Here is a 55,193-nt window from a genome sequence, read left to right on the forward strand (position 1 = left end):
CGCCAGCCACGCCCGGTCGAGGAGATGGGTCAGCGCGCACTCCTCCAGGAGCCGCACGGGCCAGCCCGGTCCCGAGCCCGGTATCGCCCCCAACTTCCGCACACGCCCCGCGAGTCCCGGCGCCTGGGCGTCGACCATGCGGGCCGCCGTCTCCTCCCACAGCCCGTACCCCGCCTGCCCGGCCGCGGCCAGGCCGCCGCGCAGCAGATCGGCGAGCCGCTGCTCCAACTCCTGTGCCCCCGAGGTGATCCGGGCCGCCCGGCGCTCGGCCCTGCGGCGCGCCGCCTCCGGGTCCGCCGGCCCCGCCTCCCCGGCCTGCCGGCCGGTGCTCTCCGACCAGGGTCCGGCCGCGCCGAACTCGCTCCCCGCTCTGCGCGACGCCTCGTCAGGAGCCAGTGCCAGCACCTGTTCCGCCGTCCGGCGCACCCCCATGCCATTCATGCCCTCGACGGTAGAGGGCGCCACTGACAACGGCCCCGACCTGGTCCTACGTCCTCGCAGGACTCGATTGTCAGTGGCATGGTGCACCGTGGATCGCACAGCAGGTCGAACGAGCTGGAGGGGGATCCATGCCCGTGCCCGAAACCATCGCGAAGCCCGGTTCCGGTGTCGAGACGGACACCGGAGCGGGACGACCGCAGGCCGCCGCCGAGGCCCTGCGGCCGCACGCCGAGCACGCCTTCGCCCATGAACTCACGGCCCTCGCCGCCGTCGACGACCGGCCCCGGCCCGCCCGCTGGCGCCTCTCGCCCTGGGCCGTCGCCACCTACCTCCTCGGCGGCACGCTCCCCGACGGCACCGTCGTCACGCCCAAGTACGTCGGACCGCGCCGCATCGTCGAAGTCGCCGTCACCACCCTCGCCACCGACCGGGCGCTGCTCCTGCTCGGCGTCCCCGGCACCGCGAAGACCTGGGTATCCGAGCACCTCGCCGCCGCCGTCAGCGGCGACTCCACCCTCCTCGTCCAGGGCACCGCCGGCACGCCCGAGGAAGCCATCCGGTACGGCTGGAACTATGCGCAGCTCCTCGCGCACGGGCCCAGCCGGGACGCCCTCGTGCCCAGCCCCGTCATGCGCGCGATGACCCGGGGCATGACGGCCCGCGTCGAGGAACTCACCCGCATCCCCGCCGACGTGCAGGACACGCTCATCACGATCCTGTCCGAGAAGACCCTGCCCGTCCCCGAACTCGGGGAGGAGGTGCAGGCCGTCCCCGGCTTCAACCTGATCGCCACCGCCAACGACCGCGACCGTGGCGTCAACGAACTCTCCAGCGCCCTGCGCCGTCGCTTCAACACGGTCGTCCTTCCGCTGCCCGCGACCCCCGAGGACGAGGTCGACATCGTCGCCCGCCGGGTCGAACAGCTCGGACGCTCCCTGGAACTGCCCGCCCTGCCCGACGGCGTCGACGAGATCCGCCGGGTCGTCACCGTCTTCCGCGAGCTGCGGGACGGGGTCACCACCGACGGCCGGACCAGGGTCAAGTCCCCCTCGGGGACGCTCTCCACGGCCGAGGCGATCTCCGTCGTCACCGGCGGCCTCGCCCTCGCGGCCCACTTCGGCGACGGCGTCCTGCGGCCCGCCGACATCGCCGCCGGCATCCTCGGCGCGGTCGTCCGCGACCCGGCGGCCGACCGGGTCGTCTGGCAGGAGTACCTGGAAACGGTCGTGCGGGAGAGAGACGGCTGGAAGGACTTCTACCGCGCCTGCCGCGAGGTGAGCGCATGACGCCCACGGTCACCGCCTCGGGGGCGGGCGGGGGCGTGCCGCCGGTGCAGCACGCGGGTCGTGCGGCGGACGCGGGTCGGGTGTCGGCTCCCGTGTCGGGACTGTCCAGGGACCCGCGTCCGGACGTGGGCCCCTGGGCCGGGCCGGACCTGGGCAGCGGCGGCCGGCCGCGGGGTGGGCCCCTGTTGCTCGGGGTGCGGCATCACGGGCCCGGGTCCGCACGGGGGGTGCTGGCCGCGCTGGAGGCGGAGCAGCCCGCCGCGGTGCTCGTCGAGGGTCCCGCCGAGGCCGACGCCCTCGTGGCGCTCGCCGCCGACCCCGGCATGCGGCCGCCCGTGGCGCTGCTCGCCCACGCCGTCGACGACCCCGGACGGGCCGCGTTCTGGCCGATGGCCGAGTTCTCGCCCGAGTGGGTCGCCATCCGCTGGGCCCTCGACCACGGCGCCGCCGTCCGCTTCGTCGACCTGCCCGCCGCCCACACCCTCGCCGCCGCCGACCCCACCTGGAGCGACGGGGAGGACGAGGTGAGCGGGAGCGGGCTGCGGATCGACCCGGTCGCCGAACTCGCCAGGACCGCCGGTTACGAGGACGCCGAGCGCTGGTGGGAGGACGTCGTCGAGCTGCGCGGGGACGGCGACCCCACCGCCCCCTTCGAGGCCCTCGCCGAGGCCATGGGCGCCCTCCGCGAGACGTACGGGCACGGCGGCCACCCCCGCGACCTCGTCCGCGAGGCGTACATGCGGCTCAGGCTGCGCGAGGCCCGCAAGGAGTTCGGGGACTCCGTCGCCGTCGTCTGCGGCGCCTGGCACGTGCCCGCCCTCACCCGCAGAACCACCGTCGCCGCCGACAAGGCCCTCCTCAAGGGCCTTCCCCGGGCGAAGACCGAGCTGACCTGGGTCCCCTGGACCCACCGCAGGCTCGCCCGCCGCTCCGGGTACGGCGCGGGGATCGACGCGCCCGGCTGGTACGGGCACCTGTTCGCCGCCCCCGACCGGCCCGTCGAACGCTGGATGACCAAGGTCGCCGGCCTCCTCAGGGCCGAGGACCACCCCGTCTCCTCCGCCCACGTCATCGAGGCCGTCCGGCTCGCCGAGACCCTCGCCGCCCTGCGCGGCCGCCCGCTCCCCGGCCTCGACGAGACGACCGACGCAGTCCGCGCCGTCCTCTGCGAGGGCTCCGACCTGCCGCTCGACCTCGTGCGCGACCGCCTCGTCGTCGGCGACGTCCTCGGCGAGGTCCCCGCCGCCGCCCCCGCCGTACCCCTCCAGCGCGATCTGGCCCGCCGTCAGCGCACCCTGCGCCTCAAGCCCGAGGCCCAGGAGCGGGAGCTCGCCCTGGACCTCCGCAAGGACACCGACGCCGAGCGCAGCCGCCTGCTGCACCGGCTGCGGCTCCTCGGCGTCCCCTGGGGCGAACCGGCCGCCGGCCGGGCCGGCACCGGGACCTTCCGGGAGACCTGGCGGCTGCGCTGGGAGCCCGAGCTGCACGTCCGGGTCGCCGAGGCCGGGGTCTGGGGCACCACCGTCGCGGCCGCCGCCACCGCGAAGGCCGAGTCCCGCGCCCTCGCCGCGACCGTGCTCACCGACATCACCGCCCTCGCCGAGCAGTGCCTCCTGGCCGGGCTCGCCGACGCCCTGCCCGTCGTCATGCGGGCCCTCGCCGACCGGGCCGCGCTCGACACCGACGTCGCCCACCTCGCGGAGGCCCTGCCGGCCCTGGCCCGCTCGCTGCGGTACGGCGACGTCCGCGGCACCGGCACGGCGGCGCTCGGCGAGGTCGCCGCGGGGCTCGCCGAGCGGATCTGCGTCGGCCTGCCGCCCGCCTGCACGGGCCTCGACGCGGACGCCGCGACCCAGATGCGGGACCGCATCGACGCCGTCCACACGGCGATCGCCCTCCTCCAGGACCAACCCGCCACGCCGGACGCGCCCGACATCCCCACCCCGCAGGCCGGGTCAGAGGCGAACACCACCCCCCACCCCGACCTGCCCGACGTCCCCACCTCGGAGGCCGGGTCAGAGGCGAACACCACCCCCCACCCCGACCCGCCCGACGTCCCCACCCCGCAGGTCGGGTCAGAGGCGAACACCACCCCCCACCCCGACCTCCCCCACCGCTGGGCCGGTGTGCTTCGGCGGATTGCCGGGTGGGAACGGATACCCGGCGTGCTTCGCGGGCGGGCCGCTCGGATCCTGCTCGACGAGGGGCGGATCGCCGACGACGAGGCCGCCGTGCTCATGAGCCGGGCCCTCTCGCCCGGTACCCCGCCGGCCGACGCCGCCGCCTGGGTCGAAGGGTTCGTCGGCGGGGGCTCCGGCGGGGGGCTGCTGCTCGTTCACGACGAGCGGCTCCTCGGGCTGGTCGACGACTGGTTGACCGGTGTGCCGGACGAGGCCTTCGCCGACGTCCTGCCGCTGCTGCGCCGCACCTTCTCCGCGTACGAGACGGGCGTCCGCCGCACCCTCGGCGAGCTCGTCGCCCGCGGCCCCCGCTCCGACGGGCCCGGCCCCGCCGCGCCCGGCACGCCCGGCTTCGGCGCCGAGCCCGACCGCGCGCGGGCCGACGGCGTACTCCCCCTGCTTCACCTCATCCTCGGAACGGAGGCCCTCACATGACCACCGACGAGCGCCTGCGCCGCTGGCGGCTCGTGCTGGGCGGCGGGGAAGCCGACGGCACCGGCCGCGAGCTGACCGGCACCGACGCCCTCATGGACGGCGCCCTCGGCAGGCTCTACGACCGGAAGCCCCAGGACCGGACCGGCGACCGCTCGGGCGGGCTCGGTACCTCCGCGCCCTCCGTCGCCCGCTGGCTCGGCGACATCCGCACGTACTTCCCGAGCTCCGTCGTCCAGGTCATGCAGCGCGACGCCATCGACCGGCTCGGGCTCGCCACCCTCCTCCTGGAGCCGGAGATGCTGGAGGCCGTCGAGCCCGACGTGCACCTCGTCGGCACGCTGCTCTCCCTCGGCAGGGCCATGCCCGAGACGACGAGGGAGACCGCCCGGGCCGTCGTCCGCAAGGTCGTCGACGACCTGGAGAAGCGCCTCGCCGCCCGCACCCGCGCCACCCTCACCGGCGCACTCGACCGCTCCGCCCGGATCAGCCGCCCCCGCCATCGCGACATCGACTGGGACCGCACGATCCGCGCCAACCTCAAGCACTACCTGCCCGAGCACCGCACGGTCGTCCCCGAGCGGCTCGTCGGCCACGGGCGCGCCTCCCGCGCGGTCAGGAAGGAGGTGGTGCTCTGCATCGACCAGTCGGGCTCCATGGCCGCCTCCGTCGTCCACGCCGCCGTCTTCGGCGCCGTGCTCGCCTCCCTGCGCTCGCTCGCCACCCGCCTCGTCGTCTTCGACACCTCCGTCGTCGACCTCACCGAGCAGCTCGACGACCCCGTCGACGTCCTCTTCTCCACCCACCTCGGCGGCGGCACCGACATCAACCGCGCCCTCGCCTACTGCCAGTCGAGGATCACCCGCCCCGCCGACACCGTCGTCGTCCTCGTCAGCGACCTGTACGAGGGAGGGATCCGCGACGAGATGCTGAAGCGGGTCGCCGCGATGAAGGCCTCCGGGGTGCAGTTCGTCGCCCTGCTCGCGCTCTCCGACGAGGGCGCGCCCGCCTACGACCGGGAGCACGCCGCCGCCCTCGCCGCGCTCGGCGCCCCGGCCTTCGCCTGCACTCCCGACCTGTTCCCGGAGATCATGGCCGCCGCCCTGGAGAAGCGCCCCCTGCCGATACCCGAGGCCTGACGGGCGGGTGCGGAATCCGTCGTCCCGGGACCACCCACACGGGTGCCCGCGAGCCGACTGAGGCCCATATCACACCGGTAACGGAACGGCCCTCACTCCGGCGACCGGCGCGTCGTGAGCACCGCGAAGGCCAGTCCCCGCCTGCCGCGAGGGGTTCCCGGGCCGGCCCCGCCACCCCTACGGACAGCCTCCCGGCCCGTACGGTCTGTGACCCGTATCACCGCTCTGTTGTGATCTGCGATTTAGGGACCCACGGCCCTCGGGGATAACCTGCGAGACGGACATGCCGCGTCCACGGACTCCGTGCACGCCTCCCTTGTGACAGCGCAGTCACGTTGCCCTCCGCGGCACGCCCACGCAGACAACGAACCGCGATCATCAGAAAAGGGACGGACGCGCGTGGACCTGTTCGAGTACCAGGCGAGGGACCTCTTCGCCAAGCACGGTGTACCGGTGCTGGCCGGTGAAGTCATCGACACGCCTGAGGCGGCGCGCGAGGCCACCGAGCGTCTTGGCGGCAAGTCGGTCGTCAAGGCGCAGGTGAAGGTCGGTGGCCGCGGCAAGGCCGGCGGCGTCAAGCTGGCCGCCACCCCGGACGAGGCCGTCGCCCGCGCGACGGACATCCTCGGGATGGACATCAAGGGCCACACGGTCCACAAGGTGATGATCGCGGAGACCGCTCCGGAGATCGTCGAGGAGTACTACGTCTCGTACCTCCTCGACCGCACCAACCGCACCTTCCTCGCCATGGCGTCCGTCGCCGGTGGCATGGACATCGAGGAGGTCGCCGCGACGACCCCCGAGAAGCTCGCGAAGGTGCCGGTCGACTCCAACAAGGGCGTCGACATCGAGAAGGCCCGCGAGATCGTGGCCCTGGCGAAGTTCCCGGCCGACGTGGCCGAGAAGGTCGCCGAGGTCCTCGTGACCCTGTGGAAGACCTTCGTCGCCGAGGACGCGCTCCTCGTCGAGGTCAACCCGCTGGCCAAGGTCGCCTCCGGCGACATCCTGGCGCTGGACGGCAAGGTCTCGCTCGACGAGAACGCCGACTTCCGTCAGCCCGAGCACGAGGCGCTCGAGGACAAGGCCGCAGCCAACCCGCTCGAGGCTGCCGCCAAGGCCAAGGGCCTCAACTACGTCAAGCTCGACGGCGAGGTCGGCATCATCGGCAACGGCGCCGGCCTGGTCATGTCGACCCTGGACGTCGTCGCGTACGCCGGTGAGAACCACGGCGGCGTGAAGCCGGCCAACTTCCTCGACATCGGTGGCGGCGCCTCCGCCGAGGTCATGGCGAACGGCCTGGAGATCATCCTGGGCGACCCGGACGTCAAGTCCGTGTTCGTCAACGTCTTCGGTGGCATCACCGCCTGTGACGAGGTCGCCAACGGCATCGTCCAGGCCCTGGAGCTCCTCGCCTCCAAGGGCGAAGAGGTCACCAAGCCGCTGGTCGTGCGCCTCGACGGCAACAACGCGGAGCTGGGTCGCAAGATCCTGTCGGACGCCAACCACCCGCTCGTGCAGCGCGTGGACACCATGGACGGCGCGGCCGACAAGGCCGCCGAGCTCGCGGCTGCGAAGTAAGGGACAGGGGAAACCACAGCCATGGCTATCTTCCTCAACAAGGACAGCAAGGTCATCGTCCAGGGCATGACCGGTGCCACGGGCATGAAGCACACCAAGCTCATGCTGGGTGACGGCACCAACATCGTCGGTGGCGTGAACCCGCGCAAGGCCGGCACGTCCGTCGACTTCGACGGCACCGAGATCCCGGTCTTCGGCACCGTCGCCGAGGCGATGGAGAAGACGGGCGCCAACGTCTCCGTCCTCTTCGTGCCGCCGGCCTTCGCGAAGGCCGCCGTCGTCGAGGCGATCGACGCCGAGATCCCGCTCGCCGTCGTCATCACCGAGGGCATCGCCGTCCACGACTCCGCCGCGTTCTACGCGTACGCCGTGGACAAGGGCAACAAGACCCGCCTCATCGGCCCGAACTGCCCCGGTCTCATCACCCCGGGCCAGTCCAACGCCGGCATCATCCCGGGCGACATCACGAAGCCGGGCCGCATCGGCCTGGTCTCGAAGTCCGGCACGCTGACGTACCAGATGATGTACGAGCTCCGTGACATCGGCTTCTCCTCCGCCGTCGGCATCGGTGGCGACCCGGTCATCGGCACCACGCACATCGACGCCCTCGCGGCGTTCGAGGCGGACCCCGACACCGACCTGATCGTCATGATCGGCGAGATCGGCGGCGACGCCGAGGAGCGTGCGGCCGACTTCATCAAGGCCAACGTCACCAAGCCGGTCGTCGGCTACGTCGCGGGCTTCACCGCGCCCGAGGGCAAGACCATGGGCCACGCCGGCGCCATCGTCTCCGGCTCCTCCGGCACCGCCCAGGCGAAGAAGGAGGCCCTCGAGGCCGCCGGCGTCAAGGTCGGCAAGACGCCGACCGAGACGGCCAAGCTGGCGCGCGCCATCCTCGCGGGCTGAACGGGCTGAATCGCACAGCAGCCTGACGGCAGTACGAGCCAGCACGAGCCGGTACGAGTCGGTACGGCCAGTACGAGGCAGTGCAAGGCAGTACGAGCCAGTACGTGAGTGGGCCCCGCCCCTCCCGGGAGACCGGGCGGGGGCGGGGCCCACTCACGTGTCCGTACGCGTCATTCGACCGCCGGGACCAGCCGCTCCGGGCCCGGGTGGGGCTCCGAGCGCAGCTTCTCGCGCAGCTCCAGGTCCTCCGGGCTGAGCTTCTGCGGGCCGCCGCGCACGGGCACCCCGTTGACGGTCTCGCCGGGGGCGTTCACCGGGATGTAGCGGGTCGGCGCGGTCGCCGCCGTGAAGCCGGTGACCCCGATGAGAACCGCCGTCACCCCGAGCACCGCCCGTGTCCAGCTCCGGATCAGGCGCTCGCTGCCCGTGCGGACCGCGCGGGCGGCCGGCAGGGTCGCCGTCGGCGCCTCCGCGACGAGCCCGCTCAGCCGCCGCTGCAGGGCCTCCGGCTCGGCGAGCTCGGGGATCCGCTCCCCGATGACCGTGCGGGCGTGCAGCAGCCGGTTCGCGGCCGCCGGGGTGCTCGCCTCCGTCTCGGCCGCCGTCTCCGGCAGGTCGAGGCCGAGCCCGTCGTAGAGCAGGACGGTCCGGCGGTACGGCGGCGGCAGTTCGAGGAGCGCGCCGAGCAGCGCCCGCCGGCCGGCCTCGGTCGGCGGCGCGTCGGGGTGCTTGTGCGCGCGGCGCAGCCGGTGCCAGGGGGAGAGGGCGTACTCGTACGCCGCCGCCCGCACCCAGCCCACCGGGTCCGCGTCCACGGCGACCTCGGGCCAGTGCTGCCAGGCGTGGTGGAAGGCGCGCTCGACCGACTCGCGGGAGAGCCGCCGGCGGCCGGTGAGCAGGTACGTCTGGTGGACCAGGCCCGGCGCGGCGTACGCGTACAGCGCGTCGAAGGCCTCCTCCGGGGTGAGGCCCGGGACGGCGGGGGCCGCGTCCGCAAGGGCCTCCACCGGTTTCAGCCGCTCCGCCGGCTTCGAGGTGCCTTTGCGGGCGGGGCCGGGAGCGATGGCCGGGGCGGGGGAGGGGGCCCGCGGCGGCTTGGCGGCGCGCTTGACGGCGGCCTTGGGCCGGACGTTGGCGGAGGCCGACGGCGCGGCGGCGGACGAGGCGCCCTGCCCGGCCGTGGGCCTCGGTGCCGACGAGCCCGGCTCCACGCGAGCCTGGGCCTGGGCCTGGGGCGACGCGCCCGGCTCCACGCGAGCCTGGGCCGAGGCAGCGGCCGCCGTCGGCTGGGCGGCCAGGGGCTCCGGCCGGGGCGGTGCCGGCTCGGCGGGCTCGGGGGCGGCCGGTTCCGGTGTCTCCGGACCGGGCGTGCCGAGGAGTCGCGCGTACGCCTCGCGTTTGCGGCCCCGGGGCGCCGAGCGCCCGGTCTCCCAGGACCTCACCGTGGCCTTCGTGACGCCCAAGGCCTCGGCGACCTGCTCCTCGCTCAGGGCGAGGGCCTCACGCAACCTACGCCGCTCCTTCGGGGTCGGCAGGGTGTCGGAGGATGCGGAATCCGCGGTGCTCCGGCTCATCGGCGTCGACCTCCCGCAGAGCTGCTCTGGGCGGAAAAGTACATAAACGTATCTTGAGCGACACAACGGAGGTTTGCCTGTTACGCGGCGAAAGCGCGTGTCGTTGGCAGCATGATCCCCGTGACCCATGTGACCGAGCACCCCCTGGTCCAGGGCGGCCGTTCCGCCGCGCTCGCCACCGCCTGCGTCCGGGGCGGGGTCGCCGCCGGGCTCGGACTCGGCGCCCTCGCGGTCCTGGTGATCGTCGCCTGGATCAGCTCCCCGTACCCCGACAGCGGCCCCGCCGGCGCCCTGCACGTCGCCGCCGGGCTCTGGCTGCTCGCACACGGCGTGGACCTGGTCCGCACGGACACCCTGTCCGGCCTGCCCGCGCCCCTCGGCATCGTCCCGCTGCTGCTGGTCGCGCTGCCCGTGTGGCTCGTCCACCGGACCGCCCGCGACACCCTCGACCCGGGCGACGACGGCACCCGCCCGCGCCCCTCGCCTGGCGGCGCCCTCGCCGCCGTCGCCGGGGGATACCTCCTGGTCGCGGCCGCCGTCGTGGTCTACAGCGAGAGCGGCCCGCTCCCCGCCGACCTGCTCACGGCCGGACTCTGGCTGCCCGCCGTCGTCACCGGCGCGGCGGGCGCGGGCGTCTGGACGGCGCTCGGCCGCCCCCTGCCGGGACAGCCGCAGGCGGTCGCCGCCCTGCGCGCCGCGGGGCTCGGGACCCTGACGCTGCTCGGCGGCGGGGCGGTGGCCGCGGCGGTCTCGCTGGCGTGGCACGCGGGCCGGGCGCAGGCTTCGTTCGAAGGCCTCGCGGGGGAGTGGTCCGGCCGGGTGACGGTGCTGCTGCTCGTCCTCGCGCTGCTGCCGAACATGGCCGTCTGGGGCGCGGCGTACGGCCTCGGGCCGGGCTTCTCCCTCGGTACGGGCGCGCTCGCGACCCCGCTGGGTCTCGTCGGCGATCCGACCGTGCCGCCCTTCCCGCTCCTGGCCGCGCTGCCCGCCGAGGGGCGCGGCACCTGGGTCCACTGGGCGGCCGCGGCGGTCCCGCTGGCCGCCGCCGTGGTGCAGGGCGGGCGCGTGGGCCGGGCGGCGCGGAGCTGGGCGGCCCGGGACGCGGCCGTGACGGCGCTCGGCGCGGCCTGGGGGTGCGGGGCGGCCGTCGCCGTCCTGGCGGGCGCGGCGGGCGGCCCGCTGGGCACCGGCCGGCTCTCGGCGTTCGGCCCGGTGTGGTGGCAGACGGGCGCGGCCGCGGTGCTGTGGGGGATGTGCGTGGGGCTTCCGGTGGCCTTGGGGGTACGGGCCTGGGGCCGCCGGGTGCCGCGCTCCCGGCGGCCGGCGCCCGCGCCGGGCCCGCTGGCGGCCGCGGTGGTCTCTGCGGGTCCGGCGGAGCCCCGGCCGGAGGCGGACGAGCCCAAGGCCCAGGACCCGGAGGCCGGCGGCACCGGCCAGGACGCAGGGAGCGAGCCGTACACGGACGCGTACACCGCCCCGTACACCGATCCGGTCGGCGACCCCTTCGGTGACCCGGGCTTCGAGCCGTACGACTACCTCCCGGCCGCCTGGGAGCCCTCCCCGCCGCCCGCCACGGACGAGAAGCCGGCCACCGACCGTTAGGCCCGGCGGCTACTCCCGCACCCCGAAGCCCGCGCGCAGCGGCTTCGGCAGGAGGTCGTTGCAGGCCAGCTGGCCCGCGTGGGTCAGGGCGTCGTCGCGGCACTCGTAGAAGTCCCGGTAGACGAGCTGCATGGTGAAGCCCACCGCGACGATCATCAGGGCCACGCTCGCCGCGACGAGACCGCTGATCGCCGCCGTCCGCATCGAGCGGAGCGGAGCGATCGCGGCGGACGCCCCCACCGGCTGCCCCTCGGAGGGGGCCTGCGGGGCCGGAGGCTGCGTCGGCGGCTGTGATGTCGACGACAGTTCCGCGGCCGGCTTCGGCTTGCTGCGCAGCGAGCTGATCGACCAGTAGAGACCGAGCGCGCCCAGCAGCAGCGCCAGCTCCGGGATCTCGAAGATCGCGAAGAAGAAGGCCCACATGCCCGAGAGGATCGCGTACCGGGCCCGACGCTGCGCCGGGTCCGTCGGGTCCCAGCGCATCCCCGGGCCCTTCCCGGGCCCGCCCTGTCCGGGGCCGCCCTCCGGCCCGCCCTGGCCGCCCGCCCGGCGCTCCGGGCCCCGCCCGAAGCCGTCCTGGGAGGGCCCGGGCTGGCGCGGGCTCCAGCGGCCGTCGGACGGCCCCGACGATTCCGGAGCGCCGGACGTGTCGTCGTCCGAGCCCTCCGGTCGCCGCGGCTGCCACGGCTGATCCGGCCGGCCCTCGGGCGGCGGCGCGAACGGGTTGTTGTCGTCCGTGGACTGGCGTTCCGGCATCTGCTGAACGTCTTCCCTCTGTCGTCGTGACCGCGGCCGCACCCACGGCCCCTGCTGGCGTCGGACCCTGACGCTACCGCCCTGCTCCGCCCCCGTCCCGTGGGGGCCGTCCCGTGTGCCGGTATCGTTGCTGACGGTCGGGCCATTCGTAGGGTTCCCCGTATCGAGGGGCACGATTCGTTCGTACGACCGCACAAACACCACGGAAAGAGTGACCCAGTGGCTGCCGCCCGCCTCGTCGTCCTGGTCTCCGGCTCCGGCACGAACCTCCAGGCCCTGCTCGACGCGATCGACGCCGACCCCGAGGGCTACGGCGCGGAGATCGTCGCCGTCGGCGCCGACCGCGAGAACATCGTGGGTCTCGAGCGTGCGGAGCGGGCCGGTATCCCCACCTTCGTGTGCAAGGTGAAGGACCACGCGACCCGCGAGCTGTGGGACCGCGCGCTGACCGAGGCCACCGCGGCGTACGAACCGGACCTCGTCGTCTCGGCCGGTTTCATGAAGATCGTCGGCAAGGAGTTCCTCGCCCGCTTCGGCGGCCGGGTCGTCAACACCCACCCGGCGCTCCTCCCCAGTTTTCCCGGTGCCCACGGGGTGCGCGACGCCCTCGCCTACGGCGCGAAGGTCACCGGGTGCACCGTCCACTTCGTCGACGACGGTGTCGACACCGGCCCGATCATCGCCCAGGGCGTGGTCGAGGTGCGGGACGAGGACGATGAAGCCGCTCTGCACGAGCGCATCAAGGAAGTCGAGCGCTCGCTGCTCGTCGACGTCGTGGGGCGTCTCGCCCGGCACGGCTACCGCATTGAGGGACGAAAGGTTCATGTCGGTGAACACGGACACCGTTAAGCCCATCCGCCGCGCGCTGGTCAGCGTCTACGACAAGACGGGGCTCGAGGAGCTGGCCCGCGGTCTGCACGAGGCCGGTGTCGAGCTCGTCTCCACCGGTTCCACCGCCGGGAAGATCGCCGCCGCCGGCGTGCCGGTCACCAAGGTCGAGGAGCTCACCGGCTTCCCCGAGTGCCTCGACGGCCGCGTGAAGACCCTCCACCCGCGCGTGCACGCCGGCATCCTCGCCGACCTGCGCCTGGAGTCGCACCGCGAGCAGCTCGCCGAGCTGGGCGTGGAGCCCTTCGACCTGGTCGTCGTGAACCTCTACCCGTTCCGCGAGACGGTCGCCTCCGGCGCCACCCCGGACGAGTGCGTCGAGCAGATCGACATCGGCGGCCCGTCGATGGTCCGCGCCGCCGCCAAGAACCACCCGTCGGTCGCGATCGTCACCAGCCCGGAGCGGTACGCCGACGTGCTCGCCGCCGTCAAGGCCGGCGGCTTCGACCTGACCGCCCGCAAGCGGCTCGCCGCCGAGGCCTTCCAGCACACCGCCGCGTACGACGTGGCCGTGGCCTCCTGGTTCGCCGACGACTACGCCGCCGCGGACGACTCCGGCTTCCCGGACTTCCTCGGTGCCACGTACGCCCGCAAGAACGTCCTCCGGTACGGCGAGAACCCGCACCAGGGCGCCGCGCTCTACGTCGACGGCACGGGCGGCCTCGCCGAGGCCGAGCAGCTGCACGGCAAGGAGATGTCGTACAACAACTACACGGACACCGACGCCGCGCGCCGGGCCGCGTACGACCACACCGAGCCCTGCGTCGCGATCATCAAGCACGCCAACCCGTGCGGCATCGCGATCGGCGCCGACGTCGCCGAGGCCCACCGCAAGGCCCACGCCTGCGACCCGCTGTCCGCGTTCGGCGGCGTCATCGCCGTCAACCGCCCGGTCTCCGTCGCCATGGCCGAGCAGGTCGCGGAGATCTTCACCGAGGTCATCGTCGCCCCCGGCTACGAGGACGGCGCGGTCGAGATCCTCGCCAAGAAGAAGAACATCCGCGTCCTGAAGGCCGAGGGCGCCCCGAGCAACCCGGTCGAGGTCAAGCCCGTCGACGGCGGCGCCCTCCTCCAGGTCACCGACCGCCTCCAGGCCGAGGGCGACGACCCGGCGAACTGGACCCTCGCGACCGGCGAGGCGCTCTCCGCCGAGGAGCTCGCCGAGCTCGCGTTCGCCTGGAAGGCCTGCCGCGCGGTCAAGTCCAACGCGATCCTCCTCGCCAAGGACGGCGCCTCGGTCGGCGTCGGCATGGGCCAGGTCAACCGCGTCGACTCCGCGAAGCTGGCCGTCGAGCGGGCGGGCGAGGAGCGGGCGCGCGGCTCGTACGCCGCGTCCGACGCCTTCTTCCCCTTCCCCGACGGCCTGGAGATCCTCACGGCCGCCGGCGTGAAGGCGGTCGTCCAGCCGGGCGGCTCGGTCCGCGACGAGCTGGTCGTCGAGGCGGCGAAGAACGCGGGCGTGACGATGTACTTCACGGGTACGCGCCACTTCTTCCACTGATCCGGGGAGTACGACGGAGGGCCCGCCGGCACGCACCGTGCCGGCGGGCCCTCCGTCGTTCGGATCAGCTCATCCAGCGGGTGCAGCTGGAGACCCACTCGTGCCCGCGGATGTTGTTGTTCATGTTGGCCCCGTTGCTGAAGGTGTTCCGGGACAGGTCGTCGACGAAGTACTCGTACGGCGAGAGGCAGTTGAAGCCGCCGCCGCGGTTCGCCAGGTAGTAGAACTTGACGATGTCCTCGCCGCCCGTGTAGCCGGCGTTCATGACGGAGGACGCCTTGTCCCCGTCGTTCTCGAAGCCGCCGCCCGCGGCGTTCCAGTCCAGGTCGTCACCCGGGGTGCTGCCGAGGTAGGTGTAGCAGTACGTGCCGTCGTAGGCGTACACGTTGCCGTTCCGGCCCGGCCAGATGTCGTTGCAGTGGTTGCTCGCCGTGCCCGAGGTCGATGCCTGGGCCGCCGTGGCGGGGGCCAGGAGGCCTGCGACGGCGAGGCCGAGGGCGGCTACGGACATACCGATCCTGCGCATGGTTCGCTCCTTCGATGGGTGTGACGGTGGGTCGTTCAGACCCGGGCGCCGGTGATCCCGGCAGCCCGCTCATAGGCCCCGCGCTGCATCCGGCGATGGGCGTCGAGCTCCTCGCCGTACTGGTCCCGCAGGGCGTTCAGGTAGTGCGTCTGGCGCTCGCGGGCCACGGCGGCCAGCGAGGTCTCGCGGGCGCAGCGGGCCTCGGCGACCGCGGTGCGGGTCTCGCTCGCGAAGTCCCCCGCACGGGCCGTGGCGTCCCGTGCCGCCGCCGGGTCGGGGTAGGCGAAGCCGGCCCGCTTCATGCAGGCCGCCCAGCCGGCGAGGGCGGTCGTGAACCGCTCGTCCCGCAGGATCTCGGGGACGTACAGGGGCTGCAGATTGGTGACGGCCTTCTCCGCCTGGAACCAGGCGTCCGGGTCCCCGTACAGCGTGCGCTCGGCCTCCTCGGAGCAGCCGCCGAGCCGTTTGCGGATCGTCGCATTGCCGCCGGGGAGCTTCGCGGTGAGGATCCTGGCCCGGTGGCCGCCGTCCAGCGCCTCGTCGTAGGCCTTGCGGCGCTCGGCCGAGAGGCCCGCGCGGTACGCGCCGTTCGGGTTGGTCCGCCGGTACCGGGCGGCCGCGTCCGCGATCCGGCTCCCGTAACCGTGCTTCCGCGCCCACTCCACGTCGTCGCTGACGTAGCCCGGCTCGCGGCTCTCCTCCAGGCTGAGCCTCGGGCTCGTCCAGTACGAGAAGCCGGCGCGGTTCATGCACCGCTCGACCAGCACCTCGTCGGCGTCCGAGATCCTCAGCTGCTCCGCCTGCGTCAGCTCGCGCTCCGGCGGGGCGGCGGGGTCCGGCCGGGAGCAGCCGGTCGTCAGCGCCGCGACGACGGCGACGACCGCGCCGGCACGGACGAGCAGGTGCTTCATCGTCGGCCCCCCTGGTGACTGCGCCGCCCGTCCGCGGCGCAGTCACACCATGCGGCCGCCGACGGCCGCGGGGTACCTCGCAACTCCTAGGGAGGCGCTGCGCCCCAGGTCAGGGGCCTCAGCAGGTCTTGGCCCAGGTGTGCGAGGCGATCGGCCGGTCGAGGTCCAGGTCGCGGCGCGCGCCCTGGCGGATGCAGCCGAGGCCGTCCTTCAGGTTCTTCTCCGCGAAGTAGGCGACGTGGACGAAGCCCTTCGGGTCGGCGGAGCCGTTGTTGAAGACCGAGCGGGGCGTCCGCTTCCGTGCCCAGTCGCAGACCGTGTCGCCGTCGAACCACTCGGGATCGTCGTTGAGCCAGTCGCACATCTCACCCCGTCCGCCCGTCTCCGAGAAGAAGCAGACGTTGCCCGGCGCGCAGCGCTCGTACCCGGCGGCGGTGTTCTTCCCTTCCTCGGTGCCGGCCGGTTCGTCGCGCAGGGAGTTCAGGCCGAAGCCCGCGGCCGTCAGCACGGCCAGGGACGCGGCGAGGAGCGGTAAGAGCCGTCTGCGGCGGGGGCGCGGCACTCGGCCCGCGGCGGCCTCCCGGACCCGGCGGAGCAGGGACGTCGCGTCGTGGGCGGCCCGTTCCTCGTGGGTGCGGCTGAGGCAGTCCGTGACGATCCCCCGCCAGTGCTCCGGGAGTTCGGGGGAGAGGCGGAGTTCCTCCTCGCCCCGGGCGTAGCGCAGGGCGGCGTCCCGGCGTGCGGTCGGCGTGCCGCCGGGAAGCGGGGAGGAACCGGTCAGGACGAGGTGGGCGAGCACACCGAAGGCCCACACGTCGGCGCTGGGCCGGATGCGGGTGCCCCGGTCGCCGAACTCCGACCAGAGCAGTTCGGGCGGGGTGTAGTCCGCGGTGGCGAAGCCGGAGGCGTAGGCGTGGGTGCCCTCCAGCTCGCTCGCCGTGCTGAAGTCGCCGAGCCGGACGCCGCCGTCCTTCATCAGCAGGACGTTGCCCGGCTTGAGGTCGCCGTGCACCCAGCCCGCGCTGTGCAGCTGGTGCAGCCCCTCGCAGATCTGGACCAGCAGCGCGGGCCCGGACGGGGGCGGCGCGCCGGCCGCGGCGAGCAGCGACTGGAGCGGGCGCTCGGCCTCCTCCAGTACGAGGACGGTGGCGCCGTCCAGCTCCGGGTGCGCCGGGTCGTCGACGGTGAGGGTCTCGTACAGCCGGATCAGGCGCGGCGAGCGGAGCCGGCTGAGGAGCTCCACCTCGCGCTCGGCGAGGTCGCGGAGGTGGCTCAGCTGGCGCGGGGTGCGGGTGCCCGTCGGGAGGAACTTGAGGGCGGCCCGGGCGGGGGAGGCGGAGGCGTCGCGGTGGCGCGCCGCGTACACGCTGCCGAACGCTCCCGCGCCGAGCGGGCGCTCCACGATCCAGTCGCCGATCTCGTACCCGGCCGGCACGGTCAGGGGGAAGGCGGTCACCGCGCGACCTCCGCAAGCGTCGTCAGGTCGTCCTCGCGGACCAGGTCGAAGCGGAGGGCGAGGGAGACCAGGGACTCCTTCTTGCCGTTGAGGCGCGGGCCCGCGTCGGCCCGGTCGGGCCCCGGCTTGAGCCGTAGCTTGACGGCCAGGTAGTCGATGTTCCACTGCACGGCGGCACGGTTCACCGCAGGCCACAGCGGCCGCAGCCGCTCCACGATCCGCTCGACCGTCGGCAGCGGAGCGTGCGGGGCGCCGCGCAGCCGGGACTCGCAGAGCGCGGCGAGGACGAGGAAGTAGCGCTTGGTGCGGTCGAGCGGGAAGGCGAGCGCGGTCGGCTCGCCGTCCCCCGAGGCCTGTCCGCACTCCACGTAGTCGTGGCGGGGTGCCCAGACACAGAAGTCGAGCAGGTCGCCGCCCGCGGGCAGGACGACCCGCGAGAACTCGAACGGCACCGGGGCGTCGACCCGCCCCGGTGCGATCTTGATGTGCTCCCCGGCGCCCTCCGGGTTCTCGACGACGTAGGTCGAGGCGGTGCTGAAGTTGCTGAGCGTCCAGTAGCTCGCCGTCGCGCCGATCTCTCCGGCGGTGCGGGACACCCCGGGGTGGGGGATGTCCAGGTGACGACGGTGTCCGCCGGCCGGGCGAGGGGTGGTGCGGCCGGAGTCGTTCGGGGTGGTGCGGCCGAAATGGAGCCTTTCACCGGGCGCCAGTCTGAGCTGGCTTCCGGGGTCCGCGGCGTGTGCGGGCACCACGATGATGCTGTACATGACGCTTCCTTTCCCCGAGGTCTGCGGGGGCCAGGCTAGGAAGCTCCGATAAACGAATGCAGAACGTCACCGTCCGGGTACGGAGTCGGCACCGGCCCGTGGGAACGCCCGCCTGCAGCAGATCCGCCGAACGGGTGGACTCTGGTCTAATGGGTTGCTCTTTTGTCGGCCGCCGGTAGTGGGGGACGTGGTGTTGGACGTACTGAACAGGCCCGCTGCGGAGTCCACCGACGCGGAGCCGTCCGACGGCCTCTCCCCGGCCCCGTACCGTCCGTACCTGATCCTCGCGGGCGTCCTCTGCGGCCTGTACTTCCTGTACTCCTGGGTGCAGTACGCGCACTTCCGCACGCCCTCCTGGGACCTCGGGATCTTCGGGCAGTCGGTCCGGGCGTACGCCGAGTTCCGGGCGCCCGTCGTCGACATCAAGGGCCCCGGCTTTCCCATACTCGGCGACCACTTCAGCCCCGTCACCGCGCTGCTCGCGCCGCTCTACTGGATCTGGCCCTCGCCGGTCTCCCTGCTCTTCGGGCAGGCCGCGCTCTTCGCCGCCTCCGCCGTCGTCGTCGGCCGCACCACCCAGCAGATCCTCGGCAGCCGGGCCGCCGGCATCGGTCTGACGATCGCGTACGGGCTGTCCTGGGGTCTCCAGGAGGCCGTCAAGTCCGACTTCCACGAGATCGCCTTCGCCGTCCCGCTGCTCGCCCTGACCTGCCGGGCCCTGCTCCTCGGCCGCTGGACCGCGGCCGCCGCGTGGTCCGTCCCGCTCGTCCTGGTCAAGGAGGACATGGGCCTCACCGTCGCGATGGTCGGCGCGGTCCTCTTCCTGAAGGGACGAAAGCGGCTGGGCGCCGCCCTCGCCGGCTTCGGCGTGGCGGCCTTCGCGCTGACGGTCCTCGTCCTGATCCCGGCGGCGAGCAAGCTCGGACAGTACGACTACTGGTCGAAGATCGAGAAGACCGGCACGGGCGCCGACACCTCCTTCGGGCAGGTCGTCGCCGACGCGCTCGGCTCCGGCGAGCGGTGGGAGATGGTCATCTACCTGCTCGCGATCACCGGCTTCCTCGCCCTGCGCTCCCCGCTGGTGCTGCTCGTGCTGCCGACCCTCGGCTGGCGCTTCCTCTCCCAGGACGCCAACCACTGGGGCATGCACTGGCACTACAGCGCGATCCTGATGCCGGTCGTCTTCCTGGCCCTCGTGGACGGCGTCCGCGCGGTCCGCACCTCGCCGCGCGCCTGGCTCGTCTCGTACGGGAAGGTCGTGGTCCCGGTGGCGACGGCGGTCGCGCTCGTCCTCGCCGCGAACCTGCCGCTGCGGGAGCTCACGAAGGCGGAGACGTACCGGACGGACACCCGGACCCTGGAGGCGCGCGCGGCGGTCGACGCGGTGCCGGAGGGGGTGAGCGTCGAGGCGGACGTCTCGCTCCTCGCCCACCTCACGGCGGACCGCCGGGTGTACTGGGTGGGCACCTCGAAGGGGGTCACGCCGGACTATCTCGCCTTCGACCTGCGGGGCTGGGGCCAGCAGGTGTCGGATCCGGCGCAGCTGGCTTCGCAATTGCATCCGGAGGCGCGGTACGAGATCACCTACCGCTCGGACGGCTTCGCGGTCCTGAAGCGGCGGTGACATGCGGAAGTGGCGGTGACGTGCGGAAGCGGCGGTGACATGAGTGAGGGGCGGGATCCGGAGAACGGATCCCGCCCCTCACCGCTTCACGCTCAGTACTGCTGCTTGTTCCGGTTGAACCAGGCCGAGCCGTCCGACTTCGCCGTGAAGACGATGATCATGACGCCGAGGGCCATGCTGACCACACCGAGCGGCAGCGAGAAGAGGCTGAACAGGACCGCGAACGAGGCCCAGATGATCGCGCCGATCCGGACGCCGTTGCCGCCGGACTTGAACTTGGCGGCGAGCACCATGCCGAGGATCGCGAAGATCAGCGAGATGACGCCGGCGCCGATCATGATGCCCTGGCCGAGGTTCGCGAAGGTCTCCTCGTCACCGGAGAGGGGGCCCTGCTTCTCCAGCTCGTTGGTGAGGGTGAAGGAGAGGCCGATCGCGGCGATGCCGCCGATCAGGTTGAGGGCGCCCATGATCCACAGCATCACGCGCGCGGACTTCACACCGCCGGGCATCTCCATGACGGCGCCCGGGTAGCCGCCGCCGTACGGGGAGACCGGCGGGGCCGCCGGGTAGCCGTAGCCCTGCTGGGGCACGCCCTGCGGGGCCTGCTGCGGGTAGCCGTACCCGGGCTGTCCCTGCGGCTGGCCATAACCGGGCTGCTGTCCCTGCGGCTGGCCGTAGGGGTTGTTCGGTTCGCCGAAGCTCATCGCGGGATTCCTCCGTGAATTTCTCTGTGCGGGGACGACGCGGCCCGCGCGGAGGACCTTCACGGCATTTGAGCGGATTTCCCCCCGGCACTTTCCGCGGTACTACGCGGATCATCGTCGTCGCAACGTCGACTTTTTGTCCAGTCGCCCGGTCGTCGGGTTGTGCAGATGCAACCCGTCGTTCCGCATCGCCCGCCTTCGCGCGGCAGCGAATTGGAACAAGGCGGGGGTCATCCGGGAGGATGTCTCCATGAGCGCCCAGATTCTCGATGGCAAGGCCACCGCAGCCGCGATCAAGTCCGATCTGACCGTCCGTGTGGCGGCCCTCAAGGAGAAGGGCATCACGCCCGGCCTGGGCACGGTCCTGGTCGGCGACGACCCGGCCAGCCAGAAGTACGTCGCCGGAAAGCACCGCGACTGCGCGGAGGTCGGCCTCGCGTCCATCCAGCGCACCCTGCCGGGCACCGCCACCCAGGAGGAGATCGAGGCGGTCGTACGGGAGCTCAACGAGGACCCGGCCTGCACCGGCTACATCGTCCAGCTGCCGCTCCCCAAGGGCATCGACGAGAACCGCATCCTGGAGCTGATGGACCCGGCCAAGGACGCGGACGGCCTGCACCCGACCAACCTCGGCCGGCTCGTCCTCAACGAGCCCGCCCCGCTGCCCTGCACGCCGAACGGCGTCATCACCCTGCTCCGCCGGCACGGCGTCGAGATCAACGGCGCCGAGGTCGTCGTCGTCGGCCGCGGCGTCACCATCGGGCGCCCGATGCCGCTGCTGCTCACCCGCCGCTCCGAGAACGCCACCGTGACCCAGTGCCACACCGGCACCCGGGACCTCGCCGCCCACCTGCGCAACGCCGACATCATCGTCGCGGCCGCCGGTGTGCCGCACCTGATCAAGCCCGAGGACGTCAAGCCGGGCGCGGCCGTCCTCGACGTCGGCGTCTCGCGCAACGGCGAGGGCAAGATCGTCGGTGACGTCCACCCGGGCGTCGCCGAGGTGGCCGGCTGGATCTCCCCGAACCCCGGCGGTGTGGGCCCGATGACCCGCGCCCAGCTCCTCGTCAACGTCGTCGAGGCCGCCGAGCGCGCGGCCGAGGCGCTCTGACGTGAGCTCCGGGACCCCGGGGGCGCCCGGGAACCCGGACGGCGCGGCGGGCGCGGCGGACGCCGGAGCGACGGGCAGTTCGCGCCGGCGGCTCACCACCGACACCGCGCGCCCCGAGGGCGGCGGCCGGGCGGCCCCCGGCGACGCCCCGGCGCCCGCGCGCCAGTGGCCGCTGCTCACCGTCCTCGTACTCGCCGGGCTCGGGCTGCTCGTCGTGGGCACGGACCCGTTCGAGCAGGCCTTCCGGGTGGGGGCGATCCTGGTCGGGGCCGCGCTTCTCACGGGTGCGGCGATGCGCCGGGTGCTGCCGTCCGTCGGCATGCTGGCCGTCCGCTCCCGCTTCACGGACATGATCACGTACGGGGTGATGGGCGGCCTGATCGTGCTGCTCGCGCTGATGGTCCAGCCGGATCCCTGGCTGCGGATCCCGTTCCTGGAGGACGTACTCCACCTCACGGTGACGTGACCGTCCGGTTCGTGAGCAACGGCGCCCGCCCTCTCCCCCGTGGGAGGGCGGGCGCCGTCACGATCAAGGGTCATGTACGTGCCAACGTCGGTTCAAGCTCCGTCGGTGCGCTGTGGCACGGAAGTGACCATTCCGCCACGTCGGCCGCCGGGGACTCCGCCGCACGGCCCCGGAGGCCTCTCCGGACGGGTGGCAGTGAGCCGGACCACAAGGGGGTGGGGATTGGCGGGGGCCCGGGTCGGATAGCCTGACCGCTGGATATCTCTTCATGTCGAGACACCGATCGATCAAGAGAGCTATCCCGCACCAGGGGCAGGGACCCCCACCGCCAGCTGTCTTACGGAGATCGCCATGACCCGCACTCCCGTGAATGTCACCGTGACCGGCGCGGCCGGCCAGATCGGCTACGCGCTGCTCTTCCGCATCGCCTCCGGCCACCTGCTCGGCGCGGACGTGCCGGTCAAGCTGCGCCTCCTCGAGATCCCGCAGGGCGTGAAGGCCGCCGAGGGCACCGCCATGGAGCTCGACGACTGCGCCTTCCCGCTGCTCAAGGGCATCGACATCTTCGACGACCCGAACAAGGGCTTCGAGGGCGCCAACATCGGCCTGCTCGTCGGCGCCCGCCCGCGCGGCCCGGGCATGGAGCGCGGCGACCTGCTCGCCGCCAACGGCGGCATCTTCAAGCCGCAGGGCGAGGCCATCGCCGCGCACGCCGCGGACGACATCAAGGTCCTGGTCGTCGGCAACCCGGCCAACACCAACGCCCTGATCGCCCAGTCCGCCGCCAAGGGCGTCCCGGCCGAGCGCTTCACCGCGATGACCCGCCTGGACCACAACCGCGCCCTGACGCAGCTGGCCCAGAAGACCGGCTCCTCGGTCACGGACATCAAGCGCCTCACCATCTGGGGCAACCACTCCGCGACCCAGTACCCGGACATCTTCCACGCGGAGATCGCCGGCAAGAACGCCGCCGAGGCCGTCAACGACGAGCAGTGGCTGGCCGACACCTTCATCCCGACCGTCGCCAAGCGCGGCGCCGCGATCATCGACGCCCGTGGCGCGTCCTCCGCGGCCTCCGCCGCCAACGCCGCCATCGACCACGTCTACACCTGGGTCAACGGCACCGCCGAGGGCGACTGGACCTCCATGGGCGTCCCGTCCGACGGCTCCTACGGCGTCCCCGAGGGCCTCATCTCGTCCTTCCCGGTCACCTGCAAGGACGGCAAGTACGAGATCGTCCAGGGCCTGGAGATCAACGACTTCTCCCGCGCCCGCATCGACGCCTCCGTCAAGGAGCTCTCCGAGGAGCGCGACGCGGTGCGCGAGCTCGGCCTGATCTGAAGCTGAATCACGCTTCACATTCCCGGCGCCCCCGGGCCGTACGACCGACCGTACGGCGCGGGGGCGCCGTTTTTCGCCGGCACGGAACCCCCGACTCCCCCATGCCGGCCGACCGGTTTCAGAGGCGGTCGTCCTCCCGGAGGGTCGTTGCGAGGGAACGGACGTCCTGGAGCGCTCGCGTCAGCAGCCCGTCCCCGAACGTCACCCGCGTCGCGCCCAGGCGGAACAGTTCCGTGAAGGAAGGCCCGTCCGGGACCGCCAGCGCGTTGACGGGCAGGTCACCGAGCGCCGCCCGCAGCCCCGGCAGATCGGACGGCGCCGCCGCGATCGGGTACACACAGTCCGCGCCGGCGGACGCGTAGAGCCGGGACCGGGCGATCGCCTCCGCCAGCGGGTCCGAGGAACCCCGGATGTACGCGTCCACCCGCGCGTTGACGAAGAGCGAGGGCCCCGCCGCCGCCCGCACCTGCGCCAGCCACTCCGCATGCGCCTCCGCGTCCTTCAGCGCCCGGCCCGGACCGCTGTCCTCCAGGTTGACGCCGACCGCGCCGGACTCCCGTACCCGTTCGACCAGTTCCGCCGCCGGAAGGCCGTACCCGCCCTCCAGGTCCGCCGTGACGGGGACGGAGACCGAGCGGACGATCCGCGCCACCGCCGCGAACATCTCGGCCGCCGGCGTCGCCCCGTCCTCGTACCCCAGGGACGCCGCGATCCCCGCGCTCGGCGTGGCGAGCGCCGGATACCCGGCCTCCTCGAAGGCGCGGGCGCTCGCCGCGTCCCACGGCCCGGGCAGCACCAGCGGTCCGTCCGCGGGCAGGCGCCGGTGGAGGGCCCGCAGAGCCTCGGCGGTCATGCGGGGCGCGGGGTGTAGTGGCCGGGCGTCATCCGGGTGGTGACGCCGATCCGGTTCCAGGCGTTGATCGTGACGATCGCGGCGATGACCCGGGCGAGCTCCGTCTCGTCGAAGTGCGCGGCGGCCCGTGCGTACACCTCGTCGGGCACGAAGCCGTCGGTGAGGACGGTGACGGCCTCGGTCAGCGCGAGCGCCGCGAGTTCCCGCTCGGTGTAGAAGTGCCGGGACTCCTGCCAGGCGGAGAGCTGCACGATCCGCTCGACGCTCTCGCCCTCGGCCAGCGCGTCCTTGCCGTGCATGTCGACGCAGAACGCGCAGCGGTTGATCTGCGAGGCCCGGAGCTTGATCAGGTGGTACAGGGCCGGGTCGATGTCCTTCGCGGCGGCCGTCTCCAGCCGGACCATCGCCCGGTAGAACTCGGGGAGGTGTTCGGGGAGGGACATCCGGGGCGCGTGCTCATGGGCGTACACGGTCTGCTCTGTCTCTGCCGTCGTCATGCCGACCACCGTACGGAGCCGATGGCTCAGCTGTATGGTCCATTCCCATGGCGAACGACTGGGCCACTTTCGGGGCCGACCTCCATCTGGAACTCCGCGGCACCCGGCTCCGCGCGGGTCTCATGGACGCCCTGCGGGAGGCGGTCCGCAGCGGTCGTCTGGAGGCCGGGACCCGGCTGCCGTCCTCCCGCTCGCTCGCCGCCGACCTCGGCATGGCCCGCAACACCGTCGCCGACGCGTACGCCGAGCTGGTCGCCGAGGGCTGGCTCACCGCCCGGCAGGGCTCCGGGACCCGCGTCGCCCGCCGTACCGCACCCCGCCCGGCGGCGCCGTCCGCTCCGGTCCTGCCGCCGCCCGGCACGGGCCGGGGCCGGCCCGCCGCGCCCGCGCACAACCTGAGGTCCGGCACCCCCGACCTCGCCTCCTTCCCGCGCACCGAATGGCTCAAGGCCTACCGCCGGGCCCTCACCGACGCCCCCAACGAGGCCTTCGGGTACGGCGATCCGCGCGGCAGGCCCGAACTGCGCGCCGCGCTCGCCGAGTACCTCGCCCGCGCCCGGGGCGTGCACGCCCGGCCCGAGCGGATCGTGATCTGCGCGGGGTTCGTGCACGGCCTGACGCTGATCGGCCAGGTGCTGCGGGCCCGGGGGGTGCGGGACGTGGCGGTCGAGTCGTACGGGCTCGGGCTCCACGACGACCTCCTCCGCGGGGCCGGACTCGGCACCCCCGCCCTGGCCTTCGACGAACGCGGCACGAGGACCGAGGAGTTGGCCGCCCTCGACGGCTGCGGAGCGGTCCTGATGACCGCCGCCCACCAGTACCCGCTGGGCGGCGCCCTGCCCCCGGACCGGCGGGCGGCGGTCGTCGACTGGGCGCGGGCCTCCGGCGGCCTCGTCCTGGAGGACGACTACGACGGCGAGTTCCGCTACGACCGGCAGCCCGTCGGCGCCCTCCAGGGCCTCGACCCCGAGCGCGTCGTCTACTTCGGCACCGCGAGCAAGTCCCTCGCGCCCGGGCTCCGCCTCGCCTGGATGGTCCTGCCGGCGGGCCTGGCGGAGGAGGTCGCGGCGGCGAAGGGGGCCGTGGACTGGTCGTCGAGCGCGCCGGACCAGCTGGCGTTCGCCGCGTTCCTGCGCTCGGGGGCGTACGACCGGCACGTGCGGGCGATGCGGCTGCGCTACCGGCGGCGCCGCGACCAGCTGGTGGCGGCCGTCGCCGCGCACTCCCCGGAGACCCGGGTCAGCGGCATCGCGGCCGGCCTCCATGCCGTCCTCGCCCTGCCGCCCGGCACCGAGCAGGCCACCCTGCGGGCCGCCGCCTGGCGCGGCCTCGCCGTCCAGGGCGTCAACCAGTTCCGCCGCCCCACGGTCCCGGCCACCCTCGACGGCCTGGTCGTCGGCTACGCCACACCCCCCGACAGCGGCTGGCAGAGCGCCCTGCAGGCCCTGTGCGGGGTGCTGCCCTGAGGGTCAGGAGGGGGTGCTCGGCTCCGCGGCCGGTACCGGCTCCGGGGCCGGTGCCTCGCCGAACCGGGCCAGGGTCAGGGAGCCCGCCACCGCCACCGCGAAACCGGCGATCGCCAGCCAGCCGAGCCCGTCCCGGGTGCTGTCCCCGAGCCAGATCACCCCGACGATCGCCGGGCCGATCGTTTCTCCGAGCACCGCGCCCGCCGTCGCCGTGGTCACCGAGCCGCGCTGGAACGCCGAGGTCAGCAGCAGGAACGCCGCCCCGCCGCCGACGAGGAGCGCGTACCAGACGGGATCCGTGAAGTCGATGCCCTCGATGAGCCGGACCGCCACCTCCACCACCCCGAAGCCGACCCCCGCCCCGAGCCCCAGGACGAGCGCCCGGGACCGCACCGGCAGCCGCCCCGCCACCACGCCGAGCAGCAGGACGCCGAAGGAGATGCCGAGGAGCACCCAGTCCAGCACCTCCGAGCCCTCCCGGTGGCCCTCCTTGCCCGAGGCGAACGCCAGCATCGCGAGCCCCAGGCAGACCACGGCCACGGCCACCCACTCCACCCGGCTCAGCCGCACCCGCAGCACCCGGGAGGCGATGACCGCCGTGACCGCCAGACTCGCGGCGAGCGCCGCGCCCACCACGTAGATGGGGAGCGTCCGCAGCGCCACGATCTGCAGCACGAAGCCCAGACCGTCCGCCCCGAGGCCGGCGAGATAACGCCACTGCTGCAGGGCCCGCCACATCAGTGCGACGTCGACACCCCCGCCCGTCCCCGGCTCGGCGGCCCGCGCCGCCATCGCCTGGAGGACCGAGGCGGCGCCGAAGCACACGGACGAGGCCAGCGCACAAATCATCCCGAGAAGCACAAAGCGACTCTAGGGGCTGAGGCCGGAAATCACCGGCCTACACTGTGCGGTCGCGAGGCGCGCGTGACGCGCTCGCGAGGGCGAAGGGGAGGCGACGGACATGCGCAGGCTGAGGTCGAGCACCGTGGTGCTCGGCGGGATGGGTGTGCTCGCGGCGACGATCACCGCGTGCGGTTCGGAGCCGGACAAGCGGTGCGTGGACCCGCTGACCCGGGAGGAGCTGCCGAGCTACGAGTGCCAGAGCGGCGGCGGCAGCGACGACGACAACGGCTCCACCCACCGCGGCTCGTACTACTACGGCGGTTCCGTGCGCGACCGCAAGGTGAGCGGCGGCAGCTTCGACAAGACCGCCGTCGACACCGGCGGCTTCGGCTGCTCCGGCACCGGCGGCGGCTGAGGCGGGCCCGGCACCATGGAACGCCACACCATCGAGCCCCGGCCCGGCTGGCAGGAGACGGTCGAGGAGCAGGGGCTCGTCTATCCGCTGACCCGCCACCCGGACGGTTCGCTGCGCCCGTACTGGGACGAGAGCGCGTACTACTCCTTCTCGCTGCCCGAGGTCGAGGCGCTGGAGGAGGTCGTCGAGGAGCTGCACGCCCTGTGCCTGGAGGCGGCCGCGCACATCGTCGAGCACGACCGTTTCGCCGAGCTCGGGATCACCGACCCGAAGCTGGCGGGCCTGGTCGCCGAGTCCTGGCGGCGCCGCGCCGAACTCCCCTCCCTGTACGGCCGCTTCGACCTGCGCTACGACGGCACGGGCCCGGCCAAGATGCTGGAGTACAACGCCGACACCCCGACCTCGCTCGTCGAGGCCGCGAGCCCGCAGTGGTTCTGGATGGAGGAGCGGTTCCCCGGCGCCGACCAGTGGAACTCCCTCCACGAGCGGCTCGTCGAGGCCTGGAGGCGCCAGGCCCCGCTGCTGCCCCCGGGCCCCCTCCACTTCGCGCACTCGGACGGCGACGAGCTCGGCGAGGACCTGATGACGGTCGCGTATCTGCGCGAGACCGCCCAGCAGGCCGGGCTCGACACCGAGGCGCTCTCCGTCGAGCGGATCGGCTGGGACCGGCTCTCGCGCCGCTTCGTCGACGACCGGCTGCGCTTCATCCGCAGCTGCTTCAAGCTCTACCCGTGGGAGTGGCTGACCACCGACCGCTTCGGCCGGCACGTCCTCGACACCCTCGACAACGGCGGCGGCACCGGCACCACCTGCTGGATCGAACCCGCCTGGAAGATGCTGCTCTCCAACAAGGCGCTCCTCGCGATCCTGTGGGAGCTGAACCCGGGCCACCCCAACCTGCTGCCCGCCTATCTCGACGGCCCGCGCGAGCTGGCCTCGACGGCCGGCTGGGTCGCCAAGCCGCTGCTCGGCCGCGAGGGCGCGGGCGTCACCCTGCACGAGGCCGGTACGGAGCCCTTCGTACGGGACGGGGAGGCCTGCTGCTACCAGGAGCTGGCCCCGCTGCCCGACTTCGACGGCAACCGGGTGGTGCTCGGCGCGTGGGTCGTCGAGGACGAGGCGGCGGGGCTCGGCATCCGGGAGTCGGCGGGGCTCGTCACCGACGAGTACGCCCGCTTCCTCCCGCACGTGATCCTCTAGGACCCGTCAGATCTTCACCACGGTGACGGCCGGGCCGCAGAGCAGCGTCAGATCCTCCGGATCCGGGGTCAGGACGGTGACCGGGCCCGCCGCGCGGCGCGCGACCGCCGCCAGGACGGCATCGATCGCGTACTTGTGGCCGTGCAGGCCCTGCTCCCGCAGGAGCACGGCGGCCTCGTCGCTCACGGACCGGGTGACGTCGTGCACGTCGATGCGGGACAGGACCCATTGGATGCGCGCCGGGTGGACCCGCTCGTAGTCCGCCCCCAGACGGGTCGTTGTCGATCTCGAAGTCGGCCACGATCTCCCGTTGCCGCTCCATGGCGAGTCGATGCTCCAGCGCCTCCGCGACGTACGCGGAGAAACCGCCGGCCCCGACACGGCTGCGCACGCTCTCGGCGAGCTCCTCGGGCAGGCTGATCGAGTACTTCTTGCTACCGCTCATGCACCCGATCGTTCTGTCGATGCCCCCCTCGCAGGCGGTTTCCAACCGCACCACCAGGGGAGCCCGGCGTTCCCGACGCTCAGTCCGACAGAACCCCCCTCAACTGCTCCAGACCCCAGTCCAGGTCCTCCTTCGAGATGACCAGCGGCGGAGCGATCCGGATCGTCGAACCGTGCGTGTCCTTCACCAGCACCCCGCGCTCCATCAGCCGCTCCGAGATCTGCCGGCCCGTCCCCTTCGACGGCACGATGTCGACGCCCGCCCACAGCCCGCGCCCGCGCACCGCCTCCACCGCGCCGCCGCCCACGAGCAGCCCCAGCTCCGCGTGGAGGTGCTCGCCCAGCTCCGCCGCCCGCTCCTGGAACTCGCCCGTCCGCAGCATCGCGATCACCTCCAGGGCCACCGCGCAGGCCAGCGGGTTCCCGCCGAACGTCGACCCGTGCTCACCCGGCCGGAAGACCCCGAGCACGTCACGGTCGGCCACCACCGCCGACACCGGCACCACCCCGCCGCCCAGCGCCTTCCCCAGGATGTACACGTCCGGCACCACCCCCTCGTGCTCGCACGCGAACGTCCGCCCCGTCCGGCCCAGACCCGACTGGATCTCGTCCGCCATGAACAGCACGTTCCGCCGGCGCGTCAGCTCCCGCACCCCCGCCAGATAGCCGGCCGGCGGGACCAGGACCCCCGCCTCGCCCTGGATCGGTTCGAGCAGCACCGCCACCGTGTTCTCGGTGACCGCCGCCTCCATCGCCGTCAGGTCCCCGTACGGCACGATCTCGAACCCCGGCGTGTACGGCCCGAAGTGGTCCCGCGCCTCGTGGTCCGTCGAGAAGCTCACGATCGTCGTCGTCCGGCCGTGGAAGTTGTTCGCCGCCACCACGATCTTCGCGTGCCCGTCCGGCACGCCCTTCACCTCGTACCCCCACTTCCGGGCGGTCTTCACGGCCGTCTCGACCGCCTCCGCCCCCGTGTTCATCGGCAGCACGGCCTCCTTCCCGCACAGCTCCGCCAGCTGCGTGCAGAAGTCGGCGAACCGGTCGTGGTGGAAGGCGCGCGAGGTCAGCGTCACCCGCTCCAGCTGCGCCTTCGCCGCGTCGATCAGACGCCGGTTGCCGTGCCCGAAGTTGAGCGCCGAGTACCCGGCGAGCATGTCGAGATAGCGACGGCCCTCGACATCGGTCATCCAGGCACCGTCCGCCGAGGCGACGACGACCGGAAGGGGGTGGTAGTTGTGAGCGCTGTGCGCGTCCGCGGAAGCGATCGCGTCTTCTGTCCTCGACACGGGATCTCCGTTCGTCCTGCGGCTCGGGGGGTGGCTCGTCCCCAGGGGGCTGTGGCCCCTTTCTTATCGTCGCTCGGATGCCGGACGGGGAAACCTCGGCGACGGCACGCCAGCTACCCTGGAAACACGCACGGCGACTGGCGTACGGGGAAGCGACCCCGGGGGAGCCGTGCGCGCTCCACCACACGAGGTGCCGCTCGCCTGGGCATCACGGGCCCCTGGTCCCGTGCGCACCTCCGCCCCGGGACCGTTCCGCCGAACGCCCGGAGGACACCACCATGACCATCCCGCAGCACCACCCCGCACTCGCCTCGGCCGACCCCGAGCTCGCCGCCCTCGTCGGCGCCGAGGAACGGCTCCAGGCCGAGACCCTGCGCCTCATCCCCAGCGAGAACTACGTCTCCGCCGCCGTCCTCGAGGCCTCCGGCACCGTCCTCCAGAACAAGTACAGCGAGGGCTACCCCGGCCGCCGCTACTACGAGGGCCAGCAGAACATCGACCAGGTCGAGACGCTCGCCATCGAGCGCGCCAAGGCCCTCTTCGGTGTCGACCACGCCAACGTCCAGCCCTACTCGGGCTCCCCGGCCAACCTCGCCGTCTACCTCGCCTTCGCGCAGCCCGGTGACACGGTCATGGGCATGGCCCTGCCCATGGGCGGCCACCTCACCCACGGCTGGGGCGTCTCCGCCACCGGCAAGTGGTTCCGGGGCGTCCAGTACGGCGTACGCCACGACACCGGGCGCATCGACTTCGACGAGGTCCGCGAGCTCGCCCTCAAGGAGCGCCCGAAGATCATCTTCTGTGGCGGCACCGCGCTGCCCCGCACCATCGACTTCGCCGCCTTCGGCGAGATCGCCCGTGAGTCCGGCGCCGTCCTCGTCGCCGACGTCGCCCACATCGCCGGCCTCGTCGCGGGCGGCGCGCACCCGTCCCCGGTCGGGCACGTGGACGTCATCTCCACGACCACCCACAAGACCCTCCGCGGGCCGCGCGGCGCGATGCTCATGTCCACCGAGGAGCACGCCAAGGCCCTCGACAAGGCCGTCTTCCCCGGCCTCCAGGGCGGCCCGCACAACCAGACCACCGCCGCCATCGCCGTCGCCCTCCGCGAGGCCTCCCAGCCGTCGTTCCGCGACTACGCCCACGCCGTCGTCGCCAACGCCAGGGCCCTCGCCGAGGCGCTCCTCGCGCGCGGCTTCGATCTGGTCTCCGGCGGCACCGACAACCACCTGATCCTGATCGACCTCACCCCGAAGCAGGTCCCGGGCAAGATCGCCGCGAAGGCCCTCGACCGGGCCGGAATCGTCGTCAACTACAACACCGTCCCCTACGACCCGCGGAAGCCCTTCGACCCCTCCGGCATCCGCATCGGCACCCCGTCCCTCACCTCCCGCGGCCTCACCCCGGGCCACATGGACCAGGTCGCCGAGTGGATCGACCGCGCCGTCACCGCGGCGGGCACCGGCGACGAGGACACCCTCGCCGCCGTCCGCGCGGAGGTCGCCGACCTGATGGCCGCCTACCCGGCCCCGGGCCTCCCGGTCTGACCGGCGGCTGTCCGGCCCCGGGCCTCCCGGTCTGACCGGCGGCTGTCCGGCCCGGGGTTTTCCGGTCTGGCCGGCGGCTGTCCGGCCCGGGGTTTTCCGGTCTGGCCGGCGGCTGTCCGGCCCGGGGTTTTCCGGTCTGACCGGCGGCTGTCCGGCCCGGGGTCTTCCGGTCTGACCGACGGCCGTCCGGCCCCGGGCCTCCCGGTCTGACCGGCGGCTGTCCGGCCCGGGGTTTTCCGGTCTGACCGACGGCCGTCCGGCCCCGGGCCTCCCGCTCTGGCCGGCCGCTACCCGGCCCCGGCCCTCCCCGTCTGACCGGCCGCTACCCGCCCACGGCCTCGCGGATCAAGGCCGCGAGGTCCTCGGCATGGGTGTCGTCCGCGCCCGCGTTCAGCCGGTTGCGGGTGAAGGCGAACGCGAGTCCGCGCGCGGGATCGGCGAAGGCGGTGCTGCCGCCGCTGCCGTTGTGGCCGAACGCGGTGGGCTCGCCGCCCGTCTCGGGCCGTTCGAGGAAGTAGCCGAGGCCCTTGGGGATGGGGGCGCCGAGGATCCGGTCCGGTTCGCGGGTCTGCGGCGCGTACAGCAGCGGCAGCCGCTCGGCGGGGACCAGCCGGACCCCGTCGACCTCGCCGAGCAGCGCCGCGTACATACGGGCCACGGCGCGTGCGCTCAGGGTCGCGGCGGCCGGGGCGTCGGCCCTCAGGTAGTCGGAGCGGTTGGCGAGCCGCGCGCAGGGCCACACGCCGGGGTTCGGCACGGCCCGGCGGAACGGGGCGTCCGCCGGGATCGCGGCCAGCATCTCCTCCCAGCTGCCCGCCACCAGCGGCACCACCCGGCCCGCGTGCTCGTCGGGAGTCCCGAAGAAGAGCGAGTCCGCGATGCCGAGGGGCTCGGTGACGTGCCGGCGCAGCGCCTCGGCGACGGGGAGTCCGGTGGCACGGCGCACGGTCTCGCCCACCACCCAGCCGAAGGTCCAGCCGTGGTAGCCGCTGGCCGTGCCCGGCTCCCACAGCGGCTCCTGCGCGGCGATCAGCGCACACATGCCGTCCCAGTCGCACAGCTCCTCCGGCGTGATGCCCGGCGGCAGCTGCGGCACGGCCGTGCGGTGGGTCAGCGCGTCGCGGACGGTGGCACGGTCCTTGCCGTGGACTCCGAACTCGGGCCAGTAGGCGGCGATCGGGGTGTCGTAGTCGAGCAGCCCGCCCGCGACGAGGACGTGGACCAGCGTCGCCGTGACGCCCTTGCCGGTGGAGAAGCTGTGGAACAGCGAGCCGGAGTCGACCGCCCGGCCCCCGGCCCCCTCGCCCGCGTGCGCGTCGACGATCAGCTCCCCGTGCCGGTACGCGGCGACCTGCACGGCCGATTCCCGGCCCGAGTCGACCAGCCGCCGGACCATGTCCTCGACCCGTGCCTGTATGTCTGCCATCGGATCCCCCTCCGAGTGCGATGTGCGGTGAGCGCCGAGTGTGTTTCTCGTCTCACGGGGCACGATGCCACGTCCGGTTCCGGGGGTCACACCTGAGACAATGTTGAGCATGGCCTCTGACAGTCCCCGTGTGCTCTCCGGAATCCAGCCCACCGCAGGCTCGTTCCACCTCGGCAACTACCTCGGCGCCGTCCGCCAGTGGGTCGCCCTGCAGGAGACCCACGACGCCTTCTACATGGTCGTCGACCTGCACGCGATCACGGTCCCGCAGGACCCCGCCGAGCTGCGCGCCAACACCCGGCTCGCCGCCGCCCAGCTGCTCGCCGCCGGTCTCGACCCCGAGCGCTGCACCCTCTTCATCCAGAGCCACGTCCCCGAGCACGCACAGCTCGGCTGGGTCATGAACTGCCTCACCGGCTTCGGCGAGGCCTCCCGCATGACCCAGTTCAAGGACAAGTCCGCCAAGCAGGGCGCCGACCGCGCCACCGTCGGCCTCTTCACGTATCCGATCCTCCAGGTCGCGGACATCCTGCTCTACCAGGCCGACGAGGTCCCGGTCGGCGAGGACCAGCGCCAGCACATCGAGCTGACCCGCGACCTCGCGGAGCGCTTCAACGGCCGCTTCGGCGAGACGTTCACGATTCCGAAGCCGTACATCCTCAAGGAGACGGGGAAGATCTACGACCTCCAGGACCCGGCGATCAAGATGAGCAAGTCGGCGTCGACGCCGAAGGGACTCATCAACCTCCTGGACGACCCGAAGGTCACCGCGAAGAAGGTCAAGAGCGCCGTCACCGACACCGACACGGTGATCCGCTTCGACCCGGAGAACAAGGCCGGCGTCTCCAACCTGCTGAGCATCATGTCCACGCTCACCTCCACCTCCGTCGAGGACCTGGAGAAGAGCTACGAGGGCAAGATGTACGGCGCGCTGAAGACGGATCTGGCCGAGGTCATGGTGGACTTCGTCACGCCGTTCCGGGCCCGCACGCAGGAATACCTGGACGACCCGGAGACGCTGGACTCGGTCCTGGCCAAGGGAGCGGAGAAGGCCCGCGCGGTCGCCGCGGAGACGCTGGCGCAGACGTACGAGCGGATCGGCTTCCTGCCCGCCAAGCACTGAGTCCAAGGACCCTGGCCGAAAGGGTGGTGCAGGCCGCACACTGGCGGCTGCACCACCACACAACGACTCGACGACGGACGACGGAGGAGAACGACGTGGGGACCGTAACGCTCGGCGTTTCGATCGCGGTCCCGGAGCCCTACGGCAGCCTGCTCCAGGAGCGGCGCGCCGGCTTCGGGGACCCTGCCGCGTACGGCATCCCCACGCACGTGACCCTGGTCCCGCCGACCGAGGTGCCCGAGGAGCGGCTGCCGGAGATCGAGGCGCACCTCGCGGGTGTCGCCGCCGACCACCAGCCGTTCCCCGTGCGCCTCGAAGGCACCGGGACCTTCCGTCCGCTCTCACCGGTCGTCTTCGTGAAGCTGGTGGAGGGCGTGCCCTTCTGCAACGCCCTGCAGCACCGGATCCGCGACGAGGCGGGCCCTCTCGCGCGCGAGCTGCAGTTCCCGTACCACCCGCACGTCACCGTGGCGCACGGCATCTCCGAGGAGGGGATGGACCGGGCGTTCGAGGAGCTCGCCGGGTACGAGGCGGCCTGGACGTGCCGCTCCTTCGCCCTGTACGAGCAGGGCCCGGACGGGGTCTGGCGGAAGCTGTACGACTACGAGTTCGGCAGCGGCCGCCCGATCTCGGCGGTCCCGGCGCAGGGCGGCAGCCCGGTCGACACCCCGGCGCCGACGGCCTAGAAAGCCGGGTCACACCGGCAGCCGGCGGAACAGCGGCCTCGGCACGTGCCGTACCGCCGCCGGCAGGTCAGGTTGGCAGGGGGGCGGAGCAACGGCCTCGGCGCGTGCCGTAACGCCGACGGCAGGTCAGACCGGCAGCCGGCGGAACAGCGGCCTCGGCACGTGCCGTACCGCCGCCATCACCATCCGCAGCGCCCCCGGCACCCACACCGTCTCCGAGCGGCGCCGCAGCCCCAGCTCGATCGCGCCCGCGACGGCCTCCGGGGTCGTCGCGAGCGGCGCCTCCGCGAGCCCGGCGGTCATCTTCGAGCGCACGAACCCGGGCCGTACGACCATGACGTGCACGCCCGTGCCGTGCAGCGCGTCCCCGAGGCCCTGGGCGAAGGCGTCGAGCCCCGCCTTCGACGAGCCGTAGATGAAGTTGGCGCGCCGGGCCCGCTCGCCCGCCACCGAGGACAGCACCACCAGGGAGCCGTGGCCCTGCGCCTGGAGCGCGCCCGCGCACACCAGTCCGGCCGAGACGGCGCCCGTGTAGTTGGTCTGCGCGACCCGGACGGCGGCGACCGGGTCGGACTCGTCGCGCGCCTGGTCGCCGAGGACCCCGAAGGCGAGCAGCACCATGTCGATGTCGCCCTCCGTGAAGATCTTCCCGAGCCGCTCCTCGTGCGACTCGGTGTCGAGCGCGTCGAACGGCACGGTGTGCACGTCCGCCCCCAGCGCGCGCAGCGAGTCCGCGGCGGCCGTGAGCGCGGGGGAGGGGCGGCCGGCCAGCCAGACCGTACGGGTACGGCGCGCGATCAGCCGGCGGGCGGTGGCGAGCCCGATCTCGGAGGTGCCGCCGAGGACGAGCAGGGACTGCGGGGCACCGAAGGCGTCCTTCACATGAACTCCTGGAGGTACTAGAGGCCGAGGCGGCGGGCGAGGTCCGAGGTGAGGACGGACCGGGGGTCGAGGGCGGCACGCAGCGCCCGGAACTCGTCGAGCCGCGGGTACATCGCGGCCAGGACCTCCGGCCGGACCCGGGAGTCCTTGGCGAGATAGACCCGGCCGCCCGCGCCCACGACCTCCTCGTCGAGCGCGTCGAGGAAGCGGCCGAGCCCGGGGAGGCCGGTGGGGAGGTCGAGGGCGAGGGTCCAGCCGGGAAGGGGGAACGACAACCAGCCGGGGTCGCCCGTGCCGAACCGCTTCAGGACGGCGAGGAAGGACGGACAGCCCCGGTCCGCGATCCGCCGCACGATCCGCCGGAGGGTGTCCTCCTGCCCGTACGGGACGACGAACTGGTACTGGACGAAGCCGCCGGGCCCGTAGATCCGGTTCCAGTGCGGGACGCCGTCGAGGGGGTGGAAGAAGGCCGGCAGCGACTGGAGACGGCCGGTCGCGGCGCGGGGGGCCCTGCGGTACCAGAGCTCGTTGAAGAGCCCGACGGTGGTGCGGCCGAGGAGTCCGCCGGGGACGTACGGCGGCGGGGCGGGCAGCCGGACCGGCCGGAAGCCGAGCGGATCGCGGCGGGCCCGGTGTCGGCGGGGGAGCGTGTCGTACGGGGCGTGGTCGCCGCGCGTCAGGACGGCGCGGCCCGTCGCGGAGCCCCGGGCGAGCAGGTCGATCCAGGCGACGGAGTAGCGGTACGCGTGGTCGGTGGCAGTGAGCCGGGCCATCAGCTCGTCGAGGTCGGGGACGCGCTCGGTGTCCACGCGCACGAGGGAGGTCTCGACGGGGAGCAGCCGCAGGGTGGCGGAGAGGATCACGCCGGTCAGGCCCATGCCGCCGGTGGTCGCGTCGAAGAGCGCGGTGCCGGGCAGCACGGTCCTGATCTCGCCGTCGGCGGTGAGGAGTTCGAGCGCGGTCACGTGGCGGCCGAAGGAGCCGGAGACGTGGTGGTTCTTGCCGTGGATGTCGGCGCCGATCGCGCCGCCGACGGTCACGTACCGGGTGCCGGGGGTGACCGGGACGAACCAGCCGAGCGGCAGCAGCGCCTCCATCAGCCGGTGCAGGCTGACGCCGGCCTCGCAGACGACGAGCCCGGCGGTGGTGTCGACGGCGAGGATCCGGTCGAGGCCGGTCATGTCGAGGACGGTGCCGCCGGCGTTCTGCGCGGCGTCGCCGTACGCCCGGCCGAGCCCGCGCGCGACGGCGCCGCGCGGGCCGCAGACCCGGAGGGCCTCGACGACCTCGGCGCGCCCGCGGGGGCGCTGCACGCGCGCGAGGGTGGGGGCGGTGCGGCCCCAGCCGCTGATCGCTTCGCAGTCGTCGTCCAGGACGTGGGTCTCGACAGCCATGAGGGTGACCGTATAGCCGTGGTTGTTCCTTATGCCGGTATTGCATGGCGGTTCGTCGAAATGGGTGATTAAAGGAGTGTCAGGAAAGAGACCTCGTGCCCTCGACGGCACCCCGCGCGAAAGTCACGTTGACCGACTCGAACGGCGAGGCACGACAGGGGGCAACACGGATGCGCGACGCACAACGGGCCGAACCGGAACGCCCGGGCGATCCGACCCGGAACGCGACCGACGCGCCGCCACGCGCGACCACCGGCCGCCCCGAGACGGCGGGGCCGGACACGGCCGCGCCGACCGGCGATCCGCGAAGTGACGCCGCCGAGCCGCCCGCAGGCGCCGTCCCGGCCGCACCACCGGCCGAGCCGCGCGCGGACGACGACCGAGCCGCGCCCCCGGCCGAGCCGTCCGTTCGCGCGGACGACGCCCTGGCCGCGCCCCCAGGCGACGTCCCAGCCACGCCCGCCGCCGAGTCGCCCACCGACCACGTCCCCGCCCCGGCCGAGCCGCGCGCGGACGACGGCCGAGCCGCGCCCCGGGGCGAGGTCCCGGCGACGCCCCCGGCCGAGTCGCCCGCCGACCACGGCCCCGACCCGGCCGAGCGGCCCGCAGGCGCCGCCCCGGCCGAGTCGCCCACCGGCCACGTCCCCGCCCCGCCCCCCTCCGAGCCCGGCTGGCTGGTTGTCGAGCGGCGGGTGCTCGGGGCTCTGCGGGAGTGCGGTCACCGGCCTCGGGTCGCCGTGGCCGCGCGGGGGCTTTCCCTCAGCGGCGAGCACGCGGGGCTCTGGCTCGCCGCCGGGCTCGTCACCGCCGTCCTCGACCGGCCCCGGCGGAGCGACTGGCTGCGCGGCACCGCTCTCGTCGCCACCGCGCACCTCGCCAGCATGGGCGTCAAACGGATCGTGCGGCGGCCCCGGCCGGCCCCGGGCACGTACGAACCCCTGGTCCGTACCGCCGGCCGGCACTCCTTCCCCAGCTCCCACGCCACCTCCGCCGCCGCCGCGGTCGTCGCCTTCGGCGTGCTCCACCCGACCGCCGGCCGGCTCGCCGCCCCGGTGGCCGGCGCGATGTGCCTCTCCCGGCTCGTCGCCGGCGTCCACTACCCCAGCGACGTCGCCGTCGGCGCCCTCCTCGGCGCCGCCACGGCCGCCGCCGGGCGCCGCCTCCTGGCCCCCGACGCCCCCACGCGCGCGCGTGGGAAGGGCCTCTCGTGAGCGAGCGGGTCGGCGCCGCCGTCCTCGACGCCCCCGCCGTCGTCCCGCAGGCGCCCGTGCCCGCGCGCGGCGGGCGGGCGCTCGGGCTCCTCCGGACCGCCCGCCCCCGCCAGTGGGTCAAGAACGTCCTCGTCCTCGCCGCCCCCGCCGCCGCCGGCCGCCTCGGCTCCTGGCACACCGGCGCCCGGCTCGCCCTCGTCTTCGCCCTGTTCACGGCCGCCGCCTCCGCCGTCTACCTCCTCAACGACGCCCGCGACGCCGAGGCCGACCGCGCCCACCCGGCCAAGCGCCGCCGCCCCGTGGCCTCGGGGCAGGTGCCCGTCGCCCTCGCCGCCGCCACCGGCGGCCTCCTCGGCCTCGGGTCCGCCGTCGCCGCCGCGCTCCTGTGCGGCCCGCTGACCGCCACCCTGCTCGTCGCGTACCTCGCCATGCAGGTCGCCTACTGCGTCCGCCTCAAGCACGTCCTCGTCGTCGACCTCGCCGTCGTCGCGACCGGCTTCCTCATGCGGGCGATGATCGGCGGGGTCGCCCTCGGCATCCCGCTCTCCCGCTGGTTCCTCATCACCACCGGCTTCGGCGCCCTCTTCATGGTCGCCGCCAAGCGGTACTCCGAAGCCGTCCAGATGGAGGGCTCCGACGGCGCCACGCGCGCGCTGCTCACCCAGTACACGACGGGATACCTGCGTTTCGTCTGGCAGCTGGCCGCCGGTACCGCCGTCCTCGGCTACTGCCTGTGGGCCCTGGAGGCGGCCCCCGTGGAACCGTCCCTGCCCTGGCGCCAGCTCTCCGTCGTCGCCTTCGTCCTCGGCGTCCTGCGGTACGCCGTCTTCGCCGACCGCGGCGCGGCGGGCGCACCCGAGGACGTCGTGCTGCGCGACCGGCCGCTCGCCGTCATCGGCCTCGCGTGGGCCGCGCTGTACGGGATGTCGGTCGCCGGTCTGTGAGCCCCGGCAGGGGATTCTCGTAACCGGGTATCCGACCACCCGGGTGGTCCGACGGCGCGAGGAGCTGAACGTACGACATGGACTGGCTGAGCAGACTTCCCGTCATCGGCCCCTGGGTGACCCGCCTCATGCGGACCCACGCCTGGCACGCGTACGAGACCCTCGACGAGGCGCACTGGACCCGGCTCGCCGCCGCGATCACCTTCGTCTCCTTCATCGCCCTCTTCCCGCTGATCACGGTCGCGGCCGCGATCGGCGCCGCGCTCCTCACGCCGGATCAGCTCGACTCGATCGAGAAGAAGATCAGCGACCAGGTCCCCGGCATCTCCGACCAGCTCGACATCGCCGGGCTCGTCGCCAACGCCGGCACCATCGGGCTCGTCGCCGGCGCCGTCCTCCTCGTCACCGGCGTCAGCTGGATCGGCTCCATGCGCGAGTGCCTGCGCGCCGTCTGGGGGCTCGACGCCGTCGAGGGCAACCCGTTCGTGCTCAAGGGCAAGGACGGGCTGATCCTCCTCGGCCTCGGCGGCGTCGCGATCGCCTCGCTCGCCGCGTCCTGGCTCGGCTCCACCGCCGTCGGCTGGAGCGCCGACCGGATCGGCATCTCCGGCGAGGGCGCGGGCGGCGTACTGCTCCAGGCAGCCGCCGTCCTCGTCGCCGTCGTCGCCGACTTCCTGATCCTGCTGTACGTGCTGACGCTGCTGCCGGGCGTCGAACCGCGCCGCCGCGACCTGGTGGTGGCGGCGCTGATGGGCGCGATCGGCTTCGAGCTGCTGAAGCTGCTGCTCGGCGGCTACATGAAGGGGGTCGCGGCGAAGTCGATGTACGGGGCGTTCGGCGTGCCGGTCGCCCTGCTCCTCTGGATCAACTTCACCGCGAAGCTGCTGCTGTTCTGCGCCGCGTGGACGGCTACGGAGTCACGTCGGAAGAGTCGGAAGACGGAGACGACCCCTGATGGTCAGCAGTCTCCGGGGACTCCTGACCACCCTGCGGGTGCTCGGAACGACGGCGCCGCGCCGCCCCCGCGGCCAGCGGCCAGCGGCGGTTGACCAGGAAGACGGCCGCGGCCAGGAGGACGAGGACACCGCCCGCCACGGCCAGCGCGATCCCGATCCCGCCGGACTTCGCGGCGGCCGTCGCGTGGACGGGCTCCTTCGGGGCGTCCTTGCCGGGCGCCGGCGCCGTGCCGTCGTCGGGGGCGGCGCTCGCCGTGCGCTCCGAGCGCGGCGGCACCAGCTCCCCGACCGGCGTCACCTTCCCGGCGGCCGCGAAGCCCCAGTCGAGCAACCGGGCCGCCTCCAGGTAGACCGCGTGCTGCTCCTTCGAGGAGGGGTTCATGACGGTGACGAGCAGGACCCTGCCGTTGCGCTCGGCGACGCCCGTGAAGGTCGCGCCCGCGTGCGTCGTGTTGCCGTTCTTGACCCCGGCGATGCCCTGGTACGGGGCGACGCCGATGTCGCCGGTGAGCAGCCGGTTGGTGTTCTGGATCTCGAAGGTCTCGCGCTTCTTGCCCGGCTTGGCCTCGCCGGGGAACGCGGCACGGGGAGTGGCGGCGTAATCGCGGAAGTCCTGCTTCCGCATGCCGTTGCGGGCGATCAGCGTCAGGTCGTACGCGGAGGAGACCTGGCGCGGGGCGTCGTAGCCGTCCGGGGAGACCACGTAGGTGTCGAGGGCCTGGAGGTCGGCCGCGTGGTCGTTCATGTCCGCGACGGTCTTGCTGAGACCGCCGTTCATGCTGGTCAGCACGTGGACGGCGTCGTTGCCGGAGCGGAGGAAGACCCCGAGCCACAGATCGCGGACGCTGTAGGTCTGCTTCTCTTTGATGCCGACCAGGCTGGAGCCCGCCCCGATGCCGGCCAGGTCCTGGTTGGTGACCAGGTGGTTCTCCGTCTTGTTGGGGAACTTCGGCAGCAGCGTGTCCGCGAAGAGCATCTTCAGGGTGGAGGCCGGGGCGAGCCGCCAGTGCGCGTTGTGCGCGGCGAGGATCTCGCCGCTCTCCGCGTCCGCGACGATCCAGGAACGGGCCGACAGCTCCTTCGGCAGCACCGGGGCGCCGGGCAGCAGCTGCACCTGCGTCCCGGGCTTGCCGAGCAGCGCACCGCCGACACCGGACATCACGGCGGGCGGCCTGGGCTGCTTGTCCGTCCCGTCCTTTCCGTCCGCGTGGGCCGCGGGCGCGGCGGTGACGAGCGGCAGGAGCACGGCAGCGGCGACCGCCCAAGCGGTCTTCTTCGAAGCAGACACGGTCGAGAACGTACAGGTACGCACGACCGATCCGAACCCCGGCAGGCGGTTCACCGACGCCCGTCCACCCGGAAGCGGGGGCCGTGGGACGGACGGTGATACTGGGGTCATGAAGCTCAGCCGCCGCGTCTCCTGGTTCCTGCTCGCCTTCGGCGTGTGGTCCTGGTTCATCTGGGTCACCTTCGTCAAGAACCTCTGGAACGACGGGAGCGGCCTCGCCTTCGACGACGCGGGCGACCCGACGGCCTACTTCTGGGTTCATCTGCTGCTTGCCGTCACGTCCTTTGTCCTGGGGACGGTGATCGGCGTGATCGGGTTGCGCGGGGTGCGCGCCGCGCGCCGCGTGGACGGCTAGAAGAGGGGTTCCGGGGGCGTGGTCGTCTTTCTGCTGGTCCTGGTCGTGGTGCTCGCGCTGCTCGGCGCGGTGCACTGGTACGTGTGGCGGCGTCTGGTGCGCGACACCACCGCGCCCGGCGGGCTGCCGCGCCGGCTCGGTACGGCCGCGGTCGTGGCCCTGCCGCTGCTGTCGGTCGCCGCGCTGGTCTCCTCGCGGGCGGGCGCGCCCTTCGTGCTCCAGCAGGCGGTCGCCTGGCCCGGCTTCCTCTGGCTCGCCGTGCTCCTTTACCTGGTCCTGGCGCTGCTGGTGGGCGAGGCCGTCCGGCCGTTCCTTCGCGCCTGGGCGCGACGCCGGGCGGCGGAGCCCGTACCCCTGCCCGTCCCCGCGTCCGTGACGGCTCCCCCCGAGCGGCCCGCCGCGGCGGAGCCCGTACCCGGAAGGACCGTCCCCGAGCGGCCCGCCGCGGCGGAGTCCGTACCCGGAAAGCCCGTCCCCGAGCCGTCCGGCCCCACCGATCCCTCCCGCCGGCTCTTCGTCTCCCGCGTCGTCGCCGGGTCCGCGGCCGCCGTCGCGCTCGGGACCGTCGGGTACGGGACGTACGGGGTGCTGCGCGGGCCCCGGGTGAAGCGGGTCACCGTGCCGCTCGCCAAGATCCCGCGCGCCGCGCACGGATACCGGATCGCCGTCGTGTCCGACATCCACCTCGGGCCGATCCTGGGCCGCGCCCACACCCAGCGGATCGTCGACGCGATCAACGCCACGCAGCCCGACCTGATCGCCGTCGTCGGCGACCTCGTCGACGGCACCGTCGAGAACCTCGGCCCGGCCGCCGAGCCGCTCGCCCGGCTCCGGGCCCGGCACGGGTCCTTCTTCGTGACCGGCAACCACGAGTACTTCTCGGGCGCCGACGCCTGGGTCGACCACGTCCGCGAGCTCGGGCTGCGCCCGCTGCGCAACGCGCGCGTGGAGATCCCGGCCGGCTTCGACCTGGCCGGCGTCGACGACGTCGCGGGGGAGAGCGAGGGCCGGGGCCCGGACTTCGCGCGGGCCCTCGGCGACCGCGACCGGGCCCGCGCCGCGGTGCTCCTCGCGCACCAGCCGATCGTCGTCCACGACGCCGTACGCCACGGGGTGGACCTGCAGCTCTCCGGCCACACCCACGGTGGCCAGCTCTGGCCCGGGAACTACCTCGCCGAGCTGGCCAATCCGACCGTCGCCGGGCTCGAACGGTACGGGGACACCCAGCTGTACGTCTCCCGGGGCGCGGGCGCCTGGGGGCCTCCGGTGCGGGTCGGTGCGCCCTCCGACATCACGATCGTCGAACTCGCCTCGAAACAGGCCTGATCGGAATCTGTCACTCCCTGCGCCGGGGTCGATACGTGCTGCTCATCGCCCTAAATTCTCATATCCCGGACATATACCTGTGGTGTGAAAGTTTTCTCTTCCGCTTGTGAAATGCGTGTGATGGGATGCAGCCATCGCGACGTTTCCGGGGGCCGTCGCATCTGGGGTGGTATCAAAAAAAGGAAGCACGTCAATGCGGTCGACGGTCCGTCTGCGGATCCTCATCACTTGTGGAGTACTGGTGGCCGCCGGGGTGGGGGGGTGGCAACTCCTGCCCTCCGACGCTGAGCGGACCGACCCGATCACCGTCGGCACGACCGACGAGGTGACCTCGCTCGACCCGGCCGGAGCCTACGACGCCGGTTCCTGGGCCATGTACAGCAATGTGTTCCAGTCGCTGCTGACGTTCAAGCCGGGCCTCAGCCAGCCGGTCCCCGACGCGGCCGAGAGCTGCAAGTTCGTGGGCACCAGGCTCACCACGTACCAGTGCACGCTCCGCGACGACCTCACCTTCGCCAACGGCCGCAAGATCACCGCCGAGGACGTCAAGTACTCCTTCGAGCGCATGCTGCACATCAAGACGGACGTCGGTCCGCAGCCGCTCTTCCCGACCCTGAAGAACGTCTCGGCCGAGGGCCGTACGGTCACGTTCCACCTGAGCGGCCGTGACGCCACGTTCCCGCAGAAGGTGGCCACGGGCGCCGGCTCGATCGTGGACAAGGACCAGTACCCGGCGGACAAGCTGCGGACGGGCGCCGTGGTCGACGGCTCGGGGCCGTACGTCCTCAAGGAGTACAAGGAGGGCGAGTCCGCCCGCCTGGAGCCCAACCCGCGGTACAAGGGCGCCATCAGCAAGGCCGGCCACACGGTGCTCGTGAAGTACTTCGGCCAGTCCGAGGACCTCGCCAAGGCCTGGAAGGCGAAGGAGGTCCAGGTGACGCACCGCCAGCTGCCGCCGGCCTTCCTCTCGAGCCTGGACACCAAGGACGGGACCCGGGTCACCGAGGCGGAGAGCGCCGAGATCCGCAACCTCAACTTCAACGTCCGGTCCGGCTCGCCCATGGCGGACAAGGCCGTACGGCAGGCCGTCGCCGCCGTCCTCGACCGCCCGGCGATCACCACGGGCGCCTACAAGGGCACGGTCGAGCCGCTGTACTCCCTCATCCCGCAGGGTTTCGTCGGCCACAGCACCGCCTTCTTCGACGTCTACCCGGAGCCGGACGCCAAGAAGGCCAAGAGCCTCCTGAAGGCGGCCGGGGTCAAGACGCCGGTGAAGTTCACGTACGGCTTCCGCAAGGACGCCACCTACGCCGCCGAGGCCGCCGAGATCAAGCGGCAGCTGGAGGAGACCGGCCTCTTCGAGGTCAAGGTCGTCGAGGCCGACTGGCAGAGCTTCCAGAAGGGGTACGCGAAGGGCAGCTACGACGCCTACCCCGTCGGCTGGCTCCCCGACTTCCCCGACTCCGACAGCTTCACGGCCCCGCTCGTCGGCACCGCGAACACCCTGCACAACGGCTTCTCCAGCAAGCGGATCGACAACCTGATCTCCTCGACGCAGCAGTACAGCGACCGGGGCCGGGCGACGAGCGACTTCAAGGAGATCCAGGACGAGGTCGCCGCCGACGTCCCGCTCGTCCCGCTGTGGCAGAAGAAGGACTACGTCCTCTCAACCGAGGCGGTCACCGGCTCCCAGTACCTGACGGACGGCACGGGCATCTGGCGCCTGTGGGAGCTCAGCTGGATCTGAGCCGGCGGCTCTACGCGGTCTCCTGCGGCTTCGGGCTCGTCTTCTTCTTGGGCTTGCCCGAGGCCGCCATTCCGGCCGCCGTCGGCATGAAGTCGGCGAGCAGCTCGTGCGTCTCCTTGACCAGCGGGCGCAGGATCCGGAAGCGGGACAGCGAGATCGCGCGGGCGGTGACCGGCGCGAGGCGCTCCACCAGGCGGCGGCTGTTCGCCGCGCCCTCCGAGCGGTCGTACACCCAGAACAGCACGAGGCCCATCTGCTGGAGCCAGAGCAACTGCGGGAGCGCTTCCTTCAGTTCCGGGTCGACCTTGACCGTGGCTCCGGAGATGACCCGCCGGTGCACCTCGATCGCGGCCTCGCGCGGGCCCTCCGACTCGGGGGAGAAGGGGCTGAGCGGGCTGTCCGGGTCGGCGGCGTTCTTGAAGAACTGGGCCGCGAACTCGTGGTACGGCTCCGCGATGTCGAGCCAGCCGAGGTAGACCCCGCGGATCCGGGCGGTGAGGTCCTTCTCGGGGCCGCTCAGGATGGGCTCGACGGCCGCCTGGTGCTCCTCGGCGATCCGGTCGTAGAAGCCCTGGACGAGGTGCTCCTTGGACGAGAAGTAGTAGTACGCGTTGCCGACGGAGACCCCGGCCTCCTGGGCGATGGCCCGCATCGTCGTCTTGTCGTAACCGCGCTCCTTGAACAGCCGGAGCGCGGTTTCGAGGATGAGCGTGCGGGTCTGCTCGCTCTTGGGGGCCTTCTTCTCTTCCGTCACGGCCCCGAGCCTAACCGGGCTGACCGGGCACCTCGCAGTGCCCGCCCTCGCAGGACCAGTCGTCCAGCCCCGGCCCCTTGAGGGCCTCGCGCCATTTGGCGGCCGCCAGGACGGTCGCCCGGGCGAAGGGCTGTCCCGCCGGGGTGGAGAGCCAGTGGGCCTTCGCCCGGTGGTCGGCCAGGGCCCAGAGGCAGACGATCCAGGCGGAGGTCTCCCGGTAGACCTGGCCCCGGTCCCCGACCACGGTGATCTCCCGCAGGGTCGCGGCGTGGTCGAGGTCCGGGAAGAGGCGCCGTGCCCGCTGCGATCCCGCCGGTACGAGGTCGAGCGGGACGAGCTGCCGCTGGCGCAGCAGCCAGTGCCTGAGGTGCACGCAGAGCGGGCAGTCGGCGTCGTACAGGACGGTCAGGCGTCCCACGGGGGTCGTGGGCCTCGCCGGTGCCGGCGCCACGGTCAGGCCTGCGGCGCGGGCGGGGCCCAGGGGCCGCCCTTGGGGGTCGCGGTCCATCCCTGCGGGCCGACCGGGGGCACCTGCTCGCGCTCCATGACCCCGCGGCGGCGGATCTTGTTGAGCACGTAGACGTTCCCGAGGTGCATCACGCCGAGGACGAGCAGGACCACTCCGAGCTTGACGGAGAGGGCCTCGAAGAGCGCCCGGGCGTCGAGGACGGCGGCGTCCTGGCTCAGGTAGAGGGCGACGAAGCCGAAGTTGACGAGGTAGAAGCCGACCACGAGGAGGTGGTTGACGGCGTCCGCGAGCTTCTCGTTCCCGTGCAGGACGTCGGAGAGGAAGACCTTTCCGTTGCGGCTGAGCGTGCGGGCGACCCAGATGGTGAGGGCCACGCTGATCAGCAGGTAGACGATGTACGCGACGACAGTGAGGTCCATGCCCCACCCTCCCTTGAACGCGTTCAAAAGCTGGCGGTCATGACTGTAGACCTCCTCTTGAACGTGTTCAAGTCGCCTGGGTAAAGAGCTGGCCGCGCAGGGACCCCGCGCATAGGGTCGGGCGGGTGACGCTCTCTCATGACCTGGCCGGAACCGGCCCCTCGACCGTCGTCCTGCTGCACTCCGGAGTCTGCGACCGCCGGATGTGGGACGGGCAGTTCCACGCACTGGCCGGGGCGGGACACCGTGTCGTCCGCTGCGACCTCCGCGGCTTCGGCGACAGCCCCGTCGACGCCCCGCACACCCACGCCGAGGACGTGCGCGCCCTCCTCGACCACCTCGGCGCCGACCGCGCCGCCGTCGTCGGCTCCTCCTTCGGCGGCCGCGTCGCCCTCGAACTCGCCGCCCTGCACCCCGGACGCGTCTCCGCCCTCGCGCTGCTGGGCTCCGCGATGCCCGGCATGGTGCCGAGCCCGGAGCTGCGCGCCTGGGGCGCCCGCGAGGACGCGCTCGTCGAGGCCGGCGACCTCGACGCCGCCGTCGAGCTCAACGTCGACACCTGGCTCGGCCCCGAGGCCTCCGAGACCGCCCGCGCCCTCGTACGGGAGGGACAGCGGCGCGCCTTCGACCTCCAGCTCGCCGCCCCCGAGGAACACCACCCCGTCGCCGCCGAGGTCACCCGCGACGACCTCGCCCGGATCGAGGCCCCCGCCCTCGTCGCCGTCGGCGCCCACGACCTGCCCGACTTCCGGGCGATCGCCGACGAGCTCGGGAACCTCCTGCCCGCCGCTCGCCGCGTCGACCTCGACTGGGCGGGCCACCTCCCCGCCCTGGAACGCCCGGACGAGACGGCCCGGTTGCTCCTCTCCTTCCTGGCCGAGGTCTCCGAGCTCAGCCCCGGCGTATCTGCGCGGTGATCGTCGCGTCGGTGATCCGGTCGTCGGCGGCGAGCAGCAGCGCCTTCGAAAGGATCACCGACAGCAGCCCGCCGTCCTCCTCGAACGGCAGGAACACCTTCCCCCGGTCCCGCGAACGGTCGGTCACGATGCACAGATAGCTGTCGTCCGGCTCCATCAGCACGTTCCCCGAGCCCAGATGGATCCGGTACGCGCGCAGCTCCCCGCGCACCCGCAGGAACCGGTCGGTCAGCTCCACCCGGTCCGCGATCCGGGTCCTGGGCAGCAGCCGGGCCAGCGTCTCGCGCCGGATCAGCGCCGACTCCGTGAGCTCACCGAACGACCAGCGCTCCCAGTACCCGTCGTAGGCCCGGTCCTCGCCGCGGTCCCGCCAGTTCGGGTCCGCCCCGATCGACGCCACCCCCACGAACAGGTCCACGTCCCGCAGCGCCTCCGAGAGGACGAGCGCCGGTACGTCGGCGAGCGCGACCGCCTCCCAGGCGCCCCGCGGCCCCGCCGAGGCCGCCCGCCGCTCGAACCGCACCTGGTCCGTGGAGCAGAGCCGCGCCACCCCGTCCCGGTGCGCCCCCTCGTCGACCAGCTCCACGAAGAACCGGGCCCGCCAGCGCATCCCCTCACCGGCCGGCAGCTCACCCGGCGCGGGCAGCTCCTTCACCAGCTCCGAGGACCAGCCGTCCGAGAAGTACCCCAGGTGGTTGCCCGTCCAGCCGCGCTCCGCCATCAGCGCCCGCGCCTGCCCGTACCGCAGGACGTGCCCCGCGAAGCGGTTGGAGTACGAGCCGGTCACGAGCTCCGCCGGAGTCAGCGGGTACACCTCGCGGAACACCTGCTTGAACGGCTGCCGCTCCTCCCGCTCCGTCAGCGCCGCCCGCCACGCGGCGACCTCCTCGCCACCGGCCCGCAGCGGATGCCACAGCCGCAGCCGGGCGCCCGGACCGACCGGACGCGCCGTCCCGTCCTCGCCCGCGAGCGCCCAGCCGCCGCCGGTGCGCTCCGGAACACCGGCCGTCCAGTCACCGTCCTCGGCCACCTCCCAGAGCAGCGCCCGGGCCGGCGCCCCCGTCACCGGGTGGTCGACGTAGTACCGCTGCCAGTCCTCCGCCGGCCAGACCGTCCCCGCCGCGAGGTGCTCCTCCAGGCGGGACCGCTCGGCGGCCACGAGGCCCTTGAGCTCCTTCAGCCCGGCCCTGACCTCCCGCAGCTCCTCGGCGCGAGTCTCCCGGACCTCCTTCGGCGCCGTCTTCAGGAGCCTCCCCTCCGGGCCCCTGAAGGACAGTGCGACCGTGCCCGGCTCCCGTACCGCCAGCTCCGCCGTGTACGCCCCCAGCGGCACCTCACGGATCCCGCGCCCGTCCAGGCCGAGCGTCGCGACCCCGCGCTCGCGGAGCATCGACGGAGTGAGCCCGGCGCGGGCGGCGACGGTCTCCAGGGCCTTCGCGATGCCCTTGTTCACCGTCCGGTTCTTCACCCGCTTCGGCAGCCGCCCGAGCCACTGCACGGCCTCCTCGCCGCGGGCGCCCTCGCACTCCCCGAGCACGGCAACGGCGGTGGTGGCCAGTGTCTGGCTGCGGCAGAACCCGCCGGAACCGCCGATCCCCGTCCCCGCGTTCAGCGCGACCGCCCCCACGAGCGGGACCACCCAGTCGGCGTCGATGGCGAGCGCGGCCCACAGGAGTCCGCGGACCAGGGAGGTGTTGGTGTCGCCGACGAGACCCCAGTCGACCTGATGCCACGGGTTGCGGTCCGACACCCGGTGCTCGGGCTGCGCGGCGATCCCCTCCAACAGCCGCCGCACCGCCTCCGCCCCCTGCTCGGCCTGCCCGAGCAGGACCGCCGCCTTCCGGCGCCACGCCCGCGTCGCCCTGGGCTTGTCCAGGAGGACACAGTGGGCGAGGAACGCCGCCACGCCTGCCTCCGCCAGCAGCTCGCCGTGCGTCGCGCGCATTGCCGGGCCGTATGCGTCGAGGTCGTCGAGGACCTGCCGGGGCAGCCGGCCGGGCACCACCGGCACCTCGCGGCGCAGCAGGGCGTCCATCAGGTTCCGTATCCCCACGTACGCGTCGCTCCGGTAGACGTAGTGGGACTCGACGATCCGCTGCAGCGCCCGCACCCGGGGCCGGTCGAAGTCCTCGGCCTGCGCGGCCGCCGCCAGGGCGATGGGCACCAAGGTCGGGAACACGCCGTGGAGTTCGTGCGGGGCGACCTCGGCGTCCTTTCCCAGGAGCCGCGCGAGCAGCAGGTCCGCCTCGGCCGTGGTCCAGCCCAACTCCTGCTCCGCCAGCGCGGCGAGGGCCGGTGCGACAGGGCGCGCGTCGCCGCGGCAGGCCCGCAGGTGCAGTGCGAGCGCGCTCTCCCTCCGGGCGGCCGTGTCCAGGGACGCGAGCAACTCGCCGACCGCCCCCGGTCCTTCCGCGACCTCGCGCGCCAATGCCTCGTCCAGCCTGCTCTCCAGGCCTGTGATCCCCACCATGCAGACGACGGTAGAGGACCCCACTGACAGCCCTAGGCGACGAACCGCCTCACCCCCGGCACCAGCGCCGTCCCCGCGCAGCACCCGCCGACGACCACCGCGGCCGCCAGCAGCGGCACTTCGGGGCCCCAGGCCGAGGCCGCGAGCGGGGCCAGGGCGTAGCCCAGGGGCATCGCGGCGAGCGAGAGCAGCCAGTCGTACGAGGTGACCCGGGCGAGCGCGTGCTCGGGCACCGCGCGCTGGACGGCGGTCTCCCACACGGGGGACAGGAAGCCGAGCCCCGCCTGCGCGAGCCCGTACGCCGCGATCGTCAGCCACGCGGGCGCGGCGAGCGCGAGCAGGACCAGCGGCAGCGCGTACGTGGCGAGGCCGAGGTTCGCGGTCAGCACCGGGCGCCGGGGGCTGACCCGGTCGGCGAGCAGCGCCCCGAGGAGGAAGCCGACGGCGCCGACCTGGAGGAGGACGACCCAGGTGGTGCCGCCGCCGAGCCGCTGCACGGCGATCGCGGGCCCGAGGGTCATCAGGACGGCGGCGGCGCCGTTCCAGGCGCTGTGGCCGACGAGGCTGGTCCAGTACCAGTCCCGGGAGCGGACCTCCTGCCAGCCCTCGGCGAGGTCGGCGCGGAGCGAGCGGCGCGGGATCGGGACCCGCTTCACCCGTACGGCCGTCAGGAGCAGGGCGCTGACGGCGAAGGTGGCCGCGTCCAGGACGAAAGCCCAGCCGGGGCCCACGGTCAGGACGAGGGTGCCGGCGAGCGCGGGACCGGCGAGGCGGCTGCCGCTCTGGGCGACGCTCATCGCCGCGTTGGCGCGGTGCAGCGCCGCCACCTCCACGGTGCCCTTCACCAGGGGCGAGCCGGTCGGCATGGCGAAGGCCCCGGCCGCGCCGCCGAGCGCCTCGGCGACCGCGAGGACCGCGAGGCTGGGGGTGCCGCCGAGCAGCTGCATGCCGACGACGAGCTGGGTGGCGCAGCGTACGAGGTCCGTGGTGAGCGCGACCGTACGGGCGTCGAGGCGGTCGCCGACGACGCCGCCCACGGGCAGCAGGAGCAGCTTGGGGACCATCGCGCAGCCGAGGACCAGGGCGAGCGCCGAGGTGGAGCCGGTGGCGTCCAGGACGGCGAGGGCGAGGGCGGCGGGGATGGCGGCGTCGCCGAGGAGGGAGAGGGTGCGGCCGGTGAAGAGGAGGCGGAAGGAGCGGGTGCGCAGGGGGTGGGGGACGGGCGGGGGCGCGACGGAGCGTGCGGAGGTGGTGACCATGGACCGCAGAGTATTTCGGTGCCGAATAATTCGTCAACGAAATACTTCGAGGGGGACGGACGCCCCGACCGACGTACGATCACCCCATGGCGCACCCCGAACAGCAGGAACCGCGCGACTGGACCGATGGGCACGTCGCCCGGTGGCAGCCCGTCCTTCCCGGCCTCGACCCCGTCGTCGAAGGCGCGGTCACCCGGATGAAGAAGCTCTCGGTCCATCTGCGCCGGGTCAGGGAGCAGTCACTCGTCGACTTCGACCTGGAACGCCACGAGTTCGACACCCTCCACAAGCTCGCGGGCCGCGGCGGCAGCGCCGCCCCCTCCGAACTCGCCCAGGACCTCGACCTGGCCCCCGCCTCCGTCTCCGGGCGCCTCGACGCCCTGGAGAAGCGCGGCTTCGTCCGCCGCACCCAGTCCACGACCGACCGGCGCCGGGTCGTCGTGGAACTCACCGCCTCCGGTCACGAGACCTGGCTCGGCGCGATGGACGTCCTCGGGCACGAGGAGGAGCGGCTGCTCGGCGTCCTCACCCCCGCGGAGCGCGACCTGCTCAACGGCCTGCTGCGCCGGATCATGGTCGAGGCCGAGGCGGGCGGCCCCGCCCAGGGCTGGCACGCCTGAGCCTGTCAGTGCCGACCCCTACCCTCCGGGGCATGGGAACGGTGACCTTCGTCGACGAGACGACCTCGGGGGGCCGCACGGCCGGCCCCCGCCTGCCCGTCACGGAAGAGCGGCTCACCCTGCGCGAGCTGATCCGCCGCCGGGTCGCCCACGAGCAGGCCGGTGAGGAGGCCTTCGCCCGGGCCGTGGAGGCCTTCGGGCGGAACGGCTTCCTGGTCCTGGTGGGCGACCGTCAGATCGAGGAGCTCGACGAGACGGTGACGGTGGGTCCGGAGACCGAGGTCGTCTTCCTCAGACTCGTCCCGCTCGTCGGCGGCTGAGAGCTGCACTCGCCGACAGCCGAAGGAGCGCCCGTCACATGCTCAGCGAGCGCGCGTAGTTGAGCTGGCCCATCACCCGCTGGAAGCTGTCAGGACCGGTCGCCGGGATCATCGTCGAGTGGTGCCGGCCGCCGCTGGTCACCGTGACCTGGATGAAGCCGGTCGTGGTCTTCTCCTTCATCAGCAGGAACAGCAGGCCGAGCAGGCAGAACAGGAAGAAGATCACCGCGAGGACGATCGCCACGGTCGGCAGCTTCTCCTCGGTCCGCGACATGTCCATCGCGTTCCACACGGCGCCCTTCAGCGGCATGTTCCCGGCCGGCGTGATGATCTGGTCGCCGACCACCGTGATGTCACCGAGGCTCAGCGCCGGCGCCCCGCCGCCCATCGGCGCCTGCTGCGGCGGCACCGGAACGCCGCCCGGCAGGGTCGGCTGGTAGGGCGGCGGCGTCTGCGGGTACCCGTACGCCGGTGCCCCGGGCGTCGCGTCCTGCGGATATCCGTAGGCCGGGGTGCCGCCCTGCTGCCCCGGTCCCCACTTGTACTCACCGTCCGCGTAAGGGTTCGGCTCGCTCATCAGTCCCCGTCCTCCACAAAGAAAAAAGCCCGCTCCTGCACGCCGCAGCGTACAGAAGCGGGCTTTCCCGCCGTGCCGGAGGTCAGAAACGACGCGTGATCAGCGCGCGCTTGACTTCCTGGATGGCCTTGGTGACCTCGATGCCACGCGGGCACGCGTCGGTGCAGTTGAACGTCGTGCGGCAGCGCCACACGCCGTCCTTGTCGTTCAGGATCTCCAGGCGCTGCTCGCCCGCCTCGTCACGCGAGTCGAAGATGAAGCGGTGCGCGTTGACGATCGCGGCCGGACCGAAGTACTGGCCGTCGTTCCAGAAGACCGGGCAGGACGAGGTGCACGCGGCGCACAGGATGCACTTGGTGGTGTCGTCGAAGCGCTCGCGGTCCTCGGCGGACTGCAGACGCTCGCGCGTCGGCTCGTTGCCCTTGGTGACCAGGAACGGCATGACGTCCCGGTACGCCTGGAAGAACGGCTCCATGTCGACCACGAGGTCCTTGAGGACCGTGAGGCCCTTGATGGCCTCGACCGTGATCGGCTTCTCCGGGTTGATGTCCTTGATCAGCGTCTTGCAGGCGAGCCTGTTCTTGCCGTTGATCCGCATCGCGTCGGAGCCGCAGATGCCGTGCGCGCAGGAGCGACGGAAGGTCAGCGTGCCGTCGACGTCCCACTTGATCTTGTGAAGGGCGTCGAGGACACGCTCCTTCGGGTCGATCTCGATCTGGAAGTCCTCCCAGACCGCGGCGTCCGACACCTCGGGGTTGAAGCGGCGGATCCGCATCGTGACCGTGATGTACGGGGAGGCGGCGGACTCCGCCTCGACCTTGTCCAGTACGGGGGTAGCCATCAGTACTTACGCTCCATCGGCTGGTAGCGGGTCTGGACGACCGGCTTGTAGTCGAGACGGACGGTCTCGGAGCCGTCCTCGCCGACCTCGCGGTACGCCATGGTGTGGCGCATGAAGTTGACGTCGTCGCGGTTCGGGTAGTCCTCGCGGTAGTGACCGCCGCGGGACTCCTTGCGCGCCAGGGCCGAGACGGCCATGACCTCGGCCAGTTCGAGCAGGTTGCCCAGCTCGATGGCCTCCAGGAGGTCGGTGTTGAAGCGCTTGCCCTTGTCCTGGATGGACACGTTCTCGTAGCGCTCGCGCAGTTCGGCGATCTTCTCGACGGCCGTCTTGATGGTCTGCTCCGTGCGGAACACCATCACGTTGGCGTCCATCGTCTCCTGGAGCTCGCGGCGCAGGTCGGCGACCCGCTCGTTGCCCGTGGAGTTGCGCAGCTTCTCGATCTGCGCGACGACGAAGGCCTCGGGGGCCTCGGGCAGCTCGACGAAGTCGTTCTTGGCGGAGTACTCGGCGGCGGCGATGCCGGAGCGCTTGCCGAAGACGTTGATGTCGAGCAGCGAGTTGGTGCCCAGACGGTTGGCGCCGTGCACGGAGACACAGGCGACCTCGCCGGCCGCGTACAGGCCCGGGACGACGGTGGTGTTGTCCGAGAGGACCTCACCCTCGACGTTCGTCGGGATGCCGCCCATGGCGTAGTGCGCGGTGGGCTGGATCGGGATCGGGTCCGTGTACGGCTCGATGCCGAGGTACGTACGGGCGAACTCGGTGATGTCCGGGAGCTTGGCGTCGAGCTGCTCCGGCGGAAGGTGCGTCAGGTCCAGGTAGACGTGGTCGCCCTCGGGACCGCAGCCGCGGCCCTCGCGGATCTCCGTGTAGATGGAGCGGGAGACGACGTCACGGGACGCGAGGTCCTTCATGACCGGCGCGTACTTCTCCATGAAGCGCTCGCCGTCCTTGTTGCGGAGGATGCCGCCCTCACCACGGGCGCCCTCCGTCAGCAGGATGCCCATGCGCCAGATGCCCGTCGGGTGGAACTGGAAGAACTCCATGTCCTCCAGGGGCAGACCGCGGCGGTAGCACGCGGCCTGGCCGTCACCGGTCAGGGTGTGGGCGTTGGAGGTCACCTTGAAGAACTTGCCGGTGCCGCCGGAGGCGTAGATGACGGCCTTCGCCTGGAAGATGTGGATCTCGCCGGTGGCCAGCTCGTAGGCGACGACGCCCGCGGAGTGCTTGACCCCGTCGACCTCGGTGATCAGCTGGTCCAGGACGTAGAACTCGTTGAAGAACTCCACGCCCTCCTTGACGCAGTTCTGGTACAGCGTCTGGAGGATCATGTGGCCGGTGCGGTCCGCGGCGTAGCAGGACCGGCGGACCGGGGCCTCGCCGTGGTTGCGGGAGTGACCGCCGAAGCGGCGCTGGTCGATGGTGCCGTTCGGGGTGCGGTTGAACGGCAGGCCCATCTTCTCCAG

General features: G+C 73.0%; 50 protein-coding genes, 2 pseudogenes and 1 riboswitch (1 of these 53 running past the window's edge). Of the genes and pseudogenes, 27 read left to right on the forward strand and 25 right to left on the reverse strand.

What is annotated here, in order from left to right:
- Positions 1–441: SWIM zinc finger family protein (locus ABT041_RS29110; protein WP_502976613.1), on the reverse strand; the 441-nt coding region annotated here is incomplete at its 3' end.
- Between the two features lie 128 nt (positions 442–569).
- Here ABT041_RS29110 and ABT041_RS29115 point away from each other — a divergent pair.
- The 5 genes from ABT041_RS29115 to sucD all read left to right on the forward strand — a co-directional run bounded on the left by ABT041_RS29115 (position 570) and on the right by sucD (position 7,962).
- Positions 570–1,727 (forward strand): AAA family ATPase, encoded by a 1,158-nt coding sequence (locus ABT041_RS29115; protein WP_351189848.1) that lies wholly within the window; start codon positions 570–572, stop codon positions 1,725–1,727.
- On the forward strand, positions 1,724–4,342 hold the full coding sequence (locus ABT041_RS29120; RefSeq protein ID WP_502976614.1) for a DUF5682 family protein: 2,619 nt from the start codon (positions 1,724–1,726) through the stop codon (positions 4,340–4,342). Before ABT041_RS29115 ends, ABT041_RS29120 begins: the two co-directional genes overlap by 4 nt.
- Positions 4,339–5,478, forward strand: coding sequence for a VWA domain-containing protein (locus tag ABT041_RS29125; RefSeq protein WP_351189851.1), 1,140 nt, complete (start codon positions 4,339–4,341; stop codon positions 5,476–5,478). Before ABT041_RS29120 ends, ABT041_RS29125 begins: the two co-directional genes overlap by 4 nt.
- Before the next feature lie 399 nt (positions 5,479–5,877).
- Positions 5,878–7,056 carry an ADP-forming succinate--CoA ligase subunit beta gene (gene sucC, locus ABT041_RS29130; protein WP_351189854.1) on the forward strand — a complete coding sequence of 393 codons (1,179 nt, stop codon included), beginning with the start codon at positions 5,878–5,880 and terminating at the stop codon, positions 7,054–7,056.
- A gap of 21 nt (positions 7,057–7,077) precedes the next feature.
- Positions 7,078–7,962, forward strand: a complete 885-nt coding sequence (sucD, locus tag ABT041_RS29135; RefSeq protein WP_351189857.1) for a succinate--CoA ligase subunit alpha — start codon at positions 7,078–7,080, stop codon at positions 7,960–7,962.
- A 170-nt stretch (positions 7,963–8,132) separates the two neighbouring features.
- Here the strand turns inward: sucD and ABT041_RS29140 are convergent, their stop codons facing one another.
- A complete protein-coding gene (locus tag ABT041_RS29140; RefSeq protein WP_351189860.1) occupies positions 8,133–9,536 on the reverse strand; it encodes a sigma factor-like helix-turn-helix DNA-binding protein in 1,404 nt (467 codons plus the stop codon).
- Between the two features lie 111 nt (positions 9,537–9,647).
- Between ABT041_RS29140 and ABT041_RS29145 the strand changes: the two genes are divergently transcribed.
- Positions 9,648–11,138 carry a cell division protein PerM gene (locus ABT041_RS29145; protein ID WP_351189863.1) on the forward strand — a complete coding sequence of 497 codons (1,491 nt, stop codon included), beginning with the start codon at positions 9,648–9,650 and terminating at the stop codon, positions 11,136–11,138.
- Positions 11,139–11,147: 9 nt separating this feature from the next.
- Here ABT041_RS29145 and ABT041_RS29150 read toward each other — a convergent pair whose 3' ends face one another.
- On the reverse strand, positions 11,148–11,894 hold the full coding sequence (locus tag ABT041_RS29150; protein WP_351189866.1) for a hypothetical protein: 747 nt from the start codon (positions 11,892–11,894) through the stop codon (positions 11,148–11,150).
- 219 nt (positions 11,895–12,113) lie between these two features.
- On the opposite strand from ABT041_RS29150, the gene purN reads away from it, so the two are divergent.
- Both purN and purH read left to right on the forward strand, forming a co-directional pair.
- On the forward strand, positions 12,114–12,743 hold the full coding sequence (purN, locus tag ABT041_RS29155; RefSeq protein ID WP_351189869.1) for a phosphoribosylglycinamide formyltransferase: 630 nt from the start codon (positions 12,114–12,116) through the stop codon (positions 12,741–12,743).
- Positions 12,718–14,283 carry a bifunctional phosphoribosylaminoimidazolecarboxamide formyltransferase/IMP cyclohydrolase gene (purH, locus tag ABT041_RS29160; RefSeq protein ID WP_351189872.1) on the forward strand — a complete coding sequence of 522 codons (1,566 nt, stop codon included), beginning with the start codon at positions 12,718–12,720 and terminating at the stop codon, positions 14,281–14,283. The genes purN and purH overlap by 26 nt, the downstream gene beginning before the upstream one ends.
- A gap of 64 nt (positions 14,284–14,347) precedes the next feature.
- On the opposite strand, the gene ABT041_RS29165 is transcribed toward purH, so the two are convergent.
- The 4 genes from ABT041_RS29165 to ABT041_RS29180 all read right to left on the reverse strand — a co-directional run bounded on the left by ABT041_RS29165 (position 14,348) and on the right by ABT041_RS29180 (position 17,943).
- Entirely contained in the window at positions 14,348–14,809 is a 462-nt protein-coding gene (locus ABT041_RS29165; protein ID WP_351189875.1) for a hypothetical protein, read from the reverse strand.
- A gap of 35 nt (positions 14,810–14,844) precedes the next feature.
- Positions 14,845–15,720, reverse strand: a complete 876-nt coding sequence (locus ABT041_RS29170) for a hypothetical protein (RefSeq protein ID WP_351189878.1) — start codon at positions 15,718–15,720, stop codon at positions 14,845–14,847.
- 118 nt (positions 15,721–15,838) lie between these two features.
- Positions 15,839–17,176, reverse strand: a complete 1,338-nt coding sequence (locus tag ABT041_RS29175; RefSeq protein WP_351189881.1) for a protein kinase domain-containing protein — start codon at positions 17,174–17,176, stop codon at positions 15,839–15,841.
- Entirely contained in the window at positions 17,173–17,943 is a 771-nt protein-coding gene (locus ABT041_RS29180) for an FHA domain-containing protein (RefSeq protein WP_351189884.1), read from the reverse strand. The genes ABT041_RS29175 and ABT041_RS29180 overlap by 4 nt, the downstream gene beginning before the upstream one ends.
- 190 nt (positions 17,944–18,133) lie before the next feature.
- Between ABT041_RS29180 and ABT041_RS29185 the strand changes: the two genes are divergently transcribed.
- The gene (locus ABT041_RS29185) at positions 18,134–19,567 is read left to right on the forward strand and encodes a DUF2079 domain-containing protein (RefSeq protein ID WP_502976615.1); all 1,434 of its coding nucleotides are present in this window, start codon (positions 18,134–18,136) and stop codon (positions 19,565–19,567) included.
- Positions 19,568–19,659: 92 nt separating this feature from the next.
- On the opposite strand, the gene ABT041_RS29190 is transcribed toward ABT041_RS29185, so the two are convergent.
- A complete protein-coding gene (locus ABT041_RS29190; protein WP_351189887.1) occupies positions 19,660–20,271 on the reverse strand; it encodes a hypothetical protein in 612 nt (203 codons plus the stop codon).
- A gap of 250 nt (positions 20,272–20,521) precedes the next feature.
- Between ABT041_RS29190 and ABT041_RS29195 the strand changes: the two genes are divergently transcribed.
- The 3 genes and pseudogenes from ABT041_RS29195 (at position 20,522) to ABT041_RS29205 (ending at position 23,189) form a co-directional block, all read left to right on the forward strand.
- On the forward strand, positions 20,522–21,382 hold the full coding sequence (locus ABT041_RS29195) for a bifunctional methylenetetrahydrofolate dehydrogenase/methenyltetrahydrofolate cyclohydrolase (protein WP_351189890.1): 861 nt from the start codon (positions 20,522–20,524) through the stop codon (positions 21,380–21,382).
- Positions 21,383–21,458: 76 nt separating this feature from the next.
- A pseudogene (locus tag ABT041_RS29200) lies at positions 21,459–21,848 on the forward strand (DUF3017 domain-containing protein); the annotation flags it as partial.
- Positions 21,849–22,199: 351 nt separating this feature from the next.
- Entirely contained in the window at positions 22,200–23,189 is a 990-nt protein-coding gene (locus tag ABT041_RS29205) for a malate dehydrogenase (protein ID WP_351189893.1), read from the forward strand.
- 118 nt (positions 23,190–23,307) lie between these two features.
- On the opposite strand, the gene ABT041_RS29210 is transcribed toward ABT041_RS29205, so the two are convergent.
- Both ABT041_RS29210 and ABT041_RS29215 read right to left on the reverse strand, forming a co-directional pair.
- The gene (locus tag ABT041_RS29210) at positions 23,308–24,042 is read right to left on the reverse strand and encodes an isocitrate lyase/PEP mutase family protein (protein ID WP_351189896.1); all 735 of its coding nucleotides are present in this window, start codon (positions 24,040–24,042) and stop codon (positions 23,308–23,310) included.
- Positions 24,039–24,539 carry a carboxymuconolactone decarboxylase family protein gene (locus tag ABT041_RS29215; RefSeq protein ID WP_351189899.1) on the reverse strand — a complete coding sequence of 167 codons (501 nt, stop codon included), beginning with the start codon at positions 24,537–24,539 and terminating at the stop codon, positions 24,039–24,041. Before ABT041_RS29215 ends, ABT041_RS29210 begins: the two co-directional genes overlap by 4 nt.
- 47 nt (positions 24,540–24,586) lie before the next feature.
- On the opposite strand from ABT041_RS29215, the gene pdxR reads away from it, so the two are divergent.
- The gene (gene pdxR, locus ABT041_RS29220) at positions 24,587–26,005 is read left to right on the forward strand and encodes a MocR-like pyridoxine biosynthesis transcription factor PdxR (RefSeq protein WP_351189901.1); all 1,419 of its coding nucleotides are present in this window, start codon (positions 24,587–24,589) and stop codon (positions 26,003–26,005) included.
- Between the two features lie 3 nt (positions 26,006–26,008).
- On the opposite strand, the gene ABT041_RS29225 is transcribed toward pdxR, so the two are convergent.
- Positions 26,009–26,854 (reverse strand): DMT family protein, encoded by an 846-nt coding sequence (locus ABT041_RS29225; protein ID WP_351189904.1) that lies wholly within the window; start codon positions 26,852–26,854, stop codon positions 26,009–26,011.
- A gap of 112 nt (positions 26,855–26,966) precedes the next feature.
- On the opposite strand from ABT041_RS29225, the gene ABT041_RS29230 reads away from it, so the two are divergent.
- Both ABT041_RS29230 and ABT041_RS29235 read left to right on the forward strand, forming a co-directional pair.
- Positions 26,967–27,263, forward strand: a complete 297-nt coding sequence (locus ABT041_RS29230; protein ID WP_351189907.1) for a hypothetical protein — start codon at positions 26,967–26,969, stop codon at positions 27,261–27,263.
- 15 nt (positions 27,264–27,278) lie between these two features.
- Positions 27,279–28,463 (forward strand): glutathionylspermidine synthase family protein, encoded by a 1,185-nt coding sequence (locus ABT041_RS29235; protein WP_351189910.1) that lies wholly within the window; start codon positions 27,279–27,281, stop codon positions 28,461–28,463.
- 6 nt (positions 28,464–28,469) lie between these two features.
- Here the strand turns inward: ABT041_RS29235 and ABT041_RS29240 are convergent, their stop codons facing one another.
- Positions 28,470–28,670, reverse strand: coding sequence for a hypothetical protein (locus ABT041_RS29240; RefSeq protein ID WP_351189913.1), 201 nt, complete (start codon positions 28,668–28,670; stop codon positions 28,470–28,472).
- Positions 28,671–28,987: 317 nt separating this feature from the next.
- Positions 28,988–30,193 (reverse strand): ornithine--oxo-acid transaminase, encoded by a 1,206-nt coding sequence (gene rocD / locus ABT041_RS29245; protein WP_351189916.1) that lies wholly within the window; start codon positions 30,191–30,193, stop codon positions 28,988–28,990.
- 123 nt (positions 30,194–30,316) lie between these two features.
- Positions 30,317–30,407, forward strand: a riboswitch (ZMP/ZTP riboswitch).
- 64 nt (positions 30,408–30,471) lie between these two features.
- On the opposite strand from rocD, the gene glyA reads away from it, so the two are divergent.
- A complete protein-coding gene (glyA, locus tag ABT041_RS29250; protein WP_351189918.1) occupies positions 30,472–31,740 on the forward strand; it encodes a serine hydroxymethyltransferase in 1,269 nt (422 codons plus the stop codon).
- A 322-nt stretch (positions 31,741–32,062) separates the two neighbouring features.
- On the opposite strand, the gene ABT041_RS29255 is transcribed toward glyA, so the two are convergent.
- Positions 32,063–33,166 carry a serine hydrolase domain-containing protein gene (locus ABT041_RS29255; RefSeq protein ID WP_351189921.1) on the reverse strand — a complete coding sequence of 368 codons (1,104 nt, stop codon included), beginning with the start codon at positions 33,164–33,166 and terminating at the stop codon, positions 32,063–32,065.
- A 109-nt stretch (positions 33,167–33,275) separates the two neighbouring features.
- Between ABT041_RS29255 and trpS the strand changes: the two genes are divergently transcribed.
- Positions 33,276–34,289, forward strand: a complete 1,014-nt coding sequence (trpS, locus tag ABT041_RS29260; protein ID WP_351189923.1) for a tryptophan--tRNA ligase — start codon at positions 33,276–33,278, stop codon at positions 34,287–34,289.
- 95 nt (positions 34,290–34,384) lie between these two features.
- Positions 34,385–34,975, forward strand: coding sequence for a 2'-5' RNA ligase family protein (locus ABT041_RS29265; protein ID WP_351189926.1), 591 nt, complete (start codon positions 34,385–34,387; stop codon positions 34,973–34,975).
- 126 nt (positions 34,976–35,101) lie between these two features.
- On the opposite strand, the gene dprE2 is transcribed toward ABT041_RS29265, so the two are convergent.
- Positions 35,102–35,857, reverse strand: a complete 756-nt coding sequence (dprE2, locus tag ABT041_RS29270) for a decaprenylphospho-beta-D-erythro-pentofuranosid-2-ulose 2-reductase (protein WP_351189929.1) — start codon at positions 35,855–35,857, stop codon at positions 35,102–35,104.
- A 17-nt stretch (positions 35,858–35,874) separates the two neighbouring features.
- Entirely contained in the window at positions 35,875–37,251 is a 1,377-nt protein-coding gene (gene dprE1, locus ABT041_RS29275; RefSeq protein WP_351189932.1) for a decaprenylphosphoryl-beta-D-ribose oxidase, read from the reverse strand.
- A gap of 170 nt (positions 37,252–37,421) precedes the next feature.
- On the opposite strand from dprE1, the gene ABT041_RS39120 reads away from it, so the two are divergent.
- The 3 genes from ABT041_RS39120 to ABT041_RS29290 all read left to right on the forward strand — a co-directional run bounded on the left by ABT041_RS39120 (position 37,422) and on the right by ABT041_RS29290 (position 40,455).
- Positions 37,422–38,462, forward strand: a complete 1,041-nt coding sequence (locus ABT041_RS39120) for a phosphatase PAP2 family protein (RefSeq protein WP_502976616.1) — start codon at positions 37,422–37,424, stop codon at positions 38,460–38,462.
- Positions 38,459–39,406, forward strand: coding sequence for a decaprenyl-phosphate phosphoribosyltransferase (locus tag ABT041_RS29285; protein ID WP_502976617.1), 948 nt, complete (start codon positions 38,459–38,461; stop codon positions 39,404–39,406). Before ABT041_RS39120 ends, ABT041_RS29285 begins: the two co-directional genes overlap by 4 nt.
- Positions 39,407–39,483: 77 nt before the next feature.
- The gene (locus ABT041_RS29290; protein ID WP_351189936.1) at positions 39,484–40,455 is read left to right on the forward strand and encodes a YihY/virulence factor BrkB family protein; all 972 of its coding nucleotides are present in this window, start codon (positions 39,484–39,486) and stop codon (positions 40,453–40,455) included.
- Here ABT041_RS29290 and ABT041_RS29295 read toward each other — a convergent pair.
- Positions 40,406–41,650, reverse strand: a pseudogene (locus tag ABT041_RS29295) (D-alanyl-D-alanine carboxypeptidase family protein); the annotation flags it as partial. The gene ABT041_RS29290 and the pseudogene ABT041_RS29295 sit on opposite strands and share 50 nt — an antisense overlap.
- Positions 41,651–41,759: 109 nt before the next feature.
- On the opposite strand from ABT041_RS29295, the gene ABT041_RS29300 reads away from it, so the two are divergent.
- From ABT041_RS29300 to ABT041_RS29310, 3 genes are all read left to right on the forward strand, one after another.
- Complete coding sequence (locus tag ABT041_RS29300; protein ID WP_351189939.1) at positions 41,760–42,005, forward strand: SCO4848 family membrane protein; 246 nt, start codon at positions 41,760–41,762, stop codon at positions 42,003–42,005.
- A gap of 18 nt (positions 42,006–42,023) precedes the next feature.
- On the forward strand, positions 42,024–43,331 hold the full coding sequence (locus ABT041_RS29305) for a metallophosphoesterase (protein WP_351189942.1): 1,308 nt from the start codon (positions 42,024–42,026) through the stop codon (positions 43,329–43,331).
- A gap of 193 nt (positions 43,332–43,524) precedes the next feature.
- Complete coding sequence (locus tag ABT041_RS29310; protein ID WP_351189945.1) at positions 43,525–45,078, forward strand: ABC transporter substrate-binding protein; 1,554 nt, start codon at positions 43,525–43,527, stop codon at positions 45,076–45,078.
- 10 nt (positions 45,079–45,088) lie between these two features.
- On the opposite strand, the gene ABT041_RS29315 is transcribed toward ABT041_RS29310, so the two are convergent.
- From ABT041_RS29315 to ABT041_RS29325, 3 genes are read right to left on the reverse strand one after another with little or no spacing between them, the layout of a single operon-like run.
- Entirely contained in the window at positions 45,089–45,832 is a 744-nt protein-coding gene (locus ABT041_RS29315; RefSeq protein ID WP_351189948.1) for a TetR/AcrR family transcriptional regulator, read from the reverse strand.
- Between the two features lie 10 nt (positions 45,833–45,842).
- Positions 45,843–46,250: a thiol-disulfide oxidoreductase DCC family protein gene (locus ABT041_RS29320; protein ID WP_351189951.1), complete on the reverse strand. Its 408-nt coding sequence runs from the start codon at positions 46,248–46,250 to the stop codon at positions 45,843–45,845.
- A gap of 35 nt (positions 46,251–46,285) precedes the next feature.
- Positions 46,286–46,720 carry a hypothetical protein gene (locus ABT041_RS29325; RefSeq protein ID WP_351189954.1) on the reverse strand — a complete coding sequence of 145 codons (435 nt, stop codon included), beginning with the start codon at positions 46,718–46,720 and terminating at the stop codon, positions 46,286–46,288.
- 125 nt (positions 46,721–46,845) lie between these two features.
- Here ABT041_RS29325 and ABT041_RS29330 point away from each other — a divergent pair, with 125 nt between their 5' ends.
- On the forward strand, positions 46,846–47,637 hold the full coding sequence (locus ABT041_RS29330; protein WP_351189957.1) for an alpha/beta fold hydrolase: 792 nt from the start codon (positions 46,846–46,848) through the stop codon (positions 47,635–47,637).
- Here ABT041_RS29330 and ABT041_RS29335 read toward each other — a convergent pair.
- Both ABT041_RS29335 and ABT041_RS29340 read right to left on the reverse strand, forming a co-directional pair.
- Positions 47,612–50,107 carry a DUF4132 domain-containing protein gene (locus ABT041_RS29335; protein ID WP_351189960.1) on the reverse strand — a complete coding sequence of 832 codons (2,496 nt, stop codon included), beginning with the start codon at positions 50,105–50,107 and terminating at the stop codon, positions 47,612–47,614. The genes ABT041_RS29330 and ABT041_RS29335 overlap by 26 nt on opposite strands.
- Positions 50,108–50,139: 32 nt before the next feature.
- Positions 50,140–51,366, reverse strand: coding sequence for an MFS transporter (locus ABT041_RS29340; RefSeq protein ID WP_351189963.1), 1,227 nt, complete (start codon positions 51,364–51,366; stop codon positions 50,140–50,142).
- Positions 51,367–51,452: 86 nt separating this feature from the next.
- On the opposite strand from ABT041_RS29340, the gene ABT041_RS29345 reads away from it, so the two are divergent.
- Together ABT041_RS29345 and ABT041_RS29350 are read left to right on the forward strand one after the other, a co-directional pair.
- Entirely contained in the window at positions 51,453–51,986 is a 534-nt protein-coding gene (locus tag ABT041_RS29345) for a MarR family winged helix-turn-helix transcriptional regulator (protein ID WP_351189966.1), read from the forward strand.
- A gap of 32 nt (positions 51,987–52,018) precedes the next feature.
- On the forward strand, positions 52,019–52,306 hold the full coding sequence (locus ABT041_RS29350; RefSeq protein WP_351189969.1) for a hypothetical protein: 288 nt from the start codon (positions 52,019–52,021) through the stop codon (positions 52,304–52,306).
- A gap of 34 nt (positions 52,307–52,340) precedes the next feature.
- Here ABT041_RS29350 and ABT041_RS29355 read toward each other — a convergent pair whose 3' ends face one another.
- The 3 genes from ABT041_RS29355 to sdhA all read right to left on the reverse strand — a co-directional run.
- Positions 52,341–52,883: a hypothetical protein gene (locus tag ABT041_RS29355; RefSeq protein ID WP_351189972.1), complete on the reverse strand. Its 543-nt coding sequence runs from the start codon at positions 52,881–52,883 to the stop codon at positions 52,341–52,343.
- An 82-nt stretch (positions 52,884–52,965) separates the two neighbouring features.
- Positions 52,966–53,724 carry a succinate dehydrogenase iron-sulfur subunit gene (locus ABT041_RS29360; protein ID WP_041130880.1) on the reverse strand — a complete coding sequence of 253 codons (759 nt, stop codon included), beginning with the start codon at positions 53,722–53,724 and terminating at the stop codon, positions 52,966–52,968.
- On the reverse strand, positions 53,724–55,193 hold the 3' portion of the coding sequence (gene sdhA / locus ABT041_RS29365) for a succinate dehydrogenase flavoprotein subunit (RefSeq protein ID WP_351189976.1). 285 nt of this gene lie beyond the right edge of the window; the window shows 1,470 of its 1,755 coding nt (coding positions 286–1,755); its start codon lies beyond the right edge, outside the window; its stop codon occupies positions 53,724–53,726. Before sdhA ends, ABT041_RS29360 begins: the two co-directional genes overlap by 1 nt.

It is taken from the genome of Streptomyces sp. NPDC002825, assembly GCF_040295385.1.
Classification (GTDB): domain Bacteria; phylum Actinomycetota; class Actinomycetes; order Streptomycetales; family Streptomycetaceae; genus Streptomyces.

What these genes read in the sequence shown, in the direction of transcription:
- ABT041_RS29115 (WP_351189848.1), top strand. Translation starts at nt 570, where the DNA reads ATGCCCGTGCCCGAAACCATCGCGAAGCCCGGTTCCGGTGTCGAGACG.
- ABT041_RS29120 (WP_502976614.1), top strand. Translation starts at nt 1,724, where the DNA reads ATGACGCCCACGGTCACCGCCTCGGGGGCGGGCGGGGGCGTGCCGCCG.
- ABT041_RS29125 (WP_351189851.1), top strand. Translation starts at nt 4,339, where the DNA reads ATGACCACCGACGAGCGCCTGCGCCGCTGGCGGCTCGTGCTGGGCGGC.
- sucD (WP_351189857.1), top strand. Translation starts at nt 7,078, where the DNA reads ATGGCTATCTTCCTCAACAAGGACAGCAAGGTCATCGTCCAGGGCATG.
- ABT041_RS29140 (WP_351189860.1), bottom strand. Translation starts at nt 9,536, where the DNA reads ATGAGCCGGAGCACCGCGGATTCCGCATCCTCCGACACCCTGCCGACC.
- ABT041_RS29145 (WP_351189863.1), top strand. Translation starts at nt 9,648, where the DNA reads ATGATCCCCGTGACCCATGTGACCGAGCACCCCCTGGTCCAGGGCGGC.
- ABT041_RS29150 (WP_351189866.1), bottom strand. Translation starts at nt 11,894, where the DNA reads ATGCCGGAACGCCAGTCCACGGACGACAACAACCCGTTCGCGCCGCCG.
- purH (WP_351189872.1), top strand. Translation starts at nt 12,718, where the DNA reads ATGTCGGTGAACACGGACACCGTTAAGCCCATCCGCCGCGCGCTGGTC.
- ABT041_RS29165 (WP_351189875.1), bottom strand. Translation starts at nt 14,809, where the DNA reads ATGCGCAGGATCGGTATGTCCGTAGCCGCCCTCGGCCTCGCCGTCGCA.
- ABT041_RS29170 (WP_351189878.1), bottom strand. Translation starts at nt 15,720, where the DNA reads ATGAAGCACCTGCTCGTCCGTGCCGGCGCGGTCGTCGCCGTCGTCGCG.
- ABT041_RS29180 (WP_351189884.1), bottom strand. Translation starts at nt 17,943, where the DNA reads ATGTACAGCATCATCGTGGTGCCCGCACACGCCGCGGACCCCGGAAGC.
- ABT041_RS29190 (WP_351189887.1), bottom strand. Translation starts at nt 20,271, where the DNA reads ATGAGCTTCGGCGAACCGAACAACCCCTACGGCCAGCCGCAGGGACAG.
- ABT041_RS29195 (WP_351189890.1), top strand. Translation starts at nt 20,522, where the DNA reads ATGAGCGCCCAGATTCTCGATGGCAAGGCCACCGCAGCCGCGATCAAG.
- ABT041_RS29205 (WP_351189893.1), top strand. Translation starts at nt 22,200, where the DNA reads ATGACCCGCACTCCCGTGAATGTCACCGTGACCGGCGCGGCCGGCCAG.
- ABT041_RS29210 (WP_351189896.1), bottom strand. Translation starts at nt 24,042, where the DNA reads ATGACCGCCGAGGCTCTGCGGGCCCTCCACCGGCGCCTGCCCGCGGAC.
- ABT041_RS29215 (WP_351189899.1), bottom strand. Translation starts at nt 24,539, where the DNA reads ATGACGACGGCAGAGACAGAGCAGACCGTGTACGCCCATGAGCACGCG.
- pdxR (WP_351189901.1), top strand. Translation starts at nt 24,587, where the DNA reads ATGGCGAACGACTGGGCCACTTTCGGGGCCGACCTCCATCTGGAACTC.
- ABT041_RS29225 (WP_351189904.1), bottom strand. Translation starts at nt 26,854, where the DNA reads ATGATTTGTGCGCTGGCCTCGTCCGTGTGCTTCGGCGCCGCCTCGGTC.
- ABT041_RS29230 (WP_351189907.1), top strand. Translation starts at nt 26,967, where the DNA reads ATGCGCAGGCTGAGGTCGAGCACCGTGGTGCTCGGCGGGATGGGTGTG.
- ABT041_RS29235 (WP_351189910.1), top strand. Translation starts at nt 27,279, where the DNA reads ATGGAACGCCACACCATCGAGCCCCGGCCCGGCTGGCAGGAGACGGTC.
- glyA (WP_351189918.1), top strand. Translation starts at nt 30,472, where the DNA reads ATGACCATCCCGCAGCACCACCCCGCACTCGCCTCGGCCGACCCCGAG.
- ABT041_RS29255 (WP_351189921.1), bottom strand. Translation starts at nt 33,166, where the DNA reads ATGGCAGACATACAGGCACGGGTCGAGGACATGGTCCGGCGGCTGGTC.
- trpS (WP_351189923.1), top strand. Translation starts at nt 33,276, where the DNA reads ATGGCCTCTGACAGTCCCCGTGTGCTCTCCGGAATCCAGCCCACCGCA.
- dprE1 (WP_351189932.1), bottom strand. Translation starts at nt 37,251, where the DNA reads ATGGCTGTCGAGACCCACGTCCTGGACGACGACTGCGAAGCGATCAGC.
- ABT041_RS39120 (WP_502976616.1), top strand. Translation starts at nt 37,422, where the DNA reads ATGCGCGACGCACAACGGGCCGAACCGGAACGCCCGGGCGATCCGACC.
- ABT041_RS29290 (WP_351189936.1), top strand. Translation starts at nt 39,484, where the DNA reads ATGGACTGGCTGAGCAGACTTCCCGTCATCGGCCCCTGGGTGACCCGC.
- ABT041_RS29300 (WP_351189939.1), top strand. Translation starts at nt 41,760, where the DNA reads ATGAAGCTCAGCCGCCGCGTCTCCTGGTTCCTGCTCGCCTTCGGCGTG.
- ABT041_RS29310 (WP_351189945.1), top strand. Translation starts at nt 43,525, where the DNA reads ATGCGGTCGACGGTCCGTCTGCGGATCCTCATCACTTGTGGAGTACTG.
- ABT041_RS29325 (WP_351189954.1), bottom strand. Translation starts at nt 46,720, where the DNA reads ATGGACCTCACTGTCGTCGCGTACATCGTCTACCTGCTGATCAGCGTG.
- ABT041_RS29335 (WP_351189960.1), bottom strand. Translation starts at nt 50,107, where the DNA reads ATGGTGGGGATCACAGGCCTGGAGAGCAGGCTGGACGAGGCATTGGCG.
- ABT041_RS29340 (WP_351189963.1), bottom strand. Translation starts at nt 51,366, where the DNA reads ATGGTCACCACCTCCGCACGCTCCGTCGCGCCCCCGCCCGTCCCCCAC.
- ABT041_RS29345 (WP_351189966.1), top strand. Translation starts at nt 51,453, where the DNA reads ATGGCGCACCCCGAACAGCAGGAACCGCGCGACTGGACCGATGGGCAC.
- ABT041_RS29350 (WP_351189969.1), top strand. Translation starts at nt 52,019, where the DNA reads ATGGGAACGGTGACCTTCGTCGACGAGACGACCTCGGGGGGCCGCACG.
- ABT041_RS29355 (WP_351189972.1), bottom strand. Translation starts at nt 52,883, where the DNA reads ATGAGCGAGCCGAACCCTTACGCGGACGGTGAGTACAAGTGGGGACCG.
- ABT041_RS29360 (WP_041130880.1), bottom strand. Translation starts at nt 53,724, where the DNA reads ATGGCTACCCCCGTACTGGACAAGGTCGAGGCGGAGTCCGCCGCCTCC.